The sequence below is a fragment of the Streptomyces sp. NPDC107654 genome, from assembly GCF_055639035.1.
Genome location: NZ_JBVKBI010000014.1, coordinates 1 through 55,929 on the forward strand (window position 1 = coordinate 1; position 55,929 = coordinate 55,929).

The window sequence follows — 55,929 nt, forward strand, 5'->3', positions numbered from 1 at the left end:
CGGTAGATGTCGCAATCCACACCGAACCCAGAAGGCCCTCACCTGTTCAAGCACCCAGCACGCGTGTCACCAACGTTCCGGGACAACACACCTAGGCGCCCCCCGGGGGCCCGGGCCGTGGCTCGTCGCGGGGTGCGGGGGCCGCCGTGGTTCACCGTGGGGCGTGCGCGGTGCCTCCGTGGCCCGTCGCGGCGTTCCCCGTGCCCCGTCAGGCCGGCAGGCCCGCCCGTACCTTCGCCGCCGCCTTCCTCGCCGCCACCAGCACCGGGTCCCACACCGGTGAGAACGGCGGGGCGTAGCCCAGGTCCAGGGCGGTCATCTGTTCCACCGTCATCTGCGCGGTGAGCGCCACCGCAGCGATGTCGACCCGCTTCGCCGCCCCCTCCCGGCCGACGATCTGCACGCCGAGCAGCCGACCGGTGCGGGACTCGGCGAGCATCTTGACCGTCATGGGGGCGGCACCGGGGTAGTAGCCGGCACGGCTGGTCGACTCGACGGTGACCGTCTCGAAGCGCAGGCCGGCACGGCGGGCGTCCTTCTCGCGCAGCCCGGTCCGGGCGATCTCCAGGTCGCAGACCTTGCTGACCGCCGTGCCGACGACCCCCGGGAAGGTGGCGTAACCACCGCCGGCGTTGGTGCCGATGACCTGGCCGTGCTTGTTGGCGTGGGTGCCGAGCGGCACGTACTGCACCTGTCCGGAGACCAGGTTGAGCACCTCCACGCAGTCGCCGCCCGCCCAGATGTTCTCGTGCCCGCGCACCCGCATCGCGAGGTCGGTGAGCAGCCCCCCGTGGGCGCCGAGCGGCAGCCCGGCCGCGCGGGCGAGGGCGGTCTCCGGGCGGACGCCGATGCCCAGGACCACCACGTCCGCGGGGTACTCGGCGTCCGCCGTGGCCACCGCCCGCACCCGGCCGTCCTCGCCGGTGAGCAGCTTGGTGACCTCGGCGTCGTCGACCATGGTGATGCCGAGGCCCTCCATGGCCCGGTGCACCAGCCGGCCCATGTCCGGGTCGAGCGTCGACATGGGCTCCTTGCCGCGGTTGACGACCGTCACCTCGAAGCCCCGGTTGATCAGCGCCTCGGCCATCTCGACACCGATGTAGCCGGCGCCCACGACCACCGCCCTGCGTCCCTCGGCACCGGCCAGCGTGTCCAGCAGGGCCTGCCCGTCGTCCAGCGTCTGCACCCCGTGCACGCCGGGGGCGTCCGCGCCGGGCAGGTCGGGGCGGACCGGGCGGGCGCCGGTGGCGATGACGAGCTTGTCGTACGGCGTCCAGGACTCGGCGCCGGAATCGACGTCACGCGCGCGGACCCGCTGCCCGGGCACGTCGATCTCCGTGACCTCGGTGCGCAGCCGCAGATCGATCCCGCGCGCGCGGTGCTCCTCGGGCGTCCGGGCGATGAGCCGGTCTCGTTCGGGGACCTCGCCACCCACCCAGTACGGGATCCCGCACGCCGAGAAGGAGGTGAAGTGGCCGCGCTCGAACGCCACGATCTCCAGCTCCCCGGGGTCCTTCAGCCTCCGTGCCTGCGACGCCGCCGACATGCCCGCGGCGTCGCCGCCGATCACGACCAGCCGTTCCCTGCCGTCCCGCCCCTCGCTCATGCTCATGGGAACACGCTACGGGCCGCGGGCATTTCAGTCCCGCCCGGTCTCCTCCGCCGGGCCCGGCCCGGCTCGGCCCGGGGCGGGACGGCCCACGGCAGCGGGCCGAGCGCGGTCGTCGCGGGCGCGGGCCAGACGCGGGCCCGGCCCGTGCCCCGGAGGCCGTCGAGGACCTCGTCGTACCGCTCGGTGGGCGCGCGCAGCACCACCCGGGCGCGCTCGTGGCCGCCGGCGTCCCGGCTCGTCGTCTCCCCGCCGACGAAGCCGCCCGCCTCGTCGGCGGTCCTGCGGGCCGCCGCCAGAGCCCTGGGCACGTCCTCGGCCTCGACGGTGAGGGAGGCGGTCCGGACGACCGAGCCCGGGGCGGTCACGGGGGTCGTGCGCGAGGTCTTCCCGTTGTCGTCGTCCGCCCCTCCACCGGGGGCGCCGGCCGGCTGGGTCCGGGAGCCCGAGGCGGCCTTGGCGGAACCGCCGCGCGAGCCGTCCGCGCCGCCGCACCCGGCGAGCGCCAGGGACGCGGCGAGCCGGATCGCCGTGAGGGCCCGGATGGAGCGGGCGGTGCCGGTGGTCCGGGCCGAGTGGGCGGTGGTGGCGGTGCGGGGCCGAGTGGGCGGTGGTGGCGGTGCGGGGCGTGCGCATGGGCGGTACCCCCGGGGATGCGTGCGGTGAGGGTTTTTCGACGGCGGGGGCGGATGCGGAAACGTTTGGCGGCGGCGGTTCGGTACCGGTCACGGTCCGGACCCGTGACGCTCACCGCCTCCCGGCGGGAGTGTCGGTGGGGTCTGAGAGAGTGGGGGCATGAGCGCAACGGGTAGGAGCTTGGGGCACGTCGTCGTGATCGGGGCCGGCATCGCAGGGCTGGCCGCCGCGCACCGGCTGCTGGGGCGCGGAGCGCACGTGACCGTGCTGGAGGCCGGCGACCGCGTCGGCGGCAAGCTGCTGCCCGGCGAGATCGCCGGCGTGCGGGTCGACCTGGGCGCCGAGTCCATGCTCGCCCGCCGCCCCGAGGCGGTGACGCTCGCGCGCGAGGCGGGTCTCGGCGAGGCGCTGCAGCCGCCGGCCACCGCGACCGCCGCGATCTGGACCCGGGGCGCCCTGCGGCCCATGCCCAAGGGCCACGTCATGGGCGTGCCGGGCACCGCCGCCGCGCTCTCCGGCGTCCTCTCCGACGAGGGGCTGGCCCGTGTCGACCGCGATGCCGACCTGCCCCGCACGGAGACCGGCGACGACGTGGCCGTGGGGGAGTACGTGGCGGCCCGGCTCGGCCGCGAGGTCGTCGACCGCCTGGTCGAACCCCTGCTCGGCGGTGTCTACGCGGGCGACGCCTACCGCATCTCGATGCGCTCGGCCGTCCCCCAGCTCTTCCAGGCCGCGCGCACCCACACCTCCCTCACCGAGGGCGTCCGGGAGATCCAGGCGAAGGCCGCCGCGCAGCAGCAGACCGGGCCGGTCTTCACGGGCATCGCCGGCGGCGTCGGGCGACTGCCGCTCGCGGTCGCCGCGTCGGTGCGCGCGCGGGGCGGCGAGATCCTCACCGGGACACCCGCGCGGGAGCTGCGCCGGGACCCGGCCGGCGGCTGGCGGATCGGCACCGGTGAGCGCGTGCTGCACGCCGACGCCGTGATCGTCGCCGTCCCCGCCCCGGCCGCCGCCGGGCTGCTGCGCGCCGAGTCCCCGGGGGCCGCCGCCGAGCTGTCCGCCGTCGAGTACGCCTCGATGGCCCTGATCACCCTCGCCTACCGGCGCGCCGGCCTGCGCCTGCCCGAAGGCAGTGGCTTCCTGGTGCCGCCCGTCGACGGCCGCACCATCAAGGCCTCCACCTTCGCCTCCCAGAAGTGGGGCTGGATCGCCGAGGAGGACCCGGACGTGGTCGTCCTGCGCACGTCCGTGGGCCGCCACGGCGAGACGGAGATCCTCGGCCGGGACGACGCCGACCTGGTGGAGGTCTCCCGCCGTGACCTGCGCGAGGCCACCGGCCTGGACGCGGCGCCGCTGCGGACCCGGGTCACCCGCTGGACCGACGGCCTGCCCCAGTACCCGGTGGGCCACCACGCGCGCGTGGCCCGGATCCGCGAGCACGTCGCCAAGCTGCCCGGGCTCGCGGTGTGCGGCGCGCAGTACGACGGCGTGGGCATCCCCGCCTGCATCGCGAGCGCGTACGCGGCGGTGGACCAGCTCGCCGGCGACCTGACGGGAATGACCGAGCTGACCGCCAACCCGGTGCAGAGCCTGCACGGCGGAGCGGGAGAATAGGGACCATGAGTGACGACGCCCCCACCACCGAGTCCGGCAGGATCCCGAACAAGGGCAAGCTGGCCAAGGACCTCAACGAGGTCATCCGCTACACCCTCTGGTCGGTCTTCAAGCTGAAGGACGTGCTGCCGGAGGACCGCGCGGGATACGCCGACGAGGTCCAGGAGCTGTTCGACCAGCTCGCCGCCAAGGACGTGACGATCCGCGGCACCTACGACGTCTCCGGCCTGCGCGCCGACGCCGACCTGATGATCTGGTGGCACGCCGAGACCAGTGACCAGCTCCAGGAGGCGTACAACCTCTTCCGCCGCACCAGGCTGGGCCGCGCGCTCACGCCCGTGTGGTCGAACATGGCGCTGCACCGCCCGGCCGAGTTCAACCGCGCGCACATCCCGGCGTTCCTCGCCGACGAGACGCCCCGCAACTACGTGAGCGTCTACCCCTTCGTGCGCTCCTACGACTGGTACCTGCTGCCCGACGAGGACCGCCGCCGCATGCTCGCCGACCACGGCAAGATGGCCCGCGGCTACCCCGACGTCCGCGCCAACACGGTCGCCTCGTTCTCCCTCGGCGACTACGAGTGGATCCTGGCCTTCGAGGCCGACGAGCTGTACCGCATCGTCGACCTCATGCGCCACCTCCGCGCCTCCGAGGCCCGCAGGCACGTCCGCGAGGAGATCCCGTTCTTCACGGGCCGCCGCAAGGACATCGGGGAACTGGTGGCGGGCCTGGCGTAGGCTTCCGGCGGCCTAACGCCGGAGGGCCTTGCCCTTGAGGGCGTCCCGCCGAGCCTCTTTGCCGGCCGATCCGCCGGCGGCGACCGCGACCGGCTCCGGGCGCGGCGCGCACGACGCGTGCCGCGCCGGGACGCGGCCCTCCAGGAGGTACGCGTCCAGGTACCCGTTGACGCACGCGTTGGGCCCGCCCCCGACCCCGTGCGTCCCCGCGTCCCGCTCGGTCACCAGCACCGAGCCGGACAGCCGCCGGTTCATCTCCAGCGCGCCCTGGTACGGCGCGGCGGCGTCCCGCTCGGCCGCCAGGATCAGCACCGGCGGCAGCTCACCGGGCCCGGTCCGCACGTCCAGCGGCTGCCGGCGGGGCACCGGCCAGTAGGCGCAGGGCAGGTTCATCCACGCGTTGTCCCAGGTCTCGAACGGCGCCACCCGGGCGAGCCGGGTGTTGTCGCGGTCCCACACCGCCCAGTCCTCCGGCCAGGGCGCGTCGTTGCACTCCACGGCCGTGTACACCGCGGCGGCGTTCTCCGCCTCGACGGCCGTCTCCGTGCTGGGCGCGGCCAGCCGGACCAGCGGCTTCGGGTCTCCGCGCAGATACGCCGAGAGGGCCGCCGCCCGGCTCGGCCAGTAGGCGTCGTAGTACCCGGCCGTCAGGAACGCGTTCTGCAGCTGGCCGGGGCCGACCTTCCCGCCCGCCGCCTTCCCCGCCAGCCGCTCGCGCGCGGTGTCGTAGCTGTGCTGCACCCGCGCGGGCGTGGTGCCGAGCCGGTACACGTCGTCGTGCCGGGCGATCCAGTCGCGGAAGTCCGCCCAGCGCTCCTCGAAGGCCGCCGACTGGTCCAGGTTGCTGCGGTACCAGATCCTCTCCGGGTCCGGGTTCACCGCCGAGTCCAGCACCATGCGGCGCACGTGCGAGGGGAACATCGCCGCGTACAGCGCGCCGAAGTAGGTGCCGTACGACGCTCCCACGAAGGTCAGCCGGTCCTCGCCCAGCGCCGCCCGCAGGACGTCCAGGTCCCGGGCGTTGTTCAGCGAGGTGTAGAACCGCAGCCCGCTCCCGGACCGCCGGGCGCAGCCGCGCGCGTACGCCTTCGCCTGGGCGACGCGCTGACGCTTGTACGCCTCCGAGGGGTGCACCGGGGACGCGGTCGGGCCCTTGAAGAAGCGCTGCGGGTCCTCGCAGGACAGCGGCGCCGACCGGCCCACCCCGCGCGGCGCGTAGCCGACCAGGTCGTAGGCGGCGGCGATCCGCTTCCACTGGGGGATCCGGCCGATCAGCGGGAAGTACATGCCGGAGGCGCCCGGGCCGCCCGGGTTGAAGAGCAGGGCGCCCTGCCGGGGCACCTTCCGCTTGCTGTTGTGCGGGTCCTTCCCGGTGGCCGGGGCCCGGCTGACGGTCAGCCGGATCTGCTCGCCCTCCGGGTCGGCGTAGTCGAGGGGGACCGCCACCGTGCCGCACCGCACGCCGGCCGGGGCGTTCGGTACGTCGGCGGCGGAGCACGGGCCGAAGTCGATGCCGGCCGCCCGGGCGCGGGCCACGGCCACCGCGGTGCCGCGCAGCTCGGCCGCACCGGGGGCGCCGGGGCTGCCCGGGACGCCGGGGGTGCCGCCCGCCGGGGCCGCGGCCAGGGCGGTCAGGAGCAGGGAACCGGCGGCCGAGTAGAGGGCGGCGGCTTTCATCGCGTGTCCCTTCGGTGCGCGGCGGCGATGGCACGGCTGCCACGGCCCGGCGCCCACAGAAGGGATGTTTCGGTCGGCTGTGGGGGAAGGCAAGCACCACCCGGCCGGTGTCGGCCCCAATGCCCCCGATGCGCCCCCGAAGGTGCCGCCTTCACTCCCGCCAGGGCTGGTCGCGGTGGGTGAAGGCGGCGCGCAGCTCCGGTTCGCCGACGGCGCGGACGCCGCGTACGGCGACGGAGGTGAGGAACGACCGCTCGTCACCGGCCGGCCCGCCGGCCAGCGCGCTCAGCAGCCGCTGCCCGGCCGGGGAGGCCCAGCGCGAATAGGGATGCACCTCGAACCGGGCGATGGCCAGGCAGCTCAGCGACAGCGTGAGGGGCAGCGCGAACCAGGCGCCCACCAGCGGGCGCGGTGTACCGGTCTGAACGGGCAGCAGCAGCGCGGTCACACCCAGCGCGGTCACGGCGACCGCGGCGGCCCGCACCCGGCGGACGGCGGCCCCGACGGTCGTCCCCGCGCCCTCGGGCACCGCGAGACCGGCGCGCACCAGCCCGTCCGCCAGCCGGCGCACGGCCTCCGCGCCGGCCGCCCGCGTCCGCACGGGCGCGATCCGCGACTGCCCCTCGGGCCCTATCGCCCCTATGACCGACCGCTCCATCTCGTCCCGCCCCCGTGGGTCCACGACCGTGGCCCAGCCGGTGTGCGCGAGCAGCAGCCGGCGCTGCCGGGCCATGGAGACCAGGGTCACGTCGGCGACCCGGGCCGGGCCGCCGGAGAGGAAGGCCGCCTCGTACAGCGTCAGAGCGCGCTCCTCGTCGGCCAACGGGGAGCGCGCGTCCACGGTTGCCGCGCGAAGGGCCGCCAGGCACAGCCGGGTGCAGGCCGTACCGGCGAAAGCCCAGGCCAGGAGCAGGAGAAGGACCCAGAACATGACGTGTTTCTATGCCAGCGGCCCGCGGGAACGCCATGCCCTGTTCACGATACGGACGGAGTGTTGCCGGGATGTGACGTTCCGTTTCCCGCGAGGCCCGGTCAGGGAGTGTCCGTCGCCGGCGGCGGGCTGGAGGCGGCGGGCGGCAGGGAGTACGTCTCGGTGGGCGACGGCGCGACCGGTACGGCGGCGCCCGGTTCGACCTCCGGCGGGGTCGGCACCGGGCTCGCGGAGGCCGCCAGATCCCTGGCCAGCGCGGCGAAGTCGACGTACCCGGTCGCCTCCAGGACCCTGATGTGGTCGAGGACGGTCGCGTTGGCGTCGTCGGCGAGATCGCGGACCAGGGTGTTCTGGGTGCCCGCCCGGACCTGTGCGACCAGGGAGAACACCCGGCCGTGCGCGAGCCGCAGCAGCTCGGCGAACCGGCGGTCGAAGTCCTGGCCCCGCGCCGCCTCCAAGGTGGCGAGCCACTGCTTCTGCTGCGCGTTCGGCTCGTTGGGCAGGGCCACGCCGAGCTGGGTGGCGACGGTCCGGACGTGGGCGTCCAGGGAGGTGTGGCCGTCGACGAGGTGCCGGCCGGCCGTGCGGACCGCCGGCGTGGTCCCCTTGCGCTGCGCCAGCTCCCCGGCGGGCAGCTCCCACAGCCCGGCCAGCCGGACCTTGGTGACGAAGTCCCGGTCCTGGCCGGACATCGGGCCGTACGGCGTCGTCACCGTCCGCGCGCTCAGCACGCTCGCGCTCGCCGGGTCCTGCCGGTCGGCGTACGACCACAGCGGGACGAGCAGCGCGACGAGCGTGGCCGCGAGGGCGGTGATGAGGAGTCCGGTGCCGCTGACTGTGCCTCGGCCGTTGATCGGGGGTCGCGGTCGCATGGTGCCTGCTCGGGAGTGGGTGGTGCGGGGTTGGCATAGTACTGGCAGCCGCGCCGTCCCTCCCGGGCGCTCAGGGTCCCCCGCACCCCTCCGGCGGCTCTACCCGTGGTTGCGGGGCCGCCGCAGCACCCGTGCCGCGAGCCCCCGCTTCCGGGGCGCCGGCCCGGCCCGGTCCAGCCACCAGTCGCGCAGCTCCCGCCGCACCCCCGCGTGCGCCGGCCGCCCCAGCTTCAGCAGGTGCCCCGCGAAGTCCAGCGCGTCCTGCCGGTACCCGCCCCGCATCGGCCGCTGCCGGGCGTACTCCAGGAACGCCTCCCGGTACCCCGCCCCCAGGATCACCGGCAGCTCGGGTGCCACCTTCGCCACCACGCCCGCCCGCTTCGCCGCGAGCGCCCGCGCCTGCACCCCCATCCGCACCCGGTCGAACCCCTCCGGCACCGGCGTCCCCGCCACCAGGGCCGACAGCACGGCGGTCTGCGCCACCCCGACCCGCTCCCGCGCACCGGCCACCGGCCGCGCGAGGACCCCGACACCCCGCGCCCCGTCGCCGGCGGCGCCCGGCGTCGCCGTACCCCCGGCCACCGCGGCCCGTGCCGCGCGCGCCCGGCCGGCGGTGACCGCGCCCCCGACGGCCGCCAGCTCCCGCTCCAGCTCGGCCGGTTCCGGGAAGTTCTCGTCCCGCTCAAGGAGCACCCCGGGCGGCTCGGTGCGCGCGGCGAGGCCGGTGAGGATGTCGAGCACCGGGCGCGGCACGGGATGCGCGTGGCTGTCGTGCCAGACGCCGTCGCGCTCGAAGCCGCCCGCGACATGGACGTAGGCGAGCGCCTCCAGGGGCAGCGCGGCCAGCGCCTCGGCCGGGTCCTCGCCCCGGTTGACGTGGTTGGTGTGCAGGTTGGCGACGTCGATCAGCAGCCGTACGCCGGTCCGTTCGACCAGTTCGGACAGGAACCGCCCCTCGGTCAGCTCCTCGCCCGGCCAGGAGAACAGCGCGGCGATGTTCTCCAGGGCCAGCGGCACCGGCAGCGCCTCCTGGGCGATCCGGACGTTCTCGCACAGCACGTCCAGGGCGTCCCGGGTGCGTGGCACGGGCAGCAGGTGGCCGGCTTCCAGGCGGGGGGAGGCGGTGAGCGCGCCGCCCGCCCGGACGAAGGCGATGTGCTCGGTGACCAGCGGTGCGCCGAGAGCCTCGGCCCGTTCGGCGAGTGCCGTCAGCCGCCCCTCGTCGGGACGGTCCGCACCGCCGAGGCCGAGGGAGACGCCGTGCGGGACCACCGTCACCCCGCGTTCGCGCAGCCGCAGCAGCGAGGCGGGGAGGTGGCCGGGGCAGACGTTCTCCGCCACGACCTCCACCCAGTCGATGCCCGGCATGCGCTCCACGGCGTCCGCGATCTCCGGCCGCCATCCGATCCCGGTCCCCAGTCGCCGCATGCTGCCTCCCCCTCCTCGGCTGTGCTCGTGCGTCGAGTGAGGGAGGTATGGCCCCGCCCCGCCGCCGCGAACCCCCTCCCCGACGCGTTCAGAGCAACATTTGAGGTTCCGGCCGACCGCACCCGTGGGTGGACTCTCCGGCAGGGCCCGGCGCCCGGAGCGGTGCCGCCGGGACCTCCTGCGCCCCGGGCCCGCGTGCGGGCGCGCGGTTCACGGACCGGCGGGGGAGGCGTCCCGGCGCAGCGCCGGATGGTCCGCCACCACCGTGCACGAGCCCGGGGCGATCTCGGTGAAGCCCGCGTCCCGGACCACGGGCAGGCCGCCGGCCGTCAGCCGGGCCCAGTCGGCCGGGGCGGCCGTACGGACGGTGAGGGCGTAACCCGTGTCGCGCCAGGCGGCACGGTCGGCGTCCGGCAGCGCCCACCAGGCCAGTTGGGCGCCGTGGCCGGTCTGGGCCATGGCCTTGCCGGCCGACATGTCCAGATCGGGGTTGAGCCAGAGCACCGGTCCGTCGGCCGGGTCGGCGGGGAGGGGCGGCTCGGGGTCGTCCAGTTCGGTGCCCGACACCTGGAGCTTGGCCAGGTCCTTCGGCCAGCCGTCCAGCGGGATCGGCGGGAAGACCCGGACCTCCGCGGACTTGCCGGTCACCGTGATGCCGGGCAGCGCCCCGGCGCGCCGCCACTCGGCGCCGCGGGCCCGCCGGACCACCTTGCGGATCCGGGCGTCCTCCCAGCCGCGCACCGCCTCGGCCCACTCGCCGTCGCCCCGCGCCCGGTCGTCGCCGAGCAGCACGAGGACGGCCCGGGCGGACGTCTCCAGCGCGTCGGTACGGGCGGGCGGGGCGTCGCGCTCCATCCGGACGACGAGCGGCAGCACGAACTGGGGCGCCTCGTCCCGGGGGTCGTGTCCGGGCCGTGGGTCGTGTCCGGGCCGGGAGGGGCTGTCACTGGAGGGGGCTGGATCGTGGCTCACGGGAGCCCAGCCTACGAAGTCGTCGGCGGGCCGATCAACGCGCGGGCCGCGCGGAGGGAATTCCGGCGACGGCGACGAGCCGGCCGGCCGCGCTCGCCTGCTTGTCCCACGGAGAGGGGGGTGCGATCAGTACTTCGGCGTCGGGGACGAGACGCTGTGGAACCCGTCCAACGGGGCCGCCCGGCTCTCTCTGCGGCAGGTGGAGGTGTTGGAGGCCGAAACTGGAGCTGCCGTGGGTCTTCGCGCACGCCCTGCCGGCACGGCACCGGCGGACCGGCCACCCGATCGTCCCGGCCCCTCCGAGGGGGGCGTCGGTGTCGTCGTCGCCCGCGCACGGCGGGCCGGGATCGGCATCGACCGGGAGCGGTTCGAAGCGCTTTGGGACGGGCCGCTCCGGGGCGTACAGGTCTCCGCCGCCGGGGCGTCGGGGCCGGGGGAGGGGGGAGCCTGGGCCGCCGCGCCGCGGGCCAGGGCGGCCGAGCCGAGCCGGGGGACGGCCCGCCGAGCCGGGCCCCGGGCGCCACCCGGTCCGCGCCAGGGTCCCCGGCGCGGGCGGCCGTCAGCGACCTGCCCACCGGCTCGCGGACGGCCGGACGCCGCTGCCGCCCCTGGCCGGCGCGTCCTTGCTCACGGCGGCCGCCTTCGCCGCGGCGGCCGGGCTCGGCGCGCGCCGCTCACCCTGAGCAGGCGGTGCGCTGCGCCTCCTGCCACTCGCAGACCGGGCACAGCGTGATGCCCTTGTACGACTCCGGGTACTCCGTCGGCTCCCGGCAGAGCACGCACTCCGCGTACGGCGGCCCGTCCGCCTTCGCCGGCTTCACCGTCCCGGTGATCGTGCAGTAGTCCTCGTCGCTCATGGTTCCAGCGTAGGACGACGTCAGCGGCCCGTGACCGTCTGGCCGATCAGCTCGGAGACCTTCACGAACCGGTAGCCGCGAGCGCGGAGTTCCGGTACCACCGTGCGGACGACCCGCTCGGTGGTGGGGGCGGCGCTGCGGGTGCAGTGCATGACGACCACCGAACCCGGTTTCACCCCGTCGAGCACCTGTTTGACCACCGCGTCGGCGTCCGTGGCGAACGCGTCCCCGCTCACCACGTCCCACTGCACCGCGGTCACCCCGAGCCCGCTGAGCGCGCGCAGCGCCGGCTGGTCGTAGCAGCCGCCGGGGAAACGGAAGTACGGCATCGGGTGCGGCACGCCCGCCGCGCGGAGGGAGGTGTACGCCCGCTGCACGTCCTCCCGCATCCGGCCGGCGTCGACGGTCGGCAGGCCGTAGCAGTCGGCGGTGAAGGCGTAGTGGCTCCAGGAGTGGTTGGCCACCTCGAACCCCGGGTCGCGGCCCAGGGCGCGGGCCTCGGCCGGGTACTGGTCGGCCCACCGGCCGGTCATGAAGACGGTCGCCGGCACCTTCAGCGCGCGCAGCGCGCCGATCAGGCCGGGGTTGTCGAAGTGCTCGCCGGAGGCCGCGCGGGGGCCCTCGTCGGCGGTCATGTCGGCGTCGAAGGTGAACGCGACCGTCTTGCCCCGGTCGCGCGGGCCGTGCTCGAAGACCGGGGTCAGCCCGCCGGGGCCCGGCGTCAGCACGGGCGGACGCGTGGAGGAGGGGGATCCGGAGGCGGGGCGGGCCGCCGGGGCCGGGCGGTCTCCGGACGCGGTGCCGCAGGCGGTGAGGGCCGCGGCCAGGGCACAAAGGACGGTGATACGGCGTACTCGTAGGATCACCGTACGAACGTAGAGCTGAATGTCCGTTTGTATGGTGATATGCCGTGTGGCACGGCGGCACGGTCACCCGGGCGGCGCCCCGCCGTCGGACCACGTCCTGCCGACCGTCACTCCAGCTCGCGCCGCTCCAGCGGTTTCACCGCCGGGCCCTGGATCACCGAACCGTCGACCGCGAAGCGCGAGCCGTGGCAGGGGCACTCCCAGGCGCGTTCGGCGCGGTTGAAGGAGACCAGGCAGCCGAGGTGGGTGCAGCGGGCCGACACGGCGTGCAGCGCGCCCTCCTCGTCGCGGTGGACCGCGAGCCGGTTGCCGCCGGAGCGGACCACCGCGCCGTCGCCGGGGGCGATCCCCTCCACCGAGGCCGGCGGCTTCAGCCGGTCGCCGACGAAGTGCCGGGCCACCTCCGCCTGGGTCTTCAGCAGCGACGGCGCCTCGCGCGCCACCGACTTCAGCCGGCGCGGGTCGTACAGCTCCCGCCACGCGCACTCCCGGCCGGTGATCAGCGCCGTCAGCAGCAGCCCGGCCATGATGCCGCCGCTCAGGCCCCAGCCGCCGAAGCCGGTGGCGACGTACGTGTGCCGGGCGCCCGGGTGCAGGGGCCCGACCAGCGGGACCGTGTCCGTGGACTCGTTGTCCTGGGTGGCCCAGGCGTGGTCCAGGGTCACCCCGGGGAAGTGCACCTCCGCCCAGGCGGCGAGCCGGTCCAGGGCGGCCTGCGGATCACCGGTGCCGGGGGTGAAGTGCTCGCCGGTGACCACGAGCAGCCGCTGCCCGTCCGTGCCGTACGGTGCCGTGCGCACCGAGCGGGTGTTCTCGTCCGGGGTGATGTACATGCCGCCGGGGTCCGGGCCGTCGCCCAGCGGTCCGGCCACGACCAGTTCGCGGCGCGGGGAGAGCCGGGTGAACAGCAGGGCCCGGTCGAACACCGGGTAGTGGGTGGCGACCACGACGTCCCGGGCGGTCACCGTGGCGCCGGCCTCGGTCGTCAGCCGGCACGGCTCGCCCTCCGTCAGCCCGGTGACCCGGGTCCGCTCGTAGACCTGGCTGCCGTGCGCGAGCAGGTCGGCGGTGAGCGCCCGCAGGTACCTGACCGGGTGGAACTGCGCCTGCCCGGTCACCCGGACCGCGCCCGCCACCGGGAACGGCAGCCCGGTCTCCGTGGTGAACGCGGCCGGCAGCCCCGCCTCCCGGGCGGCGTCCGCCTCCGCGCGCACCTCGTCCACCCGCGACCGGTCCCGTACGTAGGTGTAGGCGTCCCGGGTCTCCCAGTCGCAGTCGATCCCCAGCTCGGCCACCAGCGCCGCCGCGTGCGCGATCGCCTCCGTCTGCGACCGGGCGTACAGCCGCGCCCCCTCGGTGCCCCGGGTGCGCCGGAGCCGGTCGTAGACCAGGGTGTGCTGGGCGGTCAGCTTCGCGGTGGTGTGGCCGGTGACGCCGGCCACGGCCCGGCCGGCCTCCAGCACCGCCACCCGCCGCCCGGCCCGGGCCAGCTCGTGGGCGGTGCTCAGCCCGGCGATGCCCGCGCCGACGACCGCCACGTCCACGTCGATGTCCGCGTCCAGGGTGGGGTGCTCCGGGCCGTGGGCGGTCTCCAGCCAGTACGAGTCGGTGACCTTCCGGTGTTCGCGCATGCCCGTCGGGTACCCCGGGCCGCCCGGCTCACGTCCGCCTCCCCGGCCGTGCCCCGGGCCGTTCCGCTCGCGGGCCCTGCGGCGGCCGTGTCCCGGGCCCCGGTCACGTGCCCTTCGGTGGCCTTGCCCGGCCCCGCTCACGCGCCCTTCAACAGCCGCTCCCGGCACTCGGCGACGTCGAAGCGGGCCTGCGGATACCGCGGGTCCAGCTCGCGCAGCTGCTCCAGCAGCAGTCGGCTGATCGCCCAGTCGCGGTACCACTTGCGGTCCGCCGGGATCAGGTACCAGGGCGCGGACGGCGCCGCGCAGCGCTCCAGGGCCAGCTGGTACGCCTCCTGGTAGGCGGGCCACAGGGCGCGTTCGTCGATGTCACCGGGGTCGAACTTCCAGTGCTTGTCGGGGCGGTCGAGGCGGCGCAGCAGCCGGCGCCGCTGTTCGTCGCAGGAGATGTGCAGGAAGCACTTGACGAGGGTGACGCCATCGTCGGCGAGGGTGCGTTCGAAGTCGTTGATCAGGCCGTACCGGCTGCCGATCGCGGCGGGCCGGGCGAGATGCCGGACGCGGGCGATGAGGACGTCCTCGTAGTGCGAGCGGTCGAAGATGCCGATCTCGCCGGGCTCCGGCAGCGCGCGCCGCACCCGCCACAGGAAGTCGTGGCGCCGCTCCTCCTCGGTGGGCGCCTTGAACGCCGTGATCCGGCAGCCCGACGGGTTGAGCTGCCCGATCACATGCTTGACCGTGCCGCCCTTGCCGCTGGTGTCCATGCCCTGGAGCACCAGCAGCACCCGGCGGCGGTCGCCCGCGGTGGCCGCCGCCCAGAGCCTCTCCTGGAGCCGGGCCAGGCGCTTGCCCGTGCGTTCCGCGTCGGCCAGCGCGGCCTGTTTTCCGTCCGGGGCGCCGGGGGTGGCCCGGGCGTCGTACCGGGACAGCTCGACGCCCTCGCCCGGCGGGAGCCGCAGCAGATCCCGGAGTGTCCTCTCCTGCTCCCTCGCCGGGTTCCTCGGCACGGGCGCTCCTTCCGGCCGCTGTACGGGTGGGTGTGGCCGACGGCTGCCCCGGGAGCTCCGGGAGCGGCTGGGGCTCTGGGGGGACTCGTCAGCCGGGATGCGGTCCGCCGTCGGTGTGGGGCTCCGGCCGCCGGCCCGGCTCCGCAAGCGTGGGCTGCCCGCCCCGCTCCAGGAAGCGCAGCAGCTCCACCGGGATGGGCAGCACCAGGGTGGAGTTCTTCTCGGCCGAGACCGCCATCACCGTCTGCAGCAGCCGCAGCTGGAGCGCGGCCGGTGTGTCGGACATCTGCTGGGCGGCCTCGGCGAGCTTCCTGGAGGCCTGGAGTTCGGCGTCCGCGTTGATGATCCGGGCCCGGCGCTCGCGGTCCGCCTCGGCCTGGCGGGCCATCGACCGCTTCATGGTGTCCGGCAGGGACACGTCCTTGATCTCGACCCGGTCCACCTGGATGCCCCAGCCCACCGCCGGACTGTCGATCATCAGCTCCAGGCCCTGGTTGAGCTTCTCGCGGTTGGAGAGCAGATCATCCAGATCGCTCTTGCCGATGATCGACCTGAGGGAGGTCTGCGCCATCTGCGACACCGCGAACTTGTAGTCCTCGACCTTCACCAGGGCGCTCGTCGCGTCGACCACCCGGAAGTAGACCACCGCGTCCACCCGTACGGTGACGTTGTCCCGGGTGATGCCCTCCTGGGCCGGGATGGGCAGCGTCACGATCTGCATGTTGACCTTCTGCAGCCGGTCCACGAACGGGATGATCAGGTTCAGGCCCGGGGGCCGTACGTCACCCGCCACCCGGCCGAGCCGGAACAGCACACCCCGCTCGTACTGCTTGACCACGCGCATCGCCGATGCCAGGTACACCACGCCGACGGAGCCCGCCGCCGCCAGGGTCACCACAAGGTCCTCGACCATGGTGACCTCCTCACACAGAGGCCGGTTTGTCTGATGATGCCACGATAGGCCCGTGGGGCCGGGATGCCGAGACCTCTCGGCGCCCGGCCCCACGGTGCGGTGCTCAGGCCGCGGTGACCAGCTTCACCGGCTCGGTGCCGGCCGCGCTGTGCCGTGCGGCCCAGTTGTCCAGGGCCGTGCGGCAGGCGTGGTCCAGGTGGTGCAGCCCGGACAGGTCGAGCCGGACCGGGCGGTCCTGGGGCAGCGACTCCAGGCTGTCCAGGATCTTCGGCAGGCGCAGGAAGGTGGCGTTCCCCGACAGGTGCGCCTCGATCGGGCCGGTGCCCTTGTCCACGACGTCCAGCCTGACGTGCGAGGACTCCCAGGCGGTCTTCACCACCGCCAGCGCGAGACCGATGAGCACGCCCTCGAACATGCTGACCGCCACGATGGAGACGGCCGTCGCGGCGAGGACCAGCGCCTCCCCGCGGTGCTCGCGCCACAGCCCGGCCAGCGCCCGGACCGGGATCAGCTTGGCGCCCGCGTGGATCAGGATGCCCGCGAGGGCCGGGATCGGGATGTAGGCGAGCACGCCGGGCAGTATCGCCGCGAACAGCAGCAGCCAGACGCCGTGCATGACCCGGGAGGCCTTCGTCCGGGCTCCGGCCTGGACGTTGGCGGCGCTGCGCACGATCACCGCGGTCATCGGCAGCGCGCCGAGCACCCCGCACACCAGGTTCCCGGTGCCCTGGGCGACGAGCTCCCTGTTGTACTGGGTGCGCGGCCCGGAGTGCAGCCGGTCCACGGCCGCCGCGCTGAACAGCGACTCGGCGGACGCGATCAGGGTGAAGGCGACGACCGTGCCCAGCAGGCCGGCACCGGCCAGCTCGCCGAAGGCGCTCAGCGGGGGTGGCTGGACCGAGCCGAGCAGGCCCTTGACCTCCACCGTGGCCACGGGCAGGTCCAGCGCGAACGCGGCCAGTGTGGCGAGCCCGACCGCGGCCAGCGGGCCGGGCACCGCGCGCACGACGGCCGGGGTGCGCTTCCACAGCAGCAGCACCGCGACGGTGCCCGCGGCCACCGCGAGCGAGGCCAGGGCGCCGGTGTCGCCGAGGGCGTCCCAGAACGCCCCCGGCAGCCCGGCCATCTTGTCCAGGCCGGAGTCGGGCGCCTTCGTCGCCAGTGCCGGATACAACTGCCCGGCGATGATCACCAGGCCGATCCCGGCCAGCATGCCCTCGACGACGGAGACGGAGATGGCGCGGAAGTAACGGCCCAGCCGCAGCAGGCCCATGGCCACCTGGAGCACGCCCGCGGTGAGGACGATCACGCCGAGCACCGGCAGCCCGAACTCCTTGACCGCCTCGAAGACGAGCACGGTCATACCGGCCGCGGGGCCCGACACCTGCAGGCTGCTGCCGCGCATCAGCCCGGTGACGATGCCGCCGACGATGCCGGTGACCAGGCCGAGTTCGGCCGGGACGCCGGAGGCGACGGCCACGCCCACGCACAACGGCAGCGCGACCAGGAAGACCACCAGGGAGGCCGCGAAATCCTCCTTCAGGTGCGGGAAACGGGATATGAGGGTGCGGTCGCGGTCGGTCATCGGCGCGCTCACAGGGACTCGAAGGTGTCGGTGTGCGGGCGGTGCGTCCGTACGGCGCCGGTGTGCACCTCGTAGTACCAGGCGTGCAGGGTCAGCTGACCCTCCGCCAGTTTCCGTTCGACGCAGGGGTACGAGCGGAGTCGGAGCAACTGGGTCAGGGCATGACTCTGCACGCCCTCGGCGACCTCCGGGTCCTCGGCCGCGCCGGCCGGGCGCGGGGTGGCGGAGGCCAGCCAGTCGCGCACGGCGGGTACGGCGTCCAGGTCGTCCCCGCGCACGAGGGCGCCGACGGCCCCGCAGTGCGAGTGGCCGCAGACGACGATGTCGCGGACGCCGAGCACCTCCACGGCGTACTCGATGGTGGCGGCCTCGCTGGTGGGGTGCTCGGACGTGTGGGGCGGGACGATGTTGCCCGCGGTGCGCAGTTCGAACAGCTCGCCGGGGCGGGCGCCCGTGATCAGGGCCGGGACGACCCGGGAATCGGAGCAGGTGATGAACAGCACCTGCGGGGACTGGCCTTCGGCGAGCTCGGCGAACTCCTCAGGGCGCTGTCCGAAGGTACGGGCGTTGTCGATGAGGGGCTGCATGTGTGTGGGTTCCTCCTGGCGCGCCTGCCTGGCGCGTCGGACGTGCACAACGGTTGTGGGGGTGAGGAGAGCGTGCGGCCGTCAGCAGCGGAAGACCTGGAGCGCCGCCGGGGCGTGGGCTCTGGAGGCTCTCGGCGTGTGCGGACGCCGGACGTCGGAGGTTTCCGACGGGTCCGCGGCGACCGCGCGGCCGGGTATGCGGGCGTGTTCCTGGCAGCAGCCGGACGAGGGCCGGCGGTGCCGGTCGCGCACGTGCGGGGCGCCCGCGGGGGCACCCGGGCGGCCCGGGGTGCGGGCTTGTTCCGTTCCGTCCCGGACCAACTGCTCGGAGGGGATGATTCCGGTCTCAGCCTTGGCCCGCGCCTGACCGTGCGTGTGCGCGGACGCGAAGGTTCCGGTGGATGTGAAGAGCTGGAACGCGAGCAGGGTCATGCCGAGGAGGGCGAGCAGGGTCCTGGCCGTCGTACCTCGGAACATGAGCCCTCCCTCCCCGCGTTCACGTTTCTTGTCCAGACCAAGGGTTGGTCAATGGATGGTCAAGAAACACGTTAACCCTGCGCAGTCCTTTGCAGGGTTAACGGAGCGTTACGCGTCGAAGAGAGCGTGAAAAGTGCGGGTCGGGTGGCGTGAAACCGCCCTTGCCCCACGGGGCTGGCTCGGCTGTCGGATGCCGGGGTGACGGCTAGGCGCCGAGCAGGCCCTGCGCGTCCCGGGCCAGCGCGGTGAGCCGGGATATCGCGCGGAAGTACTTCTTGCGGTAGCCGCCGTTCAGCATCTCCTCGCTGAACAGCCTGTCGAACGGCAGCCCCGAGGCCAGCACCGGGACCTCACGGTCGTAGAGCCGGTCCGCGAGCACCACCAGGCGCAGCGCCGTCGACTGGTCCGGCACGGGCTGCACGCCGGTCAGGCACACCGCCCGCACCCCGTCGGTCAGCGCGCCGTACCGGCTCGGGTGGACCCGGGCCAGGTGCTCCAGCAGATGGGGGAAGTCGTCCAGCGAGGCGCCCTCGGTGGCGAAGGCGGTCTTCATGACCTCCTCGTCGGAGAAGGGCGCCGGGGCCTCGGGCAGGCCGCGGTGGCGGTAGTCCTCGCCGTCGATGCGCAGGGTGCGGAAGTGGGCGGACAGGCCCTGGATCTCGCGCAGGAAGTCGGCCGCCGCGAAGCGGCCCTCGCCCAGCTTGCCGGGCAGCGTGTTGGAGGTGGCGGCGAGCGCCACGCCCGCCTCGACCAGCTTGCCGAGCAGCGTCGACACGAGGACCGTGTCACCCGGGTCGTCCAGCTCGAACTCGTCGATGCACAGCAGGCTGTGCCCGGACAGCGTCCGCACCGTCTGCTGGAAGCCGAGGGCGCCGACCAGGTTGGTCAGCTCCACGAAGGTGCCGAACGCCTTGCGGGAGGGCTCGGCCGGGGTCGCGTGCCACAGGGAGGCGAGCAGGTGGGTCTTGCCGACGCCGTAGCCGCCGTCCAGGTACACCCCGCGCGGGCCCGCCGGTGCCTTGGGCGCCCTGGCCCGGCCGAAGCCGAACAGACCGCGCCTGCCGTTGCCGGAGGCCTGCGCTCCGCCGAGCCCGGCCGCGAAGCCCTCCAGCACCCGGACGGCCTCGGTCTGGCTGGGCTGGTTCGGGTCCGGGATGTACGTGGCGAAGCGCACCGAGTCGAAGCGCGGGGGCGGCACCATCTCGGCGACCAGCCGCTCGGCGGGGACATGCGGCTGACGGGCGCACAGGGACAGGGGGCCGGGTTCCGGCAGAGGGCTGGAACCGGGGGCGGCGGTGGAGGACGACACAGTTCCTCATGCTAAGCGCCGTGTCACACTGCACGGCATGCGACGCCTGTTCCCTGTGACCGAAGAGACAGCAGCCCAGGCCCCCGGCGGGGGCCCGGAGGGGGAGGAGGCCGGTGGGGCCGCCGGCGCCGGGGCGGCCCGGACGCCCGGCGGGAACCGGGAGTGGACCCTCGCCGAGCTGGCAGCCGCCTACGCCTACCCGGAGCCCGCACCCGGTGCGCCCCGGACCTGGCTGCGGGCCAACATGGTCTCCTCCCTCGACGGCGCCGCCCAGCACGAGGGCCGCTCCCAGCCCATCTCCAGCGCCACCGACATGCGGATCTTCGGCACCCTGCGGGCGCTCGCGGACATCGTGCTGGTGGGCGCGGAAACGGTGCGGCAGGAGGGGTACCGCCCCGCACGCGCGCGTGCCGAGTTCGCCGGGGCCCGCGAGGCCGCGGGGCAGGGACCGGTCCCGGCGATCGCGATCGTCAGCGCGAGCCTGGAGCTGGACTTCACACTGCCGCTGTTCACCTCCCCCCTGGTGCCCACCCTGCTCCTCACCGGGGCCGCGGCCGCCCCCGACCGGATCGCCGCCGCCGAGAAGGCCGGCGCCCGCGTGGTGATCGCCGGTGCCGGCATGGGCGTGGAGCCGGCCCGCGCCGTCCAGGCCCTCGCCGACCTCGGCCACACCCGGCTGCTCACCGAGGGCGGCCCCCGGCTGCTCGGCCAGCTGATCGCCGCCGACGTGCTGGACGAGCTGTGCCTGACGGTCTCGCCGACGCTCACCGCGGGCAGCGCCCAGCGCATCGCCGGGGGGCCGTCGGTCGTCGTCCCGCACCGGTTCGAACTGGCGTCGCTGCTGGAGGAGGACGGATTCCTGTTCAGCCGCTACCGCCGTCCCTCCTAGCGGAGTGTGCTGTTCCGCTTAGTTTCCGGCGGGCAGACTCAGAGCGGCAGTACCCGTGCGATCACGGGGAAGGATGGTTTCCGCAGGGGCCCGGCCGGGCCCTCTAAGGAGAAGAGGCGCCTGGTGTTCACAAGCGTTCTGATGATCGAGAAGGCCCTGACGTCCGCCGACGTGGAGTTCGTCACCACCTTGCACGGAGACGAGCCGGTCTCCTTCCACGTGCTGCTCCAGCCGCGCGGAGAGCAGGCGGACCGGCTGCTGCGGGCCATCGACGACATCGCGCTCGGCGAACTCGACGAGGCGGTGCGCGAGGGGGAGACGCCGGAGGGGCAGGAGGCGCGGAGCATGGGGCAGCAGGCCCTCGGCGTGTCGCTCCAGGCGCTGCGGTCCGCGGGGAGCGCGGCGGAGGGGCGGCTGGTCGAGGAGCATCCGCTGGACGCGCTGAAGGCGCTGGTGGCGGAGGTGGGCGCGGACGAGGTGATCGTGCTCACCGATCCGCACTACGTGGAGGAGTTCTTCCACCGGGACTGGGCCTCCCGGGCGCGGCACAAGGTGGGGGTGCCGGTGCTGAAGCTGTTCTCGCACAGCAGGGCGTAGCCGCCCGGCTCGCCCTCCCTGCGAGGACTCCGGCGCCGCAGCGCATAGGCTAGGGCCGCTCTAGTACGTACCGCCTCTGGGGAGAAACGCATGGCACCCGGCCTTCCTGCCGCCATGGACCGACCGCACTTCATCGGCATCGGCGGCGCCGGGATGTCGGGCATCGCCAAGATCCTCGCGCAGCGCGGGGCCGAGGTGGCCGGCAGTGACGCCAAGGAGTCGGCGACCGCCGAGGCACTGCGGGCGCTGGGCGTGACCGTGCACATCGGGCACGCCGCCGAGCACCTCGCCGACGACGCCAGCTGCGTCGTCGTGTCGTCGGCGATCCGCCAGGACAACCCGGAGCTGGCGCGCGCCGCCGAGCTCGGTATCCCGGTGGTGCACCGCTCCGACGCGCTGGCCGCGCTGATGGAGGGGCTGCGGCCGATCGCCGTGGCCGGCACCCATGGCAAGACCACCACCACCTCGATGCTCGCGGTCTCGCTGGGCGAGCTGGGCCTGAAGCCGTCGTACGCCATCGGCGGCGACCTGGACGCGCCCGGCTCCAACGCGCTGCACGGCGAGGGCGACATCTTCGTCGCCGAGGCCGACGAATCGGACCGCAGCTTCCACAAGTACGCGCCCGAGGTCGCCATCGTCCTCAACGTCGAGCTCGACCACCACGCCAACTACGCCTCCATGGACGAGATCTACGAGTCCTTCGAGACGTTCGTGGACCGGATCACCGAGGGCGGCACCCTGGTCGTGTCCGCGGACCACGAGGGCGCCCGGGAACTGACCCGGCGGGTCGCCGCGCGCGAGGCACGGGTGGTGACCTACGGCGAGGCCGCCGACGCGGACGTACGCGTGCTGTCGATCGTCCCGCAGGGGCTGAAGAGCCAGGTCACCGTGGTGCTGGACGGACAGGAGCTGACCTTCGCCGTCTCCGTGCCCGGCCGGCACTACGCCCTGAACGCCGTCGCCGCGCTCACCGCCGGCGCCGCCCTCGGCGTCCCGGCCGCCGAGCTGGCGACCGCGCTCGCCGCCTACACCGGAGTCAAGCGGCGCCTCCAGCTCAAGGGCGAGGCCGCCGGTGTCCAGGTGATCGACTCCTACGCCCACCACCCCACCGAGATGACCGCCGACCTGGAGGCCATGCGCGCCGCCGCCGGAGATGCCCGCATCCTCGTCGTCTTCCAGCCGCACCTGTTCTCCCGCACCCAGGAGCTGGGCAAGGAGATGGGGCAGGCCCTGGCCCTCGCCGACGCCTCGGTGGTCCTGGACATCTACCCGGCCCGCGAGGACCCGATCCCCGGCGTGACCAGCGAGCTGATCATCGAGGCCGCGCGCGCGGCGGGCGCCGACGTCACCGCCGTGCACGACAAGGCGGAGATCCCCGCGGTGACCGCGGGAATGGCGAAGCCCGGTGATCTCGTTCTCACCATGGGCGCGGGCGACGTGACCGACCTGGGCCCGCTGATCCTGGACCGCCTGTCGCAGTGAAAAGGGGCTGAGAACTGATGTCGTACGACGTCGAGAAGCCGGACGAGCAGTGGCGCGCGGAGCTGAACCCGGCCGAGTACGCCGTGCTGCGCCAGGCCGCCACCGAGCCGGCCTTCACCGGTGAGTACACCGACACCAAGACCACGGGTGTGTACTCCTGCCGGGCCTGCGGCGCCGAGCTGTTCACCTCCGAAACCAAGTTCGAGTCGCACTGCGGCTGGCCGTCCTTCTACGACCCGAAGGACACCGATGCCGTGGAGCTGGTCGAGGACCGCTCCCACGGGATGGTCCGCACCGAGGTGCGGTGCGCCCGCTGCGGCTCCCACCTGGGGCACGTCTTCGCGGGCGAGGGCTACCCCACCCCCACCGACCAGCGGTACTGCATCAACTCCATCTCCCTGCGGCTGACCCCCCGGGAGGGCTGAGCCCCGAGCGGGCCCGCCCGCGGGACCGCCGGGGCCGGTGCCCCGGTCGTCCCGGTTCGAGATTCTGTGAGGGTGTTGGGTGTGGCGCGGTGGGTCCGGTCCCGTCGCAGGCCCCCGCCCGCCGACGCCGGCCGCCGGCCGGACGGCGGCCCCGGCGGGGCCGAGCAGGCGGAGCGGGCGGCCGTGTCGCTGAGCGCCCTGCGCGAGGCCCTGGCCGGGATCGGTACGACCCTCGACGCGGCCACCACCCGCACCGAGCTGACCCGGGCCGCCGTACGGCTGGCCGACGGAGCCGCCGCCGTGCTGCGCCGCACCGGGGAGGACACCACCGGGTACGACGCGATCACCGGCGACCCCGGGCTGCTGCCCGACGTCCGCTGGGCGGCCGCCGTGGCCCGGGAGACGGACGTGCCGGCCGTCGGCGCGGGCCCGGACCCCTGGCTGGAGCACACCGGTGCCGCCCGCTCGGGAGCCGCCCTGTGCACCCCGCTGACCAGCGGGGGCAAGCAGTACGGGGTCCTGGTGTGGGCGCGGTCCGGGCAGCCGCTGCGCCACGCCGAGGCCGAGTTGCTCGCCCTGCTCGCCGAGCACGCCGCCTCGCACCTGCGGCACGCCCGCGCCCACGAGCGGGTCAGCCGGACCGCCGGAGACCTGCAGCGCGCGCTGCTCGCCGAGCCCGGCCGGCCGCACCCCAACCTGGACGTCGCCATCCGCTACCCGCCGGTGGGCCGCAGCGCCCTGGTCGGCGGCGACTGGTGCGAGACGGTGCGGCTGCACTTCGGGCGGACCCTGCTGGTCGTCGGTGACGTCATGGGGCACGGCCTGGAGTCCGCCGTCGACATGAGCGCCTACCGCTCCTCCCTGCGCTCCATCGCCTCCGCCGACCTGCCGCCGCACCGGGTGCTGCGGCAGATGGACGACATCGCCGCCGGGGAGGAGGACCGCAGACCGGCCACCTGCCTGCTCGCCCGCGTCGACCCCGGCCGGGGGCAGGTCACCCTGGCCGGCGCGGGCCACCTCCCGCCCGTGCTTATCGACCGGGACGGCACCACCGGGGTGCTGCCCGTGCCGGTCGGCCCGCCGCTGGGCACCGGACTCGGCGGCTACGAGTCGGTCACCCACCGGCTGGCGCCCGGCGAGACCCTCGTGCTGTTCACCGACGGGCTCGTGGAACGCCGGGGCGAGGACATCGACCGCTCCCTGGCCCGCCTTGCCGCCCTGCGCTTCACCGCGGGCGACGCCCTCGACACCGTCCTGGACACCATCCTCACCCGCCTCGACGCCCGCCACGCCGAGGACGACGTAGCCATTCTCGCGGCCCGCCCCCACACCCGTCAGGGGGTTGTGGCGGAGGCGGGGGAGGGGGGTACGGGGGGCGTGGGGGCTGCCTGAAAGCCGGGTCGCCGGGGCACATGACGGCACGTCACCCGCCGTAACCGGACAGGTCGGTGCGGACTCCCGCCCCGCTCCCGCCGAAGTACGGAAAAACACGCCGTCTAGACTCTCCCCGCACCAGCCCAGGATCGGTCGGCCCGAAGGGTACGCGGCGTTTTGATACGGATAGATGCAGTCACGAAGCGGTACCCGGACGGCACGGTGGCGGTCGACCGGCTGTCCCTGGAGATACCGGACCGCGCGATCACCGTCCTCGTCGGGCCCTCCGGCTGCGGCAAGACGACGACCCTGCGGATGATCAACCGGATGGTGGAGCCCAGCGAGGGCAGCATCCTCCTCGACGGCCGCGACATCCGGCAGCAGCCGGTCAACACCCTGCGCCGGTCGATGGGTTACGTCATCCAGAACGCCGGTCTCTTCCAGCACCGCACCATCCTCGACAACATCGCCACCGTGCCCCGCCTGCTCGGCTGGGGCAAGCGGAAGGCCCGCGCCCGGGCCGCCGAGCTGATGGAACGGGTCGGGCTCGACACGGCCCTGGCCAAGCGGTACCCGTACCAGCTCTCCGGCGGCCAGCAGCAGCGCGTCGGCGTGGCCCGCGCCCTCGCAGCCGACCCGCCGGTGCTGCTGATGGACGAGCCGTTCTCCGCCGTCGACCCCGTCGTCCGCAAGGGCCTCCAGGACGAACTCCTGCGCATCCAGGAGGAGCTGGGGAAGACCATCGTCTTCGTCACGCACGACATCGACGAGGCGATCAAGCTGGGCACGAAGGTCGCCGTGCTGCGCACCGGCGGCCGGCTCGCCCAGTTCGCCCCGCCCGCCGAACTGCTCAGCGCCCCCGCCGACTCCTTCGTGGAGGACTTCCTCGGCGCCGACCGCGGCATCCGCCGGCTCTCCTTCTTCCCCTCCGCGGGACTGGAGTTGGAGACGGCGCCGATCGTCGCCATCGACGCCGACGCCGCCCGGCTCGCCTCCCGGGCCACGGCGGCCCCCTTCCTCCTCGTCACCGGCCTCGACGGCAGGCCCCTCGGCTGGAGCGAGCCGGACCGGCTCGCCGCCGGCGCCGTCGACCCCGGCCGGCTCCTGGACTTCGGGCGGCCGTTCGTGCCCGGCACCGACTCACTGCGCACGGCGCTCGACGGCGCCGTGCTCTCACCGACCGGCTGGGCGGTGGCCGTGGACGGCGAGGGACGCGCGGTCGGCGTCGTGTCCCAGCAGGTCATCGGCGAGGCGATCCGCGCCGCCCACAGCAGGGTGGCCGAGCACGCCGACTCGGAGGCCGAGCACGCCGACGCGGAGGCCGGGCGATGAGCGGCTTCTTCGACCTCCCGAGCGACCTCCAGCACAGCTACCTAGGCCTCGTCGGACTGCATCTGCGCGAGGCCCTGCTGCCGGTGCTGGCCGGGCTGCTCGTCTCGCTGCCCGTGGCCCAGCTGTGCGTGCGGTTCCGCTGGATCTACCCGCCCGTCCTCGGCGTCACCACCGTCCTCTACGCGATCCCCTCGCTCGCCTTCTTCGTCGTCCTCATCGACTACTTCGGGCAGAGCGAGACCACGGTGATGATCCCGCTCGCGCTCTACAGCCTGGTGGTGCTGGTCCCGGCGATCGTGGACGGCGTCCGCTCGGTGCCGCCGGAGACCCTGGCCGCCGCCCAGTCCATGGGCTTCGGGGCCGTACGCCGGTATTTCCAGGTGCAGTTGCCCATCGCCGCACCCGCCATCATCGCCGGCCTGCGGGTGGCCACCGTCTCCAGCATCTCCCTGGTCAGCGTCGGCATGCTCATCGGCAACCAGGGCGCCCTCGGCAACATGCTGTACGACGCCCAGACCTACCACCGGCCCGCCCTGGCCGTGAACTCGGTGCTGACCATCGCCGTACTGGGCATCCTCGCCGACGCCGTACTGGTCCTCGTCCGCCTCCTCCTCACCCCCTGGATGCCGCGGAAGGGGACCAGCCGGTGAACGTCCTGGACTTCGCACACGCCTTCTTCAACGACAGCGCCCACTGGCACGGCTACGACGGCATCCCCACCCGCTTCGTGGAGCACCTCACGTACTCCCTGGAGGCCCTGCTGATCGCCGCCGTGATCGGGCTGCCCGTCGGCCTGCTCACCGGCCGCACCGGGCGCGGCGGCAACGCGCTCGCGCTCCTCGCCACCGCCGGCCGGGCCCTGCCCAGCTTCGGCCTGCTGGTGCTGATGGTCATCTGGATCGGCCTCGGCATGCTGCCGGTGATGATCCCGCTGGTGGTGCTCGCCGTACCGCCGATCCTGGTCACCAGCTACGAGGCGATCCGATCCGTCGACCCGTCCCCGGTGGACGCGGCCCGGGGGATGGGGATGCCCGAGACACGCGTGCTGTTCCAGGTGGAGGTGCCGGTCGCGCTCCCGCTGATCCTCAGCGGCCTGCGCACGGCGGCCATCCAGATCGTCTCCACCGCCACCATCGCCGCCTACGTGGGCCTCGGCGGCCTCGGCCGGTACATCATCGACGGTCTCTACCAGAAGAACTACGAGAAGGTCGTCGGCGGCGCCACCCTCGTCGCCGGTCTCGCCCTCGCGACCCTCGCCGTGTTCTGGGCGGCGTCCCGGCTCACGGTGTCGCCGGGGGTGCGCCGCGGCGGGTGACCGCCTGGCCGCCGAAGGCTAGGACTCGGAGCGGGCCAGCGCGAGTTCGAGTACGACGAGCAGCGTGTCCCGCACCGAGCCCCGCTCGCGGGCGTCGAACACCACGACCGGCACCCCGGCGGAGACGTCCAGCGCCCAGCGGACCTCCTCCAGCGCGTGTTCGACCGTTCCGTCGAAGGCGTTCACCGCGACGGCGAACGGGATGCCCTTGTGCTCGAAGTAGTCGACGGCCGCGTAGCAGTCGTCCAGCCGGCGGGTGTCCACGATGACGAGGGCGCCGACCGCGCCCTCCACGATGTCGTCCCACATGAACCCGAACCGCTCCTGCCCGGGCGTGCCGAACAGGTAGAGCTTGAGGGTGGGGTCGATGGTGAGGCAGCCGAAGTCCATCGCGACGGTCGTCGTGGTCTTGCGCGGGGTGTGCGTCAGGTCGTCCACGCCGGCCGCGACCTCGGTGATCGACGCCTCCGTGGTCAGCGGCTCGATCTCCGAGATCGCGCCGACGGCCGTGGTCTTGCCCACGCCGAAACCACCCGCGATCACCATCTTCACCGGCAGCGGCGGCCGCACGGCCGCCGGCGTGGCCGGGCCCCGGGCCGGGAGCGGTTCGGTCGGTGTCACTCGGTACCCCTCGGGGAGTCGGGGACGGCCCGCAGGCCATCGATAACCCTGCGCAGGACGGACGCGTCGTGGGTGGCCTCGGCGTCCGGGACGTACACCGCCAGCAGGCTCTCCTCACGCAGGTCCTCGGCCAGGACGCGGACCACGTTCAGGTGCAGCCGCAGCCGGGCCGCGAGTTCGGCGAGGGACTGCGGCAGCCGGCAGGCGGCGACGATGTCGTGCTGCTCGAAGGAGAGCCCGCCGAGCGCGTCGAGACCCTCGGCGGTCGCCACCACCTGGGTCTCCACGGGCAGCGCCCGGCCGGAGGCGGCGTCCGCGACCCGGCCGGCGGTGACCAGGTACGGCCGTACGGCGGGGGCGGGGCCGACCGGGTCCGGGCCCGGCGGCGCGGTGCCGTCCGCCATGGGGGGTCGCTCCTTCTCAGCGGGCCGTCGCCGCGCCGACGCTGTTCTTCAGCTCCAGCACCAGCTGCGGGCTGAGCGCGGCACCGGCACGGTTGGCGAACAGCGTCATCTCGTAGGCGATGTTGCCGAGTTTCGCCTCCTTGTCGGTGACGACGCCGAGCACGGCGCCGCTGCCGATCGCGGAGACGATGACGTGCCCGCCCTCCAGATCGATGATGACCTTGTTCAGCCCGCCCAGGCCGTAGTTGCCGGACGCGCCCGCGGCCAGGCTGGTGATGCCGGACACGATCGCCGCGAGCCGCTCGGAGTCGGCGTGCTCGCGCAGTGCGGACACCGCGATCAGCAGGCCGTCGGAGGAGACGGCGATGGCGTCCACGACGCCGGCGGTCTCGGTCGCGAAACGATTCAGCAGCCAGGTGAAGTCGGCTGCGGCGGCCTGCAGGTCGGTCGGCGGGGTGCCGGCCGTGGGGCTGTCGCCTGTCGACGTGCTCAACTCTCGGGCTCCTTCCGGGAGGTGGGTCCGGTGCCGGTGCTCTCGCTGAGGGCGCTGCTGCCGTCCGGGCGGGTGAAGGGGTCCGTGCCGGCGTCGCGCCGGGCGCGTTCCACCGCCTCCTCGAACTCCTCCAGCTCGCTGCGGACGGCTTCCGCGTCCAGCGGTCGTACGGTCTGCGGCACGCTCTGCGGCGCGGTCGCCGGCGCGGCACCGGCGGTGGTCCGGAGCGTGGCTCCCCGGACGCGGCGGCGCAGGGGGCGTCCGGTGCCGGAGGGAGGGGGCGAGGGGGACCGCGACTCGTCCGGCGTGCGGCGGGGGACGCGGCGGGGCAGCGGGCCGGTGCCCTGAGCGGGACGGACGGGCTCGCCGGCGGTGCCGCCGCCGGCCGGTGTCCTCTCGTGCGCGGGGTCCGGCGCGGGCGGCAGGCCCCGGGACGGTACCGGTCCCGACGTCCTGGACTCCGGAGCCGGTGACGGCGCCGGAGCCTGTGTCGGTGCCCCCGGTGCGGATGCCGCCGGTGTCGCTGGTGCGGGTGCGGGTGCGGGTGCCGGGGTGAGCGGGGTGAGCGGGGTTGCCCTGCCCGCGCTCGGTGTCACCAGCAGCGAGGCCGGCAGGGTGACCTCCGCCGTCACCCCGCCGCCCGGCGTCCGTGTCAGCTCGACCCCGATCTCCCAGCGACGCGCCAGCGCACCGACCACGAACAGGCCCAGCACCTTCGTCGGCACCAGGTCCAGGCGCTCGCGGCGGATCAGCCGGGCGTTCTCCTCGGCGAGCCGCCCGGCGCTCATACCGAGGCCGTGGTCGGTGACCACGATGTGCGTGCCTGCGGAGCCCGAGGCGACGGTGACCTCGACGGGACTGTCCTGCGGCGAGAACGACACCGCGTTCTCGAGGAGTTCCGCCGTCATCAGCGTGAGGTCGCCGATGACGTCCGGCTCGACCAGGGCGTCCGACGCGGCGTACAGCCGTACCCGCCGATAACCCTCGATCTGCCCGAGCGCCGCCCGGACCACGGTGGACAGCGCCGTCGGCCCCGCGTCCAGCACGGGCTCGCGGATGCCGGCCAGCAGCATCAGGCTGTCGGCGTTGCGGCGCAGCCGTACGGCGATGTGGTCGATGGAGTACAGCCGCTCCAGCAGCGCCGGGTCGGTCTCGCCGCGCTCCACCGCGTCGATCAGCGCGAGCTGGCGGGTGGTCAGGTTGCTCACGCGGCGGCCGACGTTGCCGAACATCTCGGCGGTGTTCCGGCGGGTGAGCACCTGGCGCTCCAGCAGCGCCGCGGCTGTCGTCTGCACCCGGTTGAAGGCGACCGCCAGGTCGCCGATCTCGTCCCGGGCCGTGACCGGCATGTCCCGCAGCCGCGGCGGCCCGTCGTCCTCGGCGTCGTCGTCGGCCACCCGGGCCAGTTCGCGTCCCGCCACCTCGGCGACCTCCCGCGCCGCCCCGGTGAGCGCCTGCACGGGCCGGACCACCGAGCGGCGCACCAGCACCGCGAAGGCGATCCACAGCGCGAAGGCGATCAGCGTGCCGCTCAGCAGCAGTCCGGCCCGCCAGCGGGCGCTGTCGGCGGCACCGTCGGCGCGGTCGGCGATCTGGCCGATCAGCGCGGTGGTGATCCTCAGCCGGGCGGCGGCCTGTTCGGGGTAGGCGGGGTAGTCGCCCAGCGCGTCCCGCACCGACCGGCGCAGACGCTCCTGGTCCTCCGACTGCAACCGGCCGATGCCGACCTGGAGTTCGGCGTACGCCTCGGAGATCTCCCGCTGCGCCTGGGTGTGTTCGATGGCGGAGAGCCGCTCGGCCTGGGCCTCGGTGGCGAACCGGCCGAAGCGTTCGGCCTGGTGGGTGTAGAGGTCGTAGGCGCCGACCGCGCTGGTGAACTCGATCAGCGCGTTGGTGTCGCCCGTGGTGGCGGCGAACACGTTGGTCTCGAAGGCGCCGTGGGCGGCGTCGGCGCGCAGCAGGGAGTCCAGCAGGCTGCCGGTGAAGGTGTCGGCGAGGTCGGCGTCGCGGTCGAGCCCGAGGCCGTCGATCAGGCTCTGGGCGGCGCCCGCGTAGGCCGGGTCGATGTTGTCGGCGGGCAGGTACGACTGCTCCACCGAGCCGCGCAGGCTGGTGAGGCCCTCGACTCCGCGCAGGGCCTGCGCCTCGCTCTCCGGCAGCCGGCCGCCGAAGGTCTCGCGCACCCTGGTCACCTGGGAGTCGACGGCGCGCTGTGCGGCGCGGTAGGCGGACGTCGACGGCCGCGCGTCCCCGGACTCGTAGCGCGTGGAGAGCAGGATGGCCTGCTGGTGCTCGGCCTCCACCCGGTCCACCAGCCGTGCCACCTGCGCGCTGTCCCGTACCAGCCGGGCCGCGGAGGCCGCGCCGGACGACTGCCGCACCAGGTCGGTGAAGAGGTACGCCAGCAGGACCGCGATGACCGCGAGGGGGATGCCGACGAGGAGGTTGAGTTTGCGCCGGAAGGGCCAGCGGTCGGCGAACGCCGCTCGTGCGCGGCCCTGCGCGGGGGCGTGCCGGACGGGTGCATGCCGGACGGGTGCGTCCACCTCGTTCGTGGACACCGGGCCTCCCTCGTGCTGTCACGACACCGAAGCGGCCCTGCGCACCGCTGTGTTCGATTCCAAGTGGCCTGAGACTACAGGCCCGTTGAGGAGGGGATCAGCCCACCTTTCATCAAGAATCCGTTACGAAGGCACCGCCCCGCGCGCACAACTTGTCCCAGATCGAGGCCAATCGGTGATCTGAGGGCCTTGACTGACCGAGAACGCGCTGGATTGGATCAGTGGGTGACTTACACGACCCACATCAGCAGGTCCATCCGGAGGAACCGAGGCGCGGCGGCGGTCGCCCTCGCGGCGGCGACGGCCTTGCTGGCGGGCTGTTCCTCCAAGGACGACAAGGGCGGCAACCCCCTCACGGAGGGCAAGGCGAGCGGCGACAGCGTCGTCGTCGGATCCAACAACTTCCCCGAGAGCACCCTGCTCGCCGACATCTACGGTGAGGCGCTCAAGGCCAAGGGGATCAAGGTCACCTACAAGCCGAACATCGGCAGCCGCGAAACCACCTACGGCCTGATCAAGAACGGTTCCGTCTCGGTCCTGCCCGAGTACAACGGGGCGCTGCTGGCCTACCTCGACCCGAAGGCCACCCCGAAGACCCTCGGCGCGACCACCGAGGCCATCGACGCCAAGCTGGACTCCAAGCTCACGCTGCTGAACCCGGCGGCGGCGGAGGACAAGGACTCGGTCACGGTCAACGCGGCCACCGCGAAGAAGTACCACCTCACCGAGAACTCCACCATCGCCGACCTCAAGGACGTCGCCGGGGACCTGGTCATCGGCGCCTCGCCGGAGTTCCAGACCCGGCATCAGGGCCTGGTCGGCCTGAAGTCCGTCTACGGCGTGGAGTTCAAGTCCTTCAAGGCGCTGGACGCGGGCGGCCCGCTCACCCTGGCGGCGCTGAAGAAGGACGCCGTGCAGGCCGCGGACCTCTTCACCACGGACCCGAACATCTCCAAGGAGAAGTTCGTCGTCCTGCAGGACCCGAAGAACCTCTTCGGCTTCGAGAACGTCCAGCCGCTCGTCTACAAGAGCGCGCTGTCCGAGAAGGGCGTGGACGCGCTCAACGCGGTATCCGCCAAGCTCGACACCGCGACCCTGCTGAAGCTGGACACCCAGGTGCAGGCGGACAACAAGGACCCGCTGGACGTCGCCAAGGCCTGGCTGGAGTCCGCGGGCCTGAACTGACGCACCGGGCCCGGACCAGCCTGGACGACCCGGGCGCCGCGCGCCCGCCCCGCGAGCGACTGAACGACCCGGGCGACCGGACGCCTCGACCGACCGGAACGTCCCGGGCGACCGGAGCATCCCGGGCGCCCGGAACGGCCCGGGCGCCCCGGCCGACCGGAACGACCGAACGGACCGAACGACCAGGAACCACCGCGGACGTGCCGCCAGGCAGTGTGCGGAGACCGCGGTGACACCGCCGGTGCGCGGTATGTCGTGCAGCAGCAGGGAGCCGGCGGAGGCGTCCTCGGCGGGGGCGTGGACGACCGCCGTGATCTCGGTGCCGCCGGAGGTGAGCTTCACCCAAGAGGTGTCCGGCCGCCGCACCAGCGCCCCGGCGATCTCCCGCGCGGACCTCGCCGTCGCCGTCAGCCGGACGAGCCACTGGGCCCGGCCCGCCCGGTGCGGGTCGGACAGGCCCACCACTCGCAGCCCGCCTCGGTGCGCAGCCGGCGGTAGCGTCGGGCGACCGTCTGCGCCGAGACTCCGAGGACCTCGGCGATCCTGCTGAACGGAGCCCGGCCGTCCAGGTGCAGGGCGTGGATGAGGGCACGGTCGAGGTCGTCGAGCATGCCCCCATCCTCGCGCTCCGCGCGGTGCTCGGAGGGCTCAGAGGTCGAACTCGTGCGGCGGCAGGTCCAGTGCGTAGCACGCCTCCCGCACCACGGCCTGCTCGTCCTTGTCGAAGTCGCCGTCGGCGCCGCCGATGACGATGCCGATCTGGACGACGGCCCGTGCCTCGGCGGGCTTCTTCTTGGCCTTGGCGATCTCCTGCAGCACGCTCACCTTGCCGAAGGCGAAGTCCGCCGTCAGTTTGTCCAGGTTTTGTTCGAAACGGCGGCGGAGGTCGTCCGCCGGGAAGTTCTGCAACACCTCGTTGGTGCCGATGAGCTGGGCCACCCGCTGCCGCTCCGAGGGGTCCACCGTCCCGTCGGCGGCCGCCACGAGCGCGCACATCGCCATGCTCGCATCACGGAACGCGCCGCTCTTCAGGTCGTTCTTCTTCGCCACCAACTGGGTCTGCATCTGTGACGCCGACTCCTTGATGCGGTCCCACAGGGCCATGTGCGCTCCTCGTATCGGCCGCCTGATGCTCCGGCAGCATCCCGGCGGGGAATTTCTACGGCACTGTAGAAGATAGCTTCTACAGTTTTGTAGAAACGATTGGGGAGGCCGGAGAGTTCCGGAGATCCGGACTGATTCCGCGCACACGGCGGACACGGTCGGCGCACAGCGACGACGCGGCGGGAGGGGGGCGACAGTGGCGACTGGGTCCGGGGCCGGCCCCTAGGGTCCCTCCGCCGAGGCCCTCGCCGGGGTGGCCGCCGTCTTCGGACTGCTCGCCGCGCCCGCCCGGCTGCACATCGCCTGGGCGCCGGCCCAGGGTGAGAGCGACGTGACCGGACTCGCGAGCGGGTCGGCGGTGTGCTGCCCGCCGTCGTCGGCATCCGAGCATGCTCAGGCTCGCCGGCCTCGTCCGCTCCCGCCGCGAGGGCCGCCGCCAGGGGCACTTCGTCGACACCGTCGAACAGGCCGCCGTCGCCGAGGTCGTACGACTCCTCCTCGGCCGTCTCGAAGAGAAGGAGGAGCCCGCCGCCGTCCCCGGCCCCCGGCTCCGCGGCCTCTGAGCCTGCCGACTCCGCCGCCCTTGGACGCGCCGATTCCGCGGTCTCCGAGCCCGCCGGGGGAGTCTCCTCCCGGAGCTCCACCGTGGTCCCGCGCGGCCCGGCTCGCCCCGCCTCGGCCCGGTCTCGGCGGCCGCCGGCACCCGGGGTGCCGCCTCCGTGCTCCGCGTGCCTCACACGCTCCCCGTGCTCGGTGACGACGGGCGCGTTCGGGTCGGCTGCTTGCGTCCCGGGGTGGAGGCGCTCGCGTACGGCCCCTCAGGCAGCCCCCTCCGCCCCCTCCGCCCTCTCGGACCGGAGGGTGTGACCCGCGGCGCGCTCCCGCTTGCGGCGTTCGCGGCGGCTCACGCGGGGTTCCTGGTCCGGGAGCCAGCCGAAGGCGAGGCAGCTGCCGGTGGCGCCGAGGAGGAGGCCGATGAAGAAGCCGCCCAGGTTGGAGGTGAGCCAGCTGCCCAGGGAGAGCAGGATGCCGGTGATGGAGTAGAAGAGCCGCTGGGCGGGGTTGAAGAGGATCAGCAGGCCCAGCAGGATCATGAGGCCCGGCAGCAGATAGCCGGCCAGGCCCTGCATGCCGATGTGCAGGACGACCTTCAGCGAGGCCTTCTCGGTGAGCAGGATCTCGCCGCCGCCGAGGGCGAGCAGCAGCCCGCCCCAGAACGGCCGGCGGGCCCGCCATCCGCGGAAGGCGAGCCTCGGTCCCCGACGTGGACGGTCCGGCACGGCGATCAGCAGCCCGAGTCGCTGAAGCGCAGCTTGAGGCCCGGCAGCTTGAACACACCCGCCGTCGTCGCGTAGTTGGTCTGCCGCAGGTTGGCGATCCGCACGGTGTCGGCCTGCTGGCTGAAGACGCCGATCGGACCCTTCACGCCCGCCTTGGTCAACGTGCTGGCGTCGGTGCCGATCTCGATGTTCTTGAACGCCGCGTCACCGGACAGCTCGGTGGAGTCGGTGGTCAGGTCGGTCGCGCTGACCTTCTCCGCCCCGCTGCCCGCGGTGATCAGCAGGTTGGTCCCGCCGAGGTCGACGCTCTGGCACAGCTTGGTGAGCGTGGCGTGCTTGATCGCGGAGGTGACGATGAGCACCTGGCCGCCGGTGTCGCCGGCGTTCGGGCTGCCCTCCGCCATGTTGTCGAGCCCGCCGAACTGCTCGAAACCGGTGCCGTTCAGTTCGGTCGCGGTGACCGTGAACGGCATCCCGGAGATGGCGAACTGCACGCCCAGCGCTCCCTGCGCGGTGAGGACCGCGAGACCCGCGGCGACCAGGGTGGCGGGTACCGCCATCACCGCGGCCCGACGGGCCCGGACGCGTCCCCGTCTCTCGCCGCCGGAGGTGGTGCCGGGGACGTCGGGGGTGTCGGAAGAGGTGTCGCTTCCCGGGTTCTCGGGGGTGTTGCCGGTGGACGGGACGTCCGGGGACGAGGCCATGTCTGCTCCCATGGGCATGGATCAATGCGGGTTGGGCTTCAGTGGCGCGGTGTCCTGGCGCGGACAGCGGATGCCGCGCACGCCTCCTCGCAACTCCCGGCGGGCGCAAGGGCTTTCTCGTTACGCGGCAGTAGCCTTTCGAGGAAGTTACCGCCGGTTACTTTCAGGGGTCAAGGGAGATGTGAAAAAAGGGTGTCGGATGTGCGCGGGCCGTTTCCGCCTGCCACAACTCCCTTTCCCCTCCTTGACGTTGACGGTTGACGAGGTCTACAACTTCCCCTGTTTCCCCGGATCCGTGGCGCCGGATCCAGCAAGCGGCATCCGTCGCGTTCCCGGCGTGGCACCACCCGCGTCCTCGCGGCACCGGCCGCGTTCCCGGCCCTGTCACGGCAACCGCTCCACCTCGCACCGCGGCACCGGCACGGTCGTTCCCCTGTCTCTTTCCGTGCCCGGCCGCCCCTTGTCCGGCCCAGCCGGAGGCCTTCCCCCGAGGCCTTCGACCGGTGCCCGGTGTGCCGCCGTCGCGGGTCCGCCGCGTACGGAGAAGGCGCTACGGCCCTGCGCCGGCGGCATCCTCCGCTCCACCCGCCACCCCCCACCTCACCCCAGCTGTCCCCCCACACGGAAGAGAGGCACCCGCATGCGCACGCGTTCCCTCCTCGTCGTCGCCGGCACCGCCACGGCGCTCGCCCTCACCTGGGCCGCCCCGGCCTCCGCGGCCGGCACGGTCCTCACCACCGGCGGCACCGGCGGCACCGCGGTCGCCGTCGGCGACACCCTGACCGCGCCCCTGGCCTCCGGCACCTCCGCCACCTTCTACTCCAGCGCGACCGGCACCAGTGGCGTGAAGTGCACGGGCTCCCAGTTCACCGCCAAGGCCACCGCCAACCCGGCCGCGCCCGGCACCGCCACCGAGTCCGTCACCGCCCACACCTTCGACAGTGCCACCTGCACCAGCAACGTCACCGGTGTCCTCGGCGTCAACGGCATCACCATCAACAACCTGCCGTACTCCGCGACGATCACCTCGGCCGGCACCCTCACCGTCTCGCCCCCGAGCGGCTCCGCCATCCAGGCCACGGTGCAGCTGCGCACCCTGCTCGGCAGCGTCACCTGCGTCTACCAGGCGCCCAAGCTGACCGGCAGGGCCGACAACGCCGACAGCAGCATCAACTTCACCAACCAGCAGTTCAGCAAGGTCTCCGGCTCCTCGCTGTGCTTCGCCAACGGCTACTTCACCGCCAAGTACGCCCCCGTGACCGACGCGGGTGCCCGGGTCTACGTCAACTGACCGACCAGAGCGTCCGGTTCAACGTCGTCGCAGACGCCGTAGCCGGAACATGAGGGCGGCGCCCCCGGTGAGCAGCAGCACCGCGGCGGCGCCGCCCGCCAGTAGTGGCGCCGAGGGCCCCGAGCCGCCGGGCGTGGCCTCCGTGACCCCGGTCCGGTCACCGGCGGTGCCCTCGGACCGCCCACCGTTTCCGCCCGCGGCCGGTACCGCGTCCTCCGCCGGGGCGCTCACCCCGGGTGACGTCCGTGGTTCCGGCGACGCCGGTCCGCTCGGCGCCGCCTCCGGCCGCGCGGACGACCGTACCGCCCCGCCGGCCTTCCCGCGTTCCGGGAACACCACGTCGGAACACGCGTAGTACGTGTCCGGCGTACTGCTGTTCTGCCAGACCGTGTACAGCACCTGACGCCCCGTCCGGTCGGCCGGCAGCGTGGCGCGCAGGTGGTACGCCCCGTCGCGCAGCGGCGGGTCCGTGACCGAGGCGAACGGCCGCTCCGGCAGATCGGACCAGGTCAACGGTCTCGACGGGTCGTACCCCGGCTTGGTCAGGTACAGCCGGAACGTGCCCGTGTGCGCGATGGTCGAGGCGTAGGTCAGCGTGAGCCGGCCGCCCGGTGCCAGCCGCGTCGCCGGCCAGTCCCGCCGGGGCAGGTCCAGGCCCCGGTAGGCCGGCAGGTTGCCGCTGCACAGCCGGCCGTCCGGAATCACCTCACGGTCACGGCCGTCCACCCCCGCCACACGCAGGTTGTCCCAGGCGGTGAACGGAGCGCCGTTCGCCGCGATCGCGGCCCGGCAGGCCGCCGTCCCGACCGCGCCGCCCCCGGGCGAGCAGGCGTAGACCCGGCCGACCGGGTCCGTCGGGGCGCCGTGCGCCCGGGCGGTTCCCGCAGCCCAGGGCAGCAGCAGGAGCGGTGCCGTCGCGGCGGCCGCCCTGACGCTCAGGCGGACGGTCATCCGGGTCATCCGGGTCTCCTCGGCGGGCGCGGGAACGGGTCTGCGGCGTCCAGTACGGCACCGGCGCCCGCCGTGTTCAGGCTGCCGGCGCGCCCGCGCGCGGGGGGCGTGAAAGCACCGACCGGTTCGGCTGTTTTGCGCCTGCTCCCACAACCCGTTGAGGAGCCGGCCGTTCGCCTCGTATCGTGGCGATCATGGGGGCGGCATCCGTCGTCACGAGGCTGCCGGCACCGGCCGGCATCGAGGGGGGACCGCCGTGGGCTCGCCCGTTCGCACAGGACGAAGCGGCCGGTCGGTGCCGTGCGTGGCGCTGACACGTGTCGGGACGCGGGCGGGGGCATGCCGGACTCCCGTCGCCCCTAGGTGAGTTATCGTATGCAAGGGGTTAAAACAAACCGCATGTCCTGTTCGTCGAGATGCGAGGAGGGGTCCCAGGATGGCGAGGCAGTTACGCGCTGAGCAGACTCGGACAACGATCATCACTGCCGCCGCCGACCTGTTCGACCGGTATGGCTACGAATCCACCAGCCTGAGCGACATCGTCGCACACGCGAAGGTCACCAAAGGCGCCCTCTACTTCCACTTCGCCGCCAAGGAGGACCTGGCCCACGCCATCCTGGAACTCCAGGCCAGGGCCGCGCAACAGCTCGTGGCCGACGTGGAGAGCCGCGGCTGCTCCTCGCTGGAGGCCCTGATGCGCACCACGTTCGGGATCGCACGGCTCGCCGTGGAGGACCCCGTGCCGCGCGCCGGACTGCGCCTCGCCGCCGCCGACATCGCCGTACGGCCGCCGCTGCGGCACCCGTTCACCGAGTGGCTGGAGTTCGCCACCCGCAAGTTCGGCGGAGCGGTCCGGGAGGCCGACGTCCACGGCGATCTCGACGTCGGTGCCGTCGCCCACTCCCTCGTCTGCTTCTTCATCGGCACCCGGGTCGCCGGCCGCTCGCTGGAACCCGTCGGACGGCTGCCGCGGAGAGTCGCCGAGATGTGGCACCTCATGATCCGCGGCCTCGTGCCGGTGCACCGCCGACCCCGCTACGTCACCCTCGCCACGCAGCTGGAGCGGGAGATCCGCGCCGCCTGACACCCGCGATACCGTGACGGACATGCCCGACACCCCCTTCGCACCCGTGATCCTCGGCAACGCGCCCGGCTCGTTCCCGCACAGCGTGCTGGCCGAGCGGCACCCCGCGATCATCCGGCAGGTACGGGAGGCCTTCCCGTACGGACCCGGGCAGCACACGGCGCTGGACGAGCTGCTGACGAGCTGCACCCGGGGGACGATCGAGCCGCTTCCCGCCGACGCCCCCGACCGGGACCGGTGGCACGGCTGGGGCCTGGCCGAGTACGCCGGCCGGTCCTGGTACGACGTGCCCTGGCTGTGGTCCGAGAGCTACTTCTACCGCCGGCTCCTGGACGCCGTCGGCTGGTTCGGCCCGGGCGCCTGGCAGGGCATCGACCCCTTCCGCCCCTTCAAACGCGCCGAACTCGACGCCCCGGAGACCGACGAGGAACTCGCCGCCCTGGACGGCCTGCGCGACCTGCCGGAACAGGAGCGGGCCCGCGCGCTGCTGCACGGCTCGCTGTGGGGCAACCGCGCCGACCTCGGCTTCCGGCTCTCCGCCGCGGGCGCCGAGGCCCGCGAGCCGGCCCCCGCGCTGGTCGCCGACGACAGCGACACCCTCTGGTCGCTGCTCCCGCCCGGCGGAGCGGGCACGCTCCTGCTCGTCGCGGACAACGCGGGCCGCGAACTCGTCCCCGACCTGCTGCTGATCGCCCACCTCCTCACCGAGGGCCGGGCCGCGCGGGCGGTCCTGCACGTCAAGCCGTACCCGTACTACGTCTCCGACGCCACCACCGCCGACGTGGTCGACGCCCTGCACCGGCTGCGCGCGGCCCCGGGCGCGGCCGCCGAGTACGGGCGTGCGCTCTGGTCCGCCCTGGCCGACGGCCGGCTCACCGTCCGCGCCCACCCCTTCTCCTGCGCCCCGCTGCCCTACAGCGCGATGCCCGGCGACCTGCGCGCCGAGTTCGCCGCGGCCACGCTGACCGTCGTCAAGGGCGACCTCAACTACCGCCGCCTGGTGGGCGACCGGCTGTGGCCGCCCACCACGCCCTTCCGCGAGACGACCGCGTACTTCCCCGGCCCGGTCGCCGCGCTGCGCACCCTCAAATCCGACGTGATCACCGGGCTCACACCCGCCACCGAGGCCGCGCTGGAGGAGGCCGAGGGGCGGGCCTGGCGGACGAGCGGCACGCACGCGCTGATCCAGACCGACCCGTCAGGCGATGCTCACCGGCAGTGACTTGACGCCGTTGATGAAGTTCGACACCAGCCGCCCGGCCGGTCCGGCGGGCCGCGGCGGCCCGGGCAGCGCCCGCAGCACCTCCTCGTGGAGCAGCCGCAGCTGCAACCGGGCGAAGTGGGCGCCCAGGCAGACGTGCGGGCCGTCCCCGAAGGAGACGTGCGGATTGGGGGAACGGGCGAGGTCGAGCCTTCCGGGACGGGCGAAGACACGCTCGTCCCGGTTGGCCGAGGCGTGGAACACCACGACCTTGTCGCCCGCCCGGACCGCCCGGCCCGCCAGCTCGGTGTCCCGCACGGCCGTCCGCCGGAACGTCAGCACCGGCGGATGCCAGCGCAGCAGCTCGTCCACGGCCGACGGTACGCCCACCTTCCCGGCGCGCAGCAGCTCGTACGCCTCCGGATGCTCCGCGAGCGCCAGCAGCCCGCCCGGGGCCGCGCTGCGCACGGTGTCGTTGCCCGCCACGGTGAGCAGGAAGAAGAACATCTCCAGTTCGGCGCCGGCCAGTTCGGCTTCGTGGGCGAGCGCCGTCATGATGTCGTCGGCGGGGTGCCGTCGCTTGTGCGCGGCGAGTTGGCCGGCGTAGGCGAACATGTCCCGCAGCATCGCCGGTGACCGTGGGTTCACCGGCCTGCCCGCCCCGTCCCGCACCGGCGGACCGGCCTCGTCGGGATCCTGGTAGCCGATGACCCGCTGCGTCCAGTGCAGCAGCAGATGCCGGTCGCCGTCCGGGACGCCCAGCAGATCCGCCAGGTTCAGCAGGGCGTACTCGTCCGTGACCGCGGCCACCAGATCGACCGTGCCGTCCCCCTCCCGCGCCGCCGCCAGGGCGCCCGCGAGCAGCATGCGCGCCCGCTCCCGGGCGACCTCCGCGAACCGCTCGACGCGCCCCGGCGTGAAGGCACGGCTCACCAGCCGGCGCAGCCGCCCGTGCGCCGGCGGATCCTGGTTGAGCATCATCCGCCGGATGAACGGCAGGTCCTCCGGGTCCGGATCGCGGATCTGCGTCGCACCGGCGTACGAGGAGTACGTCCCCGCGTCCTTCAGCACACGGACGACGTCCGCGTGCCGGGTCACCGCCCAGAACCCGGGCCCGGCCGGCCAGCCCAGCACCTCCGGCTCCTCCTGCCAGGCCACCGGATGGTGGTCGCGCAGCACGCGGTAGGCGTCGTAGGGCACCCCGGCGGCGTACCGGCGCGGGTCGAAGACGTCCGGGACCGGCGGCGCCTCGCGCACGCTCACGCCGGCTCGCCCTCGTGTTCCCCGACCACCCGGGGCCGGCCCTCGACCGCTCCGCCGGCTTCGGCCGCCTCGACCGTGCCGACCGCGTCGCTCGCTTCGACCGCAGCGTTGGCCGGGACCGCCTCCCGTGCCGCATCCGTCCCGTCGGTCCCGTCGGTCCCGTCCGCCCGCAGGAAGTCCTCGACGGCGCGGATCAGCTCCAGCGGGGTCTCGTCCATGGCGTAGTGGCCGGCGCCGGCCAGTACGGCGAGCCGCGCGCGCGGGTACCAGGACATCCACGTCTGCCGCATGACCTCCGGCGACAAGGCGGGGTCGAGCGCGCCGGCCACGGCGAGCGCCGGCACCTCGCTGCCCACGACGTCCGCGCTGAAGTCCTCGCCCGCCCACGAGTCCAGCCAGGCCCGGAACGCCTTGGCGTCGCTGCGCTCCAGCGAGCGGGCGACCATCCGGTCCAGCCAGGCGGCGGGCCGGCGGCCCCCGGTGGTGACGTCGATGATCGCCCGCCGGTACTCCGCCCGGTGCGCCGCCTCCGTGAACAACGCCCCCTGCTCACCGGCCAGCGGCATGCCCGAGGCGGGCACCGGCGACACGCCGACGATCCGGCGGACCCGGTGCGGGGCCACGGCGAGCAGCCGCTGCGCCACCGCACCGCCCATGGAGTGCCCGACCACCGAGAACCGCTCCCAGCCGAGCCGGTCCGCCAGCTCCACCAGGTCCCCGGCCGCCTCGGCCGTCGTGTACGCGCCCGTGGCGTCCCGGGCCTCGCCGTAGCCGCGCAGATCGACCAGCGCGTAGGCGAAGGACGCGCGGTCCAGGTCCGGCAGGACGGCCGCGTAGGCCGACCGGTCGGCGAACCAGCCGTGCACGGCGAACACCTTGTGGGCGCCGTCGCCGTGCACCTCGTGGGGCAGTACGAAGGAGGTCATGCGCTTACCGTGGCCCCCGCGCGCGGGCACGGCAAGAGCACCAACGCCACAAACCCCCGCCGGAGTTCCAGGTTCCGTGGGCCGTTCACGCGATGGTGTGATCATGTGCCGGCGTGCGGATGGAGATCCGGGACCCCGGGTAGGGCCCGGCCATGACGCAGCCGTTCGAACTCCCGCACTTCTACATGCCGTACCCGGCCCGGCTCAACCCGCACCTGGACGAGGCCCGTGCCCACTCGACCGCGTGGGCACGGCAGATGGGCATGCTGGAGGGCTCCGGAATCTGGGACCAGGCCGACCTGGAGGCGCACGACTACGGCCTCCTGTGCGCCTACACCCATCCCGACTGCGACGGACCCGCCCTCTCCCTGATCACCGACTGGTACGTGTGGGTGTTCTTCTTCGACGACCACTTCCTCGACATGTACAAGCGCACCCAGGACCGGGTCGCCGGCAAGGCGCATTTGGACCGCCTGCCGCTGTTCATGCCGCTCGACCTCGCCACCCCCGTGCCGCAGCCGGAGAATCCGGTGGAGGCCGGGCTGAGGGACCTCTGGGCGCGGACCGTGCCGTCGATGTCCGTGGACTGGCGGCGCCGCTTCTCCGTCGCCACCGAGCACCTGCTCAACGAGTCGATGTGGGAGCTGTCCAACATCAACGAGGGGCGGATCGCCAACCCCGTCGAGTACATCGAGATGCGCCGCAAGGTCGGCGGCGCGCCCTGGTCGTCCGGACTCGTGGAGTACGCGACCGCCGAGGTGCCCGCCGCGGTCGCCGGCACCCGGCCGCTGCGCGTCCTCATGGAGGCCTTCTCCGACGCCGTCCACCTGCGCAACGACCTGTTCTCCTACCAGCGCGAGGTCGAGGACGAGGGCGAGAACAGCAACGGCGTGCTCGTCCTGGAGAAGTTCTTCGGCTGCACCACGCAGGAGGCCGCCGACATCGTCAACGACGTCCTCACCTCCCGGCTGCACCAGTTCGAGCACACCGCGCTCACCGAGGTCCCCGCCGTGGCCCTGGAGAAGGGCCTCACCCCCGGCGAGGTCGCCGCGGTCGCCGCCTACACCAAGGGACTCCAGGACTGGCAGTCCGGCGGCCACGAGTGGCACATGCGCTCCAGCCGGTACATGAACAAGGGCGCGCGGCCCGGCTCGCCCTGGCAGCTGAAGAGCGGACCCGGCACCTCCGCCGCCGACGTCGGCGCACTCCTCGCCTCGGCCGCCCAGGAACGCCTGCGCGCCTACTCCCACGTGCCCTACCGGAAGGTCGGCCCGTCCCGCGTCCCCGACCTGTACATGCCCTTCGAGGTGCAGCTCAGCCCCCACCTGGACTCGGCCCGCGGCCACCTCGTGGGCTGGTGCCACCGCATGGGCATCCTCCAGGAGGGCGTCTGGGACGAGGACAAGCTCGCCGCCTACGACCTCGCCCTGTGCGCCGCCGGCCTGGACCCGGACGCCACCCCCGAGGTGCTCGACCTCAGCACCCAGTGGCTCGCCTGGGGAACCTACGGCGACGACTACTACCCGCTCGTCTACGGCCACCGCAGGGACCTGGCCGCCGCCCGCCTGACCACGGCCCGGCTGTCGCAGTGCATGCCCGTCGAGGGCGAACCGGCGGTCGTCCCCGGCGACGCCATGGAACGCGCGCTGACCGACCTCTGGGCGCGCACCACGGCCGAGATGACCCCCGACCAGCGGCGCACCCTCAAGGCGGCCGTCGACACCATGACCGAGAGCTGGGTGTGGGAGCTGTCCAACCAGCTCCAGAACCGCGTTCCCGACCCGGTCGACTACCTGGAGATGCGGCGCTCCACCTTCGGTTCCGACCTCACCCTGGCCCTGTGCCGGATGGGCAGCCCGGCGATCCCCGCCGAGGTGTACGCCAGCGGCCCGGTGCGCTCCCTGGAGAACGCCGCCATCGACTACGGCTGCCTGCTCAACGACGTCTTCTCGTACCAGAAGGAGATCGAGTACGAGGGCGAGATCCACAACTCCGTCCTCGTCGTGCAGAACTTTTTCGGCGTGGACTACCCGGCCGCGCTCGCCGTCGTCCACGACCTCATGACCCAGCGCATGGAGCAGTTCGAGCACGTGATCCAACACGAACTCCCGGTGCTCTACGACGACTTCCGGCTGTCGCGGGAGGCGCGGACCGCGATGGCCGGCTATGTGCTCGACCTGCAGAACTGGCTGGCCGGCATCTTCCACTGGCACCGGAGCGTCGACCGCTACAGGGCCGAGTGGCTCGGCCGCCGCGCCCACGGCTTCCTGCCCGACCGCGCACCCGCCGTGCCGGCCCTGACGCTCGGCTGAAGGTCACCGAAACTTCTCGTACGGAATGGGGCATTCAGGGAACTTCGGTGAGTCCTCGGCAGTCCTGTGGAGTAAGGGGAACAACAGACCACGGACACGGGGGGTGCTCGGCCTTGACCGAGACCATCGAGAGGCTCACCGAAGAGCCCACGGGGGAGAAGGCGTCCGCCGCGCGCGAACTGACGCCGTACGCGGCGCCGTTAACCGTGCCGCCTCTCCTGCGGCCCGCCCACGGCGACGTCCTGCGCGAGACCGAGATCGCGCTGCGCCCGACCTGGGTGCGCCTGCACCCGCAGCTCCCGCCGACCCTGATGTGGGGTTACGACGGGCACGTACCGGGCCCGACCATCGAGGTGCGGCGCGGACAGCGCGTCCGCATCGCCTGGACCAACCGCATCCCCAGGGACAGCGAGTACCCGGTCACCTCGGCGGAGGTGCCGCTGCGCACCGACGGCCGTCCGCAGGCCACCACCGAGCCCGGCCGCGAGGGCGTCGAGCCGGACAAGGACGTCGCCGCCCTGCCCGCCTGGTCGGTGACCCACCTGCACGGCGCGCAGACCGGCGGGGGCAACGACGGCTGGGCGGACAACGCCGTCGGCCACGGCGACGCCCAGCTGTCGGAGTACCCGAACGACCACCAGGCGGTGCAGTGGTGGTACCACGACCACGCCATGAACATCACCCGGTGGAACGTGATGGCGGGCCTGTACGGCACCTACCTCGTCCGGGACGACGAGGAGGACGCCCTCCGCCTGCCCTCCGGCGAGCGCGAGATCCCGCTGCTCATCGCCGACCGCAACCTCGACACCGACGAGGACGGCCGCCTCAACGGCCGGCTGCTGCACAAGACGGTGGTCGTCCAGGAGAAGAACCCGGAGACGGGCAAGCCGGTCTCCATCCCGTTCAGCGGCCCGTACACCACGGTCAACGGCCGCATCTGGCCCCACGCCGACGTGGACCCGGCCTGGTACCGCTTCCGGCTGGTCAACGCCTCCAACGCGCGCATCTTCGAGCTCGTCCTCATCGACGAGGACGGCGAGCCGGTGCCGGGCATCGTCCACCAGATCGGCAGCGACGGAGGGCTGCTGCCGCGCCCGGTGCCGGTCGACTTCGACGAGCGGCTGCCCGCCCTCACCGCCGCGCCGGCCGAGCGCTTCGACCTGCTGGTGGACTTCCGCGGCCTGGCCGGGCGCACCCTCCGCCTGGTGAACAAGGGCCGCAACCAGCCCGCGGGCGTGCCCGACCCGGCCGGTGACGTGCCCTGCCCGGACGTGCTGGAGTTCCGGGTCCGGGACACGTGCGAGGAGGACACCTTCGAACTGCCGCAGGTGCTCTCCAACTCCTTCCGCCGCCTCACCCACGACATCCCGCACGGCCACCGCCTGGTCCTGCTCACCCCGCCCGCCACCAAGGGCGCCGGCGGGCACCCCGAGATCTGGGAGATGACCGAGGTCCAGGACGCCTCCGGGCTGCGCTTGCCGGCCGAGGGCATCGTCCAGGTCACCGGCCCCGACGGCACCACGAAGACGTACCGCCGCACCGCGCGGACCTTCAACGACGGGCTCGGCTTCACCATCGCCGAGGGCAGTTACGAGCAGTGGAGCTTCCTCAACCTCGCGCCCATCGTGCACCCCATGCACATCCACCTGGCCGACTTCCAGCTGCTGGGCCGGGACGCCTACGACGTCTCAGGCTTCGATCCGGCGGTCGGCGGCACCCGCACCCCGATCCGGTACGACGCGGGGACGGCGATACCGCTCGCGCCCAACGAGGGCGGCCACAAGGACGTCTTCCGGGTTCCGGGCAGCCAGCTGCTGCGGGTCATGGGCCGCTTCGACGGCGCGTACGGCCGGTTCATGTACCACTGTCACCTGCTGGAGCACGAGGACATGGGCATGATGCGGCCCTTCGTCGTCATGCCGCCGGAGGCCCTGAAGTTCGACCACGGCGGGGCGCACGGCGGCCACGGCGAGGGCCACACGGGCTGACGGCCCTCCGGGGCCGCCGCGGGTGACGGCAGCCGGGAGATCACACCGGCCGGGCGACGGTCCCGGACGCCGCGTGTTCGACCGCGGCGCGCGCCAGCGCCCGGATCATCGGGTGCGGCTGCGAGCCGTCGCCGGCCAGCTCCGGCTGGAACAGCGAGGCGAGGAAGAACGGATGGCCGGGCAGCTCGGCCATCCGGACCCGGCCGTCCTCGTCGTGGCCGGAGAACCGCAGTCCGTGGGCGCGGAGCGTGTCGAGGTGGCGCGTGGGGCCGTAGGCGCAGAAGTACCGCTCCACCGTGCGCGCCGAGCCGATCGCGGACGCGGCGAGCGAGCCGGGTTCGACCGCCACCGCGGCCTCGTGACCCACCAGCGAGCAGGCCAGCGGCTCGATGAGCGGATCCTCGGCGGCCGGGTCGTTCTCGGCGTGCGCCACTCCGGTCAGCCCGCACGCGTTCCGGGCGTACTCCAGCAGCGCGTGCTGGAAGCCGCCGCACGTGCCCAGGAACGGGATGCCCTCCTCGCGCGCGGTGCGCACGGCCGCGAGGACGCCCGCCTCACTGCGGTACGGGCTGCCCGGGAGCACCCACACGGCGTCGAACCCGCGTACCGCGCCCTCGGCCGCGGCGTCCTCCGAGGAGATCCAGTACGCGTCCAGGACCAGCCGGTCCCGGGCGGCCAGGGCGTCCAGCAGGAGCGGGACGCGGGTGTGCGAGACGACGTGCGGGGAGCGGTCGCCGACGAGGGCGAGGGTGGCGGTGTTCATCATGGCCACCATCCTCGGCACGCCGGGTGGTTCACGTCCAACGATGGTTTCTGCACGGTCGATAAGCACTGCTGATGAGGTGCTGCCATGCTGGGCGGCATGGACCCGCATCTGCTCCGCACGTACGTCACCGTGGCGCGTCTCGCCTCCTTCTCGGAGGCCGCGCGCGAGCTGGGCTACACCCAGTCCGCGGTCTCCCAGCACATCGCCGCCCTCGAACAGGACCTGGGCGCACCGCTGCTGACCCGCCGGCCGGTCGCGCCCACGGCAGCGGGCGAGCGGCTGCTGGAGCACGCGGGTCCGCTGCTGCTGCGGCTCGACGCGGCCCGCGCCGACGTCGTCCGCCTGGCCGCCGCGCCCCAGCACGGCCTGACCCTCGTCACCACCGCGACCGCGCTCGGCCCCGCCGTCCTCGGCGCGCTCCCGCCCGCCGGCGTCACCCTGCGCGTCCTCACCCGCGCGGAGATCCCCGCCGCCGTCGCCACGGGCGCCGCGGACCTCGGCCTCGTCGACGGGCCGGCCGCGCCGAGCGATCCGCTGCGGCTGCCCGACGTGGCACCGCTGACCACGCACGGCGTCGCCGAGGAACCCGTGAGCGTCCTGCTGCCCGCCGGACATCCCCTCGCCGGCCGCCCCGGCCTGCGCCTCGGCGACCTCCGCGACGCCCGCTGGCTCGACGCGCCCGACGCGGCACTCCCGCTCGCGCACCTGCGCGCCGCGACCGAGGGCGGCGGCGCCTTCCGGCCCTCCCTGCGCTACGAGGGCACCGACATCCGTACCCTCACCGCCCTCACGGCGGCCGGGCACGGCCTCGCCCTGCTGCCCCGCTCGGCGGCCACGGCCGTCCCCGGCACCGTCGCCGTCCCCCTGACCGCCCCCCGCCTCGTCCACCGCACGGAACTCCTCCACGGCGGCAGCCCCGGAGGAGCGGCGGCGGAAGTGGTACGGCGGCTTCTGAACGGGCCGGCGGTGAGCGTGCCGGGGCCGGTGGGGTGAGCCGGGGGCGCAGGGGGCGCAGGGGGAACCGGAGGGGACGGCACCGGGCGCGCATCGGCCCGCGCGCCCCCTCAGGGCTCACTACCCTCGGCCGGCCTTCGGTCATTCTCACTCGTTCGTGTCTCGTCGCGGACCGCCGCTCCGGGTAGAGCACCAGCCGGAGGCGAGCGAACCATGGAACAGACTGCGTTGCGTCCCAAGCCGATGCCCGGCCAGGACCGGAGGGACGACGGCACCGCCGGCACCACCGATGCCGCCGGCCCCGCCCGCCGCCCGCACGCCGCGCCCCGGCGCGGTCGGCGGCTGCGGACCGTGCTGCTCGGCGTCTGCGCCGGCACCGCGCTGGTGCTCTCCGGCGTCGGCATCGGCACCGTCGGCGCCACCGTGATCGGCCTGGGCCGGCTCGCCGAGCTGCGGCACCAGGCCCCGCCGTCGCCCTCCTCGGCCGCCCCCACCGCCGTACCGGCCCCCGCTCCCGCCGTGCCCGGCGCCACCCTGGGTGTCGAGGTCGTCGACGCCGAGAAGGCGGGCGCGCTGGTGGTGGGCGTGCACGTGCCCGGTCCCGGTTACGCGGCCGGCCTGGTCCGCGGGGACGTGGTGCTGCAGTTCGGCGCGGCCCGGGTCGACACCGCCGCCGACCTCGCCCGCGCCGTCGCCCGGGCCCGCTCCGGGAAGGCGGTGCCGCTCACCGTGCGCCACGGCGGCGGTGGCTACCAGCAGTTGTCGGTGGCCCCCGGCCTGGTCACCTGACCGAGCTGCGTCCGCAGGGCTCGCCGGCCCCGCACACGTCACGGAACCCGCTGGTCACCGTCCGTCCCGCGCGTCATCATGGGCCCATGCCGAGTCCCTTCGCCACGGACCGAGGACCGAGGGCCGAGAACCGCGGACCGCGGACCTCGGACGCCGGTCCCCGGGACCGGCTCGCGTGCCCCTGCCCGGGCGGCCAGGGGTGCTGCCAGGGCGGGCAGGGGTGCTGCCCGGGACGCCGGCGCGCCACACCGACCGCCCCGCCCGTTCTCGCACCCACGCCCGGAGGTCCGGATGACCGGTAGTACGCCCGCGCCCTTCACCGCCGCCGACTACCGGATCCGCATGGAGCGCGCCGCGCGCTCCGCCGCCGACGCCGGTCTCGCCGGGCTGCTCGTGGCCCCGGGACCGGACATGGTGTGGCTCACCGGCTACACGCCCACCGCGGTCACCGAACGGCTCACCCTGCTGGTCCTCGCCCCCGGCCGGGACCCCGTCCTGGTCGTGCCCACCCTGGAGGCCCCGGACGCCGAGCAGGCCACCGGCGCCGCCGCGCTGACCCTGCGCGACTGGACCGACGGGAAGGACCCGTACGCCGTCACCGCGGGCCTCCTCGACGACCGCGGCCGGTTCGGCATCAGCGACAACACCTGGGCGATGCACCTGCTGGGCCTCCAGCGGGCACTCCCCGACACCTCCTACGCCTCCCTCACCGACGCCCTGCCCATGCTCCGCGCGGTGAAGGACGCGGCCGAGCTGGACCTCCTGGCAGCCGCCGGAGCGGCCGCGGACGCAACGTTCGAGGAGATCCGGAAGGTTCCCTTCGCCGGCCGCCGCGAGTCCGACGTCGGCCAGGACCTCGCCGGTCTGCTGCGCCGCTTCGGCCACTCCCAGGTCGACTTCACCATCGTCGGCTCCGGCCCGAACGGCGCCAACCCGCACCACGAGGTCGGCGACCGGGTCATCCGGCACGGCGACATGGTCGTCCTCGACTTCGGCGGCCTGATGGGCGGCTACGGCTCCGACACCACCCGCACGGTCCACGTCGGCGAGCCGACCGAGGAGGAGCGCCGGGTCCACGACGTGGTGCGCGCCGCCCAGGAGGCCGGCGTCCAGGCCGTACGCCCGGGCGTGGCCTGCCAGGACGTCGACCGCGCGGCCCGCGCGGTGATCACGGACGCCGGGTACGGCGAGTACTTCGTCCACCGCACCGGGCACGGCATCGGCGTCACCACGCACGAGCCGCCGTACATGATCGAGGGCGAGGAACAGCCGCTCGTGCCCGGGATGTGCTTCTCCGTGGAACCCGGCGTCTATCTGCCCGGCCGCTTCGGGGTGCGCATCGAGGACATCGTCACGGTCACCGAGGACGGTGGACGCCGCCTCAACAACACCACCCGTGAGATGGTCATAGTGGACTGAGAGGCCCGGAAGACCCCTTGGCGACGACACCCGGAACGGCTACCCCCGACCCATGACCCAGGCACCGACCCCCACCGCGGACACCGTCCGCAGACTGGTCCGTTCGCTGCTCAAGGAGGGCGACGACAGCACCGGCGGGCCCGAAGTGCGGCCCGTGACGGAGGACCGCGAGCACACCTGGTGGGTCGGCGGCCGCCATGTGCTGCGCCTCGCCCCGGACCGCGAGGCCTCCGTCCGCCGCCGCCGGGAACTGCGCCTGCGCGACGTGGTCCGCCCGCATCTGCCGGTCGCCGTGCCGACCAGCGTCGCGCACGGCGACTGGGCGCCGGGCCTCGCCTACACGCTCGACACCCGGGTGCCCGGCGGCACGGCCGACGAGTACGACGTCTCCGCCGTCGGCGAGGCGGACCTCGCCGGGCTGCTCGGCGGACTGCGCGCGGTGCCCGTACGCCAGGCCGAGGCGCTCGGTGTGCCGCGGGTCGCGCCGCGCTCGCTGGAGGCGCTGCGCCGGATGGCCGTGCACGCCGCCGAACGGCTGGCCGCCGCCGACGAGTTCGACGCCGCGCGGCTGCACCAGCTCACCCCGCCCGGCGCGGCCCAGCTCGCCGCGCAGCCCGGTACCGCCGTCCTCACCCACCACGGGCTGACCGGCGCGCACGTGGTGGTCAGCGCCGACGGCCGGGTGCGCGGCATCCTGGACTGGACCGCGGCGGCCCTCGGCGACCCGGCCGAGGACATCGCCGGGCTCGCCGTCGCCGTCGGCTCCCCGGCGGCCGTCCGCGCCGCCACCCTCGCCGGCTACGGCGCCCGCCCCTGCCTGCGCGGCCTGTGGCTGGCCCGCTGCGACACCGTCATCCGCCTCACCGCGTACCTGGAGGGCCGTACGACCGGCTCCCTGCTCCTGCTGCGGACCCAGCTGCGGCGCGTCTGGGAGCCGATCCTGCTGGAGCGGGTGACGGACTTCCCGGAGGACGAACCGGAGCCCTGACGGGCCGCGGCGGCCCGTCAGGACGGCGCCGGCACCGCCGGCTCGTCAGGGCTGTGTCAGCACCACGCACGACTCCCCGGGCACCTGGAGCAGCCCGTCGGGGCCCGGTGCCTCCACCGGGTCCCAGGCGGCGAGGACCTCCACCCGGCCGGTGCCCAGCGGGATCGCCGCCTCCTCCTTGCCCAGGTTCACCGCCACCCGTACGTCCCCGCGCCGGAAGGCCAGCCAGCGGGCGTCCGCGTCGTAGGCGACCTTGGTGTCGGCGAGGTCGGGGTCGGTGAGGTCGGGGTGTTCCCGGCGCAGCGCGATCAGCCGGCGGTACCAGGCCAGCACGCGCGCGTGGGGTTCGCGTTCCGGCTCCGTCCAGTCCAGACAGGACCGCTCCCGGGTCGCCGGGTCCTGCGGGTCGGGCACGTCCTCCTCGGCCCACCCGTGCGCGGCGAACTCGCGCCGCCTGCCCCGCCGTACCGCCTCGGCCAGCTCGGGGTCGGTGTGGTCGGTGAAGAACTGCCAGGGCGTGCCCGCCGCCCACTCCTCGCCCATGAACAGCATCGGCGTGAACGGCGCGGTCAGCGTCAGCGTGGCCGCGCAGGCCAGCAGGCCGGGGGAGAGGTGCGCGGCGAGCCGGTCGCCCTGGGCGCGGTTGCCGACCTGGTCGTGGGTCTGGCTGTAGCCGAGCAGCCGGTGCCCGCCCACCCGCGCGCGGTCCAGCGGCCGGCCGTGGCGGCGGCCCCGGAAGCTGGAGTACGTGCCGTCGTGGAACCAGCCGCCGGTGAGCGTCTTGGCGAGCGCGGCGAACGGAGCCCGGGCGAAATCGGCGTAGTAGCCCTGCGACTCCCCGGTCAGCGCGGTGTGCAGGGCGTGATGGAAGTCGTCGTTCCACTGGGCGTGCAGCCCGAGGCCGTTCTCCGCGCGCGGGGTGATGAACCGCGGGTTGTTCATGTCCGACTCGGCGATCAGGAACAGCGGCCTGCCGACCTCGGCCGCCAGGCCGTCCACGGCCGCCGACAGCTCCTCAAGGAAGTGGCACGCGCGCGTGTCGTACAGCGCGTGCACCGCGTCCAGCCGCAGCCCGTCGATCCGGTAGTCCCGCAGCCACGCCAGCGCGCTGCCGAGGAGGAACGCGCGCACCTCGTCCGAGCCGGGCGCGTCCAGGTTCACCGCCGTGCCCCACGGCGTGGTGTGTGTGTCCGTGAAGTACGGCCCGAACAGCGGGAGATAGTTGCCCGACGGGCCCAAGTGGTTGTGCACGACGTCCAGGACGACGCCCAGCCCCAGTCCCTGCGCCCGGTCGACGAAGCGTTTCAGTGCCTCGGGCCCGCCGTACGGCTCGTGCACCGCCCACAGCGACACCCCCTCGTAGCCCCAGCCGTGCCGCCCCGGGAAGGGACACAGCGGCATCAACTCCACGTGGGTCACACCCAGTTCCACCAGGTGCTCCAGCCGGTCGGCTGCGGCGTCCAGGGTGCCCTCGCGGGTGTACGTGCCCACGTGCAGCTCGTAGAGCACCGCGCCCGGCAGCCCGCGCCCCGTCCACCGCGCGCGCCACTCGTGGCGCCCGTGGTCCACGACGGCGCTCAGCCCGTCGGGGCCGTCCGGCTGGCGGCGCGAGCGAGGGTCGGGCAGCACGGGGCCGTCGTCCAGCGCGAAGCCGTACCGCGCGCCGTCCCCCGCCTCCGCCTCACCCGTCCACCAGCCCTCCCGGGCGGGATCGCGCGCCAACGCGCGCGTGGTGCCCTCGCAATGGAGCGTCACTCGGTCTGCCTGCGGTGCCCACACCTCGAACTGCACGGACGGTTCCCCTTCGTCTGCTCACCGTGATGTCCCGCGGTCCCATCGTGCCGTCCCGGGCGATCGATCCGCTTTCGAATCGGCCCTTTGCCGGCAGGTGTCGCGGAAGTACCCGCATATCGGCACCGGTTCCGCGTTTTCTGGACACCCGGACTTCACTGCCCGACAATCACCAGCGTGACGTCGTCCTTCGAGTTCTCCACCTACCCCGCGCGCCTGTCCGACGCGGAGCGGGACAAGGCGCTGCAGTCGTTGCGCGACGGCGTCGCCCTGGGCCGGCTCTCGCACGACACGTTCGTGCGCCGCATGGAGCTGGCGCTCGCCGCGCGCCACTCCGGCGAACTCGCCGCCCTGGTCGCCGACCTGCCCCGGGAGAACCGGTTCTCCCGCGCGGTCCTCGGCACCGTGGAGGCCGTCTCCGGGTTCACCGTGCGGCTGCGCCGGGCCTGGCAGGCCGAGCGGCTGCCCAAGCTGCTGCTGCCGCACCCGGCGCACACCCATCCGCTGCGCATCGGCCGCGACCCCGCGAACGGACTGCGCCTGAACCACGAGACCGTCTCCCGGGTGCACGCCGAACTGCGCCACCAGGGCGGCCTGTGGGTCCTGAAGGACCTCGGCTCCACCAACGGCACCACCGTCAACGGCCGCCGGGTGGTCGGGGCGGTCGCCGTCCGCGAGGGCGACCAGGTCGCCTTCGGCCGCATGGCGTTCCGGCTCACGGCTCCCTGAACGGTCCCCCTGCGCCGGCTGAGCCGTCCTCCTGGGCCGGGTGAACCGTCCTCTTGGGCCGGGTTCGGCCGCACCGTTCGAACGGACGGTCGGACACGCGCGCGTGTGGCGTCCCGATCGGGTGAGCCGCACTGCGGATGCCGGCCCGCCGTGCCGATGGAAGGGACATGACGTATCTCACCAGAGCGGCAGCGGCGGCCGGCGCCCTGCTGGCCGCCGTCGGCCTCCTCACCGCGGGCCCGGCCCGGGCCGCCTCCCGTGACACCCATCCCGGCAACTGGCTCCACCTGACGGTCGCCAGAGGTGCGGCCCGGTCCGGTGACACCCCCGGCGCGCTGCTGCTGTGCGACCCGCCCCTGGGGCATGCCCACGCGACCGAGGCCTGCGCCGAACTGGACGCCGCCGACGGGAACATCGACCGCATCCCGGCCACGCAGGTCTTCTGTCCGATGATCTTCGCTCCGGTGACCGCTCACGCGCGCGGGCGCTGGAACGGCCGCTGGGTCCACTTCGAGGAGACGTACACCAGCACGTGCGTCATGAAGGCGCGCACGGGATCGGTGTTCCGGCTGGACGGCTGACCGCCGCACACCGGGAGCGGGGACGGCTCAGGCCACCTGCTCCCGGGCCTGCTGCGCCGCCACCAGCACGGTCCGGGACTGGTGCTCCACCTGGTGCTCCAACGGCACCCAGCGGGCCCGGAACCGCTCCGCGAAGGCGTCGCACCAGCCGGCGACGAGCTGCTCCAGGCGCGGCGCCGCCCGGTCGTCCGCCTCCCGGAGCACCCGCAGCAGCATCGCCGCGGCCCGCAGCGGCAGCCGCCGCCCGAAGGCGTCCACACTGCCGACGTACGCCATCGTCGTGCTCGCCGGGGAGGTGCGGACCCAGTCCTCGGCCAGGCCCGGGATCAGTTCCAGCGCCCAGCGCGCGGCCCGCAGCAGCGGCCCGTCCACGTCCTCGAGCCGGGGCAGCGCGTCGGCGAGGACGCGCTCCACCTCGCACGCGTCCCGCAGCAGCCGCCCGGCCAGCCGCCGCATCGCCGCCGCCGGCGCCGGGTGCGGCGCCGGGTCGTCCACCAGGTCGCTGGCCCACATCGGCACCTCCACCACGGCCGTCAGGCCGCCGTACCGGTGCGCGTGGTACCAGGTGCTGTGCCGGGCGTCGTCCGGCATGCTCGGGTAGGCCACGCCGGTCTCCGGGCCGGGCATCACGTGCACCCCGGGGCCGGAGGCCGGCCAGCCCGCCGCGTCCGAGGCCCCCGTCTCCACCGGAATGTGCAACTGCGCGGCCGACTTGGCGAACGGCTCGGCGAGGCCCGGGACGTCCTTGGTCAGCTGCACCCAGCTGCCGCCCAGATCGGTGCCGTGCAAGGTCACCTGGAGGTACGGGCGCAGCTCGTCGATGACCCCGGTCAGCGCCCGTGTCTCGGGCGGCAGCCGGTCCGGCGGCAGCACGGCGGGCGACCACTCAGGCTGCTCCGCGCCCGTCGGCCGGTAGAAGCCGAGGTGGTAGTCGAGCAGGCTGCGCGGCGCCGGGGTCACATGCAGACTCGCGCCGTCCGGGTCCGCGCACAGCAGGAAGTGCCAGGAGGTGTCCGCCCGCAACTCCCTGTCCTCCAGCACTCTTTCGGCGAGCACCCGCAGCGTGGAACCGCCCGTCGGCTCGTTGGCGTGCGCACCCGCCACCACGAGCACGGCACGGCGGGCGTGTCCCACCGACAGCAGGTGCAGGGGTCTTCCCGCGCGCGAAAGGCCCACCTGGCGCAGCGCGCACAGCCCGGGTTCCCGGGCCGCCAACGCCTGCGCGCAGGCCACCAGTTCGGGAACGCTGGGATAGCGCGGCTCCGGCAGTGGACTCACCCCCGACTTGTCCGCCCGGCTTCGCCCTCCCAGTCCCGCACGCGACGGGGGAACTGTCAAGCGTGCGGCGGGGGAGGCTCCCGGGGGCGCCCGGACGCGGTCGCCCGCCCCCGGTACGGGCCACCGCGCTGCGCGGGCTCACTG

At 73.9% G+C, this 55,929-nt stretch carries 52 protein-coding genes and 3 pseudogenes (1 of these 55 only partly in view); 24 read left to right on the top strand and 31 right to left on the bottom strand.

Annotated features, from left to right (window positions below; genetic code table 11):
• Positions 1–208: 208 nt before the first annotated feature.
• Together ACZ7N4_RS23840 and ACZ7N4_RS23845 are read right to left on the bottom strand one after the other, a co-directional pair.
• A complete protein-coding gene (locus ACZ7N4_RS23840) occupies positions 209–1,612 on the bottom strand; it encodes an FAD-dependent oxidoreductase (protein ID WP_471361014.1) in 1,404 nt (467 codons plus the stop codon).
• Entirely contained in the window at positions 1,609–1,977 is a 369-nt protein-coding gene (locus ACZ7N4_RS23845) for a DUF4349 domain-containing protein (RefSeq protein WP_471361017.1), read from the bottom strand. The genes ACZ7N4_RS23840 and ACZ7N4_RS23845 overlap by 4 nt, the downstream gene beginning before the upstream one ends.
• 427 nt (positions 1,978–2,404) lie before the next feature.
• Between ACZ7N4_RS23845 and hemG the strand changes: the two genes are divergently transcribed.
• Positions 2,405–3,859: a protoporphyrinogen oxidase gene (hemG, locus tag ACZ7N4_RS23850; protein ID WP_471361020.1), complete on the top strand. Its 1,455-nt coding sequence runs from the start codon at positions 2,405–2,407 to the stop codon at positions 3,857–3,859.
• 5 nt (positions 3,860–3,864) lie between these two features.
• A complete protein-coding gene (gene hemQ, locus ACZ7N4_RS23855) occupies positions 3,865–4,596 on the top strand; it encodes a hydrogen peroxide-dependent heme synthase (protein ID WP_471361021.1) in 732 nt (243 codons plus the stop codon).
• Positions 4,597–4,608: 12 nt separating this feature from the next.
• Here hemQ and ACZ7N4_RS23860 read toward each other — a convergent pair whose 3' ends face one another.
• From ACZ7N4_RS23860 to ACZ7N4_RS23880, 5 genes are all read right to left on the bottom strand, one after another.
• Positions 4,609–6,273, bottom strand: coding sequence for an alpha/beta hydrolase (locus ACZ7N4_RS23860; RefSeq protein WP_471361024.1), 1,665 nt, complete (start codon positions 6,271–6,273; stop codon positions 4,609–4,611).
• Positions 6,274–6,424: 151 nt separating this feature from the next.
• A complete protein-coding gene (locus ACZ7N4_RS23865; protein ID WP_471361026.1) occupies positions 6,425–7,204 on the bottom strand; it encodes a TIGR04222 domain-containing membrane protein in 780 nt (259 codons plus the stop codon).
• Between the two features lie 101 nt (positions 7,205–7,305).
• Positions 7,306–8,076, bottom strand: coding sequence for a DUF4142 domain-containing protein (locus ACZ7N4_RS23870; RefSeq protein ID WP_471361029.1), 771 nt, complete (start codon positions 8,074–8,076; stop codon positions 7,306–7,308).
• A 99-nt stretch (positions 8,077–8,175) separates the two neighbouring features.
• On the bottom strand, positions 8,176–9,504 hold the full coding sequence (locus ACZ7N4_RS23875; RefSeq protein WP_471361031.1) for an MbnB/TglH/ChrH family RiPP precursor modification enzyme: 1,329 nt from the start codon (positions 9,502–9,504) through the stop codon (positions 8,176–8,178).
• 210 nt (positions 9,505–9,714) lie between these two features.
• Positions 9,715–10,476, bottom strand: coding sequence for an aminoacyl-tRNA hydrolase (locus ACZ7N4_RS23880; protein WP_471361033.1), 762 nt, complete (start codon positions 10,474–10,476; stop codon positions 9,715–9,717).
• A gap of 97 nt (positions 10,477–10,573) precedes the next feature.
• Between ACZ7N4_RS23880 and ACZ7N4_RS23885 the strand changes: the two genes are divergently transcribed.
• Positions 10,574–11,209, top strand: coding sequence for a DUF6086 family protein (locus tag ACZ7N4_RS23885; protein ID WP_471361457.1), 636 nt, complete (start codon positions 10,574–10,576; stop codon positions 11,207–11,209).
• Here the strand turns inward: ACZ7N4_RS23885 and ACZ7N4_RS23890 are convergent.
• The 9 genes from ACZ7N4_RS23890 to zapE form a co-directional block, all read right to left on the bottom strand.
• Complete coding sequence (locus ACZ7N4_RS23890; protein WP_189298826.1) at positions 11,151–11,333, bottom strand: hypothetical protein; 183 nt, start codon at positions 11,331–11,333, stop codon at positions 11,151–11,153. The two genes, ACZ7N4_RS23885 and ACZ7N4_RS23890, sit on opposite strands and share 59 nt — an antisense overlap.
• A gap of 20 nt (positions 11,334–11,353) precedes the next feature.
• A complete protein-coding gene (locus ACZ7N4_RS23895; protein WP_471361036.1) occupies positions 11,354–12,199 on the bottom strand; it encodes a polysaccharide deacetylase family protein in 846 nt (281 codons plus the stop codon).
• Positions 12,200–12,306: 107 nt separating this feature from the next.
• Positions 12,307–13,830: an FAD-dependent oxidoreductase gene (locus ACZ7N4_RS23900; protein ID WP_471361039.1), complete on the bottom strand. Its 1,524-nt coding sequence runs from the start codon at positions 13,828–13,830 to the stop codon at positions 12,307–12,309.
• Positions 13,831–13,967: 137 nt separating this feature from the next.
• Positions 13,968–14,837: a PPK2 family polyphosphate kinase gene (locus tag ACZ7N4_RS23905; protein ID WP_471361041.1), complete on the bottom strand. Its 870-nt coding sequence runs from the start codon at positions 14,835–14,837 to the stop codon at positions 13,968–13,970.
• Between the two features lie 88 nt (positions 14,838–14,925).
• Positions 14,926–15,750 (bottom strand): slipin family protein, encoded by an 825-nt coding sequence (locus ACZ7N4_RS23910; RefSeq protein WP_471361044.1) that lies wholly within the window; start codon positions 15,748–15,750, stop codon positions 14,926–14,928.
• A 103-nt stretch (positions 15,751–15,853) separates the two neighbouring features.
• Positions 15,854–17,335, bottom strand: coding sequence for a SulP family inorganic anion transporter (locus ACZ7N4_RS23915; protein ID WP_471361046.1), 1,482 nt, complete (start codon positions 17,333–17,335; stop codon positions 15,854–15,856).
• Between the two features lie 8 nt (positions 17,336–17,343).
• Positions 17,344–17,922 carry a carbonic anhydrase gene (locus tag ACZ7N4_RS23920; RefSeq protein WP_471361048.1) on the bottom strand — a complete coding sequence of 193 codons (579 nt, stop codon included), beginning with the start codon at positions 17,920–17,922 and terminating at the stop codon, positions 17,344–17,346.
• 81 nt (positions 17,923–18,003) lie between these two features.
• Positions 18,004–18,399, bottom strand: coding sequence for a hypothetical protein (locus ACZ7N4_RS23925; RefSeq protein WP_471361051.1), 396 nt, complete (start codon positions 18,397–18,399; stop codon positions 18,004–18,006).
• 205 nt (positions 18,400–18,604) lie between these two features.
• Positions 18,605–19,708 (bottom strand): cell division protein ZapE, encoded by a 1,104-nt coding sequence (zapE, locus tag ACZ7N4_RS23930; protein WP_471361053.1) that lies wholly within the window; start codon positions 19,706–19,708, stop codon positions 18,605–18,607.
• A gap of 37 nt (positions 19,709–19,745) precedes the next feature.
• Here zapE and ACZ7N4_RS23935 point away from each other — a divergent pair, with 37 nt between their 5' ends.
• The 8 genes from ACZ7N4_RS23935 to ACZ7N4_RS23970 all read left to right on the top strand — a co-directional run bounded on the left by ACZ7N4_RS23935 (position 19,746) and on the right by ACZ7N4_RS23970 (position 27,122).
• A complete protein-coding gene (locus ACZ7N4_RS23935; RefSeq protein WP_471361054.1) occupies positions 19,746–20,597 on the top strand; it encodes a pyrimidine reductase family protein in 852 nt (283 codons plus the stop codon).
• Positions 20,598–20,720: 123 nt separating this feature from the next.
• The gene (locus tag ACZ7N4_RS23940) at positions 20,721–21,194 is read left to right on the top strand and encodes an indole-3-glycerol phosphate synthase (protein ID WP_471361057.1); all 474 of its coding nucleotides are present in this window, start codon (positions 20,721–20,723) and stop codon (positions 21,192–21,194) included.
• Positions 21,195–21,284: 90 nt separating this feature from the next.
• The gene (gene murC, locus ACZ7N4_RS23945; RefSeq protein ID WP_471361058.1) at positions 21,285–22,676 is read left to right on the top strand and encodes a UDP-N-acetylmuramate--L-alanine ligase; all 1,392 of its coding nucleotides are present in this window, start codon (positions 21,285–21,287) and stop codon (positions 22,674–22,676) included.
• Positions 22,677–22,693: 17 nt separating this feature from the next.
• The gene (gene msrB, locus ACZ7N4_RS23950; RefSeq protein ID WP_471361060.1) at positions 22,694–23,101 is read left to right on the top strand and encodes a peptide-methionine (R)-S-oxide reductase MsrB; all 408 of its coding nucleotides are present in this window, start codon (positions 22,694–22,696) and stop codon (positions 23,099–23,101) included.
• A gap of 81 nt (positions 23,102–23,182) precedes the next feature.
• The gene (locus ACZ7N4_RS23955; protein WP_471361063.1) at positions 23,183–24,493 is read left to right on the top strand and encodes a PP2C family protein-serine/threonine phosphatase; all 1,311 of its coding nucleotides are present in this window, start codon (positions 23,183–23,185) and stop codon (positions 24,491–24,493) included.
• A 159-nt stretch (positions 24,494–24,652) separates the two neighbouring features.
• Positions 24,653–25,807: an ABC transporter ATP-binding protein gene (locus ACZ7N4_RS23960; RefSeq protein ID WP_471361065.1), complete on the top strand. Its 1,155-nt coding sequence runs from the start codon at positions 24,653–24,655 to the stop codon at positions 25,805–25,807.
• Positions 25,804–26,457: an ABC transporter permease gene (locus ACZ7N4_RS23965; protein WP_471361068.1), complete on the top strand. Its 654-nt coding sequence runs from the start codon at positions 25,804–25,806 to the stop codon at positions 26,455–26,457. The genes ACZ7N4_RS23960 and ACZ7N4_RS23965 overlap by 4 nt, the downstream gene beginning before the upstream one ends.
• Entirely contained in the window at positions 26,454–27,122 is a 669-nt protein-coding gene (locus ACZ7N4_RS23970) for an ABC transporter permease (RefSeq protein WP_471361070.1), read from the top strand. Before ACZ7N4_RS23965 ends, ACZ7N4_RS23970 begins: the two co-directional genes overlap by 4 nt.
• A gap of 18 nt (positions 27,123–27,140) precedes the next feature.
• Here ACZ7N4_RS23970 and ACZ7N4_RS23975 read toward each other — a convergent pair whose 3' ends face one another.
• From ACZ7N4_RS23975 to ACZ7N4_RS23990, 4 genes and pseudogenes are all read right to left on the bottom strand, one after another.
• Positions 27,141–27,743 (bottom strand): GTP-binding protein, encoded by a 603-nt coding sequence (locus ACZ7N4_RS23975; RefSeq protein WP_471361072.1) that lies wholly within the window; start codon positions 27,741–27,743, stop codon positions 27,141–27,143.
• Positions 27,733–28,147 (bottom strand): annotated as a pseudogene (locus tag ACZ7N4_RS23980) (DUF742 domain-containing protein); the annotation flags it as partial. The pseudogene ACZ7N4_RS23980 and the gene ACZ7N4_RS23975, both read right to left, overlap by 11 nt.
• A 16-nt stretch (positions 28,148–28,163) precedes the next feature.
• Positions 28,164–28,640, bottom strand: coding sequence for a roadblock/LC7 domain-containing protein (locus tag ACZ7N4_RS23985; protein WP_471361075.1), 477 nt, complete (start codon positions 28,638–28,640; stop codon positions 28,164–28,166).
• Positions 28,637–31,201 carry a sensor histidine kinase gene (locus ACZ7N4_RS23990; protein ID WP_471361077.1) on the bottom strand — a complete coding sequence of 855 codons (2,565 nt, stop codon included), beginning with the start codon at positions 31,199–31,201 and terminating at the stop codon, positions 28,637–28,639. Before ACZ7N4_RS23990 ends, ACZ7N4_RS23985 begins: the two co-directional genes overlap by 4 nt.
• Before the next feature lie 225 nt (positions 31,202–31,426).
• On the opposite strand from ACZ7N4_RS23990, the gene ACZ7N4_RS23995 reads away from it, so the two are divergent.
• Positions 31,427–32,386, top strand: coding sequence for an ABC transporter substrate-binding protein (locus ACZ7N4_RS23995; RefSeq protein ID WP_471361080.1), 960 nt, complete (start codon positions 31,427–31,429; stop codon positions 32,384–32,386).
• A 407-nt stretch (positions 32,387–32,793) separates the two neighbouring features.
• Here the strand turns inward: ACZ7N4_RS23995 and ACZ7N4_RS24000 are convergent, their stop codons facing one another.
• Positions 32,794–32,997 carry an Lrp/AsnC family transcriptional regulator gene (locus ACZ7N4_RS24000; protein WP_471361083.1) on the bottom strand — a complete coding sequence of 68 codons (204 nt, stop codon included), beginning with the start codon at positions 32,995–32,997 and terminating at the stop codon, positions 32,794–32,796.
• Positions 32,998–33,034: 37 nt separating this feature from the next.
• Positions 33,035–33,490 carry a tellurite resistance TerB family protein gene (locus ACZ7N4_RS24005; protein WP_230918860.1) on the bottom strand — a complete coding sequence of 152 codons (456 nt, stop codon included), beginning with the start codon at positions 33,488–33,490 and terminating at the stop codon, positions 33,035–33,037.
• Positions 33,491–33,743: 253 nt separating this feature from the next.
• Here ACZ7N4_RS24005 and ACZ7N4_RS24010 point away from each other — a divergent pair.
• Positions 33,744–34,053: pseudogene (locus ACZ7N4_RS24010) on the top strand (transcriptional regulator).
• Positions 34,054–34,308: 255 nt separating this feature from the next.
• On the opposite strand, the gene ACZ7N4_RS24015 reads toward ACZ7N4_RS24010, so the two are convergent.
• Both ACZ7N4_RS24015 and ACZ7N4_RS24020 read right to left on the bottom strand, forming a co-directional pair.
• Entirely contained in the window at positions 34,309–34,770 is a 462-nt protein-coding gene (locus tag ACZ7N4_RS24015) for a DUF6114 domain-containing protein (RefSeq protein ID WP_471361086.1), read from the bottom strand.
• Between the two features lie 5 nt (positions 34,771–34,775).
• Positions 34,776–35,474: a DUF6230 family protein gene (locus tag ACZ7N4_RS24020; protein WP_471361088.1), complete on the bottom strand. Its 699-nt coding sequence runs from the start codon at positions 35,472–35,474 to the stop codon at positions 34,776–34,778.
• Between the two features lie 640 nt (positions 35,475–36,114).
• Between ACZ7N4_RS24020 and ACZ7N4_RS24025 the strand changes: the two genes are divergently transcribed.
• On the top strand, positions 36,115–36,765 hold the full coding sequence (locus ACZ7N4_RS24025; RefSeq protein ID WP_471361091.1) for a Tat pathway signal sequence domain protein: 651 nt from the start codon (positions 36,115–36,117) through the stop codon (positions 36,763–36,765).
• Positions 36,766–36,783: 18 nt separating this feature from the next.
• On the opposite strand, the gene ACZ7N4_RS24030 is transcribed toward ACZ7N4_RS24025, so the two are convergent.
• The gene (locus tag ACZ7N4_RS24030) at positions 36,784–37,725 is read right to left on the bottom strand and encodes a lytic polysaccharide monooxygenase auxiliary activity family 9 protein (RefSeq protein ID WP_471361093.1); all 942 of its coding nucleotides are present in this window, start codon (positions 37,723–37,725) and stop codon (positions 36,784–36,786) included.
• A 427-nt stretch (positions 37,726–38,152) separates the two neighbouring features.
• On the opposite strand from ACZ7N4_RS24030, the gene ACZ7N4_RS24035 reads away from it, so the two are divergent.
• Both ACZ7N4_RS24035 and ACZ7N4_RS24040 read left to right on the top strand, forming a co-directional pair.
• Entirely contained in the window at positions 38,153–38,800 is a 648-nt protein-coding gene (locus tag ACZ7N4_RS24035; RefSeq protein ID WP_471361096.1) for a ScbR family autoregulator-binding transcription factor, read from the top strand.
• A 22-nt stretch (positions 38,801–38,822) separates the two neighbouring features.
• Positions 38,823–40,022 carry a damage-control phosphatase ARMT1 family protein gene (locus ACZ7N4_RS24040; protein WP_471361098.1) on the top strand — a complete coding sequence of 400 codons (1,200 nt, stop codon included), beginning with the start codon at positions 38,823–38,825 and terminating at the stop codon, positions 40,020–40,022.
• Here the strand turns inward: ACZ7N4_RS24040 and ACZ7N4_RS24045 are convergent.
• Both ACZ7N4_RS24045 and ACZ7N4_RS24050 read right to left on the bottom strand, forming a co-directional pair.
• Positions 39,999–41,264, bottom strand: a complete 1,266-nt coding sequence (locus ACZ7N4_RS24045) for a cytochrome P450 (protein WP_471361100.1) — start codon at positions 41,262–41,264, stop codon at positions 39,999–40,001. The two genes, ACZ7N4_RS24040 and ACZ7N4_RS24045, sit on opposite strands and share 24 nt — an antisense overlap.
• A gap of 158 nt (positions 41,265–41,422) precedes the next feature.
• Positions 41,423–42,190: pseudogene (locus ACZ7N4_RS24050) on the bottom strand (alpha/beta fold hydrolase); the annotation flags it as partial.
• 152 nt (positions 42,191–42,342) lie between these two features.
• Here ACZ7N4_RS24050 and cyc2 point away from each other — a divergent pair.
• Together cyc2 and phsA are read left to right on the top strand one after the other, a co-directional pair.
• Positions 42,343–44,502 carry a germacradienol/geosmin synthase Cyc2 gene (gene cyc2, locus ACZ7N4_RS24055; RefSeq protein WP_471361103.1) on the top strand — a complete coding sequence of 720 codons (2,160 nt, stop codon included), beginning with the start codon at positions 42,343–42,345 and terminating at the stop codon, positions 44,500–44,502.
• A gap of 113 nt (positions 44,503–44,615) precedes the next feature.
• Positions 44,616–46,490, top strand: a complete 1,875-nt coding sequence (gene phsA / locus ACZ7N4_RS24060) for an O-aminophenol oxidase PhsA (RefSeq protein ID WP_471361105.1) — start codon at positions 44,616–44,618, stop codon at positions 46,488–46,490.
• Between the two features lie 40 nt (positions 46,491–46,530).
• Here phsA and ACZ7N4_RS24065 read toward each other — a convergent pair whose 3' ends face one another.
• Entirely contained in the window at positions 46,531–47,253 is a 723-nt protein-coding gene (locus ACZ7N4_RS24065) for a CTP synthase C-terminal region-related (seleno)protein (RefSeq protein WP_471361459.1), read from the bottom strand.
• An 87-nt stretch (positions 47,254–47,340) separates the two neighbouring features.
• Here ACZ7N4_RS24065 and ACZ7N4_RS24070 point away from each other — a divergent pair, with 87 nt between their 5' ends.
• From ACZ7N4_RS24070 to ACZ7N4_RS24085, 4 genes are all read left to right on the top strand, one after another.
• Positions 47,341–48,249 carry a LysR family transcriptional regulator gene (locus ACZ7N4_RS24070; RefSeq protein WP_471361108.1) on the top strand — a complete coding sequence of 303 codons (909 nt, stop codon included), beginning with the start codon at positions 47,341–47,343 and terminating at the stop codon, positions 48,247–48,249.
• Between the two features lie 174 nt (positions 48,250–48,423).
• Positions 48,424–48,999, top strand: coding sequence for a PDZ domain-containing protein (locus ACZ7N4_RS24075; RefSeq protein ID WP_471361109.1), 576 nt, complete (start codon positions 48,424–48,426; stop codon positions 48,997–48,999).
• A 291-nt stretch (positions 49,000–49,290) separates the two neighbouring features.
• The gene (locus ACZ7N4_RS24080) at positions 49,291–50,418 is read left to right on the top strand and encodes an aminopeptidase P family protein (protein ID WP_471361111.1); all 1,128 of its coding nucleotides are present in this window, start codon (positions 49,291–49,293) and stop codon (positions 50,416–50,418) included.
• Between the two features lie 52 nt (positions 50,419–50,470).
• Positions 50,471–51,406, top strand: a complete 936-nt coding sequence (locus tag ACZ7N4_RS24085) for an aminoglycoside phosphotransferase family protein (protein WP_471361113.1) — start codon at positions 50,471–50,473, stop codon at positions 51,404–51,406.
• A gap of 45 nt (positions 51,407–51,451) precedes the next feature.
• Here the strand turns inward: ACZ7N4_RS24085 and treZ are convergent, their stop codons facing one another.
• Positions 51,452–53,197: a malto-oligosyltrehalose trehalohydrolase gene (treZ, locus tag ACZ7N4_RS24090; protein WP_471361115.1), complete on the bottom strand. Its 1,746-nt coding sequence runs from the start codon at positions 53,195–53,197 to the stop codon at positions 51,452–51,454.
• Between the two features lie 177 nt (positions 53,198–53,374).
• Between treZ and ACZ7N4_RS24095 the strand changes: the two genes are divergently transcribed.
• Together ACZ7N4_RS24095 and ACZ7N4_RS24100 are read left to right on the top strand one after the other, a co-directional pair.
• Entirely contained in the window at positions 53,375–53,926 is a 552-nt protein-coding gene (locus tag ACZ7N4_RS24095) for an FHA domain-containing protein (RefSeq protein ID WP_471361117.1), read from the top strand.
• 167 nt (positions 53,927–54,093) lie between these two features.
• On the top strand, positions 54,094–54,507 hold the full coding sequence (locus tag ACZ7N4_RS24100) for an SSI family serine proteinase inhibitor (RefSeq protein ID WP_471361119.1): 414 nt from the start codon (positions 54,094–54,096) through the stop codon (positions 54,505–54,507).
• A 27-nt stretch (positions 54,508–54,534) separates the two neighbouring features.
• Here the strand turns inward: ACZ7N4_RS24100 and ACZ7N4_RS24105 are convergent, their stop codons facing one another.
• Both ACZ7N4_RS24105 and lpdA read right to left on the bottom strand, forming a co-directional pair.
• Positions 54,535–55,785, bottom strand: coding sequence for a M14 family zinc carboxypeptidase (locus tag ACZ7N4_RS24105; protein WP_471361121.1), 1,251 nt, complete (start codon positions 55,783–55,785; stop codon positions 54,535–54,537).
• A 138-nt stretch (positions 55,786–55,923) separates the two neighbouring features.
• On the bottom strand, positions 55,924–55,929 hold the end of the coding sequence (gene lpdA / locus ACZ7N4_RS24110) for a dihydrolipoyl dehydrogenase (RefSeq protein WP_471361123.1). The gene runs 1,461 nt beyond the window's last position; 6 of the gene's 1,467 nt are visible here — the last part of the coding sequence; its start codon lies off the right edge, out of view — the gene reads right to left on this strand; it ends in the stop codon at positions 55,924–55,926.

Excerpts from the sequence above, each read along its gene's own strand:
- ACZ7N4_RS24070 (WP_471361108.1), top strand. The coding sequence starts at position 47,341 with ATGCTGGGCGGCATGGACCCGCATCTGCTCCGCACGTACGTCACCGTG.
- msrB (WP_471361060.1), top strand. The coding sequence starts at position 22,694 with ATGTCGTACGACGTCGAGAAGCCGGACGAGCAGTGGCGCGCGGAGCTG.
- ACZ7N4_RS24085 (WP_471361113.1), top strand. The coding sequence starts at position 50,471 with ATGACCCAGGCACCGACCCCCACCGCGGACACCGTCCGCAGACTGGTC.
- ACZ7N4_RS23890 (WP_189298826.1), bottom strand. The coding sequence starts at position 11,333 with ATGAGCGACGAGGACTACTGCACGATCACCGGGACGGTGAAGCCGGCG.
- ACZ7N4_RS24025 (WP_471361091.1), top strand. The coding sequence starts at position 36,115 with ATGCGCACGCGTTCCCTCCTCGTCGTCGCCGGCACCGCCACGGCGCTC.
- ACZ7N4_RS24040 (WP_471361098.1), top strand. The coding sequence starts at position 38,823 with ATGCCCGACACCCCCTTCGCACCCGTGATCCTCGGCAACGCGCCCGGC.
- ACZ7N4_RS24035 (WP_471361096.1), top strand. The coding sequence starts at position 38,153 with ATGGCGAGGCAGTTACGCGCTGAGCAGACTCGGACAACGATCATCACT.
- ACZ7N4_RS23860 (WP_471361024.1), bottom strand. The coding sequence starts at position 6,273 with ATGAAAGCCGCCGCCCTCTACTCGGCCGCCGGTTCCCTGCTCCTGACC.
- murC (WP_471361058.1), top strand. The coding sequence starts at position 21,285 with ATGGCACCCGGCCTTCCTGCCGCCATGGACCGACCGCACTTCATCGGC.
- ACZ7N4_RS24065 (WP_471361459.1), bottom strand. The coding sequence starts at position 47,253 with ATGAACACCGCCACCCTCGCCCTCGTCGGCGACCGCTCCCCGCACGTC.
- ACZ7N4_RS24000 (WP_471361083.1), bottom strand. The coding sequence starts at position 32,997 with ATGCTCGACGACCTCGACCGTGCCCTCATCCACGCCCTGCACCTGGAC.
- ACZ7N4_RS23935 (WP_471361054.1), top strand. The coding sequence starts at position 19,746 with ATGCGACGCCTGTTCCCTGTGACCGAAGAGACAGCAGCCCAGGCCCCC.
- ACZ7N4_RS24030 (WP_471361093.1), bottom strand. The coding sequence starts at position 37,725 with ATGACCCGGATGACCGTCCGCCTGAGCGTCAGGGCGGCCGCCGCGACG.
- ACZ7N4_RS24075 (WP_471361109.1), top strand. The coding sequence starts at position 48,424 with ATGGAACAGACTGCGTTGCGTCCCAAGCCGATGCCCGGCCAGGACCGG.
- ACZ7N4_RS23920 (WP_471361048.1), bottom strand. The coding sequence starts at position 17,922 with ATGCAGCCCCTCATCGACAACGCCCGTACCTTCGGACAGCGCCCTGAG.
- ACZ7N4_RS24080 (WP_471361111.1), top strand. The coding sequence starts at position 49,291 with ATGACCGGTAGTACGCCCGCGCCCTTCACCGCCGCCGACTACCGGATC.
- ACZ7N4_RS23925 (WP_471361051.1), bottom strand. The coding sequence starts at position 18,399 with ATGTTCCGAGGTACGACGGCCAGGACCCTGCTCGCCCTCCTCGGCATG.
- ACZ7N4_RS23865 (WP_471361026.1), bottom strand. The coding sequence starts at position 7,204 with ATGTTCTGGGTCCTTCTCCTGCTCCTGGCCTGGGCTTTCGCCGGTACG.
- ACZ7N4_RS23875 (WP_471361031.1), bottom strand. The coding sequence starts at position 9,504 with ATGCGGCGACTGGGGACCGGGATCGGATGGCGGCCGGAGATCGCGGAC.
- hemG (WP_471361020.1), top strand. The coding sequence starts at position 2,405 with ATGAGCGCAACGGGTAGGAGCTTGGGGCACGTCGTCGTGATCGGGGCC.
- ACZ7N4_RS23915 (WP_471361046.1), bottom strand. The coding sequence starts at position 17,335 with ATGACCGACCGCGACCGCACCCTCATATCCCGTTTCCCGCACCTGAAG.
- ACZ7N4_RS23900 (WP_471361039.1), bottom strand. The coding sequence starts at position 13,830 with ATGCGCGAACACCGGAAGGTCACCGACTCGTACTGGCTGGAGACCGCC.
- cyc2 (WP_471361103.1), top strand. The coding sequence starts at position 42,343 with ATGACGCAGCCGTTCGAACTCCCGCACTTCTACATGCCGTACCCGGCC.
- ACZ7N4_RS23910 (WP_471361044.1), bottom strand. The coding sequence starts at position 15,750 with ATGGTCGAGGACCTTGTGGTGACCCTGGCGGCGGCGGGCTCCGTCGGC.
- ACZ7N4_RS23870 (WP_471361029.1), bottom strand. The coding sequence starts at position 8,076 with ATGCGACCGCGACCCCCGATCAACGGCCGAGGCACAGTCAGCGGCACC.
- ACZ7N4_RS23965 (WP_471361068.1), top strand. The coding sequence starts at position 25,804 with ATGAGCGGCTTCTTCGACCTCCCGAGCGACCTCCAGCACAGCTACCTA.
- hemQ (WP_471361021.1), top strand. The coding sequence starts at position 3,865 with ATGAGTGACGACGCCCCCACCACCGAGTCCGGCAGGATCCCGAACAAG.
- ACZ7N4_RS24100 (WP_471361119.1), top strand. The coding sequence starts at position 54,094 with ATGACGTATCTCACCAGAGCGGCAGCGGCGGCCGGCGCCCTGCTGGCC.
- ACZ7N4_RS24005 (WP_230918860.1), bottom strand. The coding sequence starts at position 33,490 with ATGGCCCTGTGGGACCGCATCAAGGAGTCGGCGTCACAGATGCAGACC.
- ACZ7N4_RS24020 (WP_471361088.1), bottom strand. The coding sequence starts at position 35,474 with ATGGCCTCGTCCCCGGACGTCCCGTCCACCGGCAACACCCCCGAGAAC.
- ACZ7N4_RS23840 (WP_471361014.1), bottom strand. The coding sequence starts at position 1,612 with ATGAGCATGAGCGAGGGGCGGGACGGCAGGGAACGGCTGGTCGTGATC.